Annotated in this window: 38 protein-coding genes, 1 tRNA gene and 1 rRNA gene; 25 read left to right on the forward strand and 15 right to left on the reverse strand. The window is 51.4% G+C overall.

The features are described from left to right. Positions 1-228: 228 nt before the first annotated feature. Positions 229-699, forward strand: a complete 471-nt coding sequence (gene argR, locus FDX19_RS09110; protein WP_003025162.1) for a transcriptional regulator ArgR — start codon at positions 229-231, stop codon at positions 697-699. Between the two features lie 379 nt (positions 700-1,078). Further along, positions 1,079-1,345 (forward strand): peroxide/acid stress response protein YhcN, encoded by a 267-nt coding sequence (gene yhcN / locus FDX19_RS09115; protein WP_137382451.1) that lies wholly within the window; start codon positions 1,079-1,081, stop codon positions 1,343-1,345. 49 nt (positions 1,346-1,394) lie between these two features. Here the strand turns inward: yhcN and FDX19_RS09120 are convergent, their stop codons facing one another. Beyond that, complete coding sequence (locus FDX19_RS09120) at positions 1,395-1,679, reverse strand: hypothetical protein (RefSeq protein ID WP_137382452.1); 285 nt, start codon at positions 1,677-1,679, stop codon at positions 1,395-1,397. Positions 1,680-2,098: 419 nt separating this feature from the next. On the opposite strand from FDX19_RS09120, the gene xapA reads away from it, so the two are divergent. The 3 genes from xapA to FDX19_RS09135 are packed head-to-tail and all read left to right on the forward strand — an operon-like array spanning position 2,099 to position 5,149. Next, the gene (gene xapA, locus FDX19_RS09125) at positions 2,099-2,932 is read left to right on the forward strand and encodes a xanthosine phosphorylase (protein ID WP_137382453.1); all 834 of its coding nucleotides are present in this window, start codon (positions 2,099-2,101) and stop codon (positions 2,930-2,932) included. 50 nt (positions 2,933-2,982) lie between these two features. Then, positions 2,983-4,188 carry an MFS transporter TsgA gene (gene tsgA, locus FDX19_RS09130; RefSeq protein ID WP_137382454.1) on the forward strand — a complete coding sequence of 402 codons (1,206 nt, stop codon included), beginning with the start codon at positions 2,983-2,985 and terminating at the stop codon, positions 4,186-4,188. A 58-nt stretch (positions 4,189-4,246) separates the two neighbouring features. Further along, positions 4,247-5,149 (forward strand): LysR family transcriptional regulator, encoded by a 903-nt coding sequence (locus FDX19_RS09135; RefSeq protein WP_137382455.1) that lies wholly within the window; start codon positions 4,247-4,249, stop codon positions 5,147-5,149. A 40-nt stretch (positions 5,150-5,189) separates the two neighbouring features. Here the strand turns inward: FDX19_RS09135 and aaeB are convergent, their stop codons facing one another. The 3 genes from aaeB to aaeX are packed head-to-tail and all read right to left on the reverse strand — an operon-like array spanning position 5,190 to position 8,309. Next, positions 5,190-7,160 carry a p-hydroxybenzoic acid efflux pump subunit AaeB gene (gene aaeB, locus FDX19_RS09140; protein WP_137382456.1) on the reverse strand — a complete coding sequence of 657 codons (1,971 nt, stop codon included), beginning with the start codon at positions 7,158-7,160 and terminating at the stop codon, positions 5,190-5,192. A gap of 5 nt (positions 7,161-7,165) precedes the next feature. After that, positions 7,166-8,098: a p-hydroxybenzoic acid efflux pump subunit AaeA gene (gene aaeA, locus FDX19_RS09145; RefSeq protein WP_137382457.1), complete on the reverse strand. Its 933-nt coding sequence runs from the start codon at positions 8,096-8,098 to the stop codon at positions 7,166-7,168. 7 nt (positions 8,099-8,105) lie between these two features. After that, positions 8,106-8,309, reverse strand: coding sequence for a p-hydroxybenzoic acid efflux pump operon protein AaeX (gene aaeX, locus FDX19_RS09150; RefSeq protein ID WP_000051841.1), 204 nt, complete (start codon positions 8,307-8,309; stop codon positions 8,106-8,108). A gap of 184 nt (positions 8,310-8,493) precedes the next feature. Between aaeX and aaeR the strand changes: the two genes are divergently transcribed. Then, complete coding sequence (aaeR, locus tag FDX19_RS09155) at positions 8,494-9,423, forward strand: HTH-type transcriptional activator AaeR (protein WP_038634351.1); 930 nt, start codon at positions 8,494-8,496, stop codon at positions 9,421-9,423. Positions 9,424-9,509: 86 nt separating this feature from the next. Here aaeR and tldD read toward each other — a convergent pair whose 3' ends face one another. The 8 genes from tldD to csrD all read right to left on the reverse strand — a co-directional run bounded on the left by tldD (position 9,510) and on the right by csrD (position 21,955). After that, positions 9,510-10,955: a metalloprotease TldD gene (gene tldD / locus FDX19_RS09160; protein WP_137382479.1), complete on the reverse strand. Its 1,446-nt coding sequence runs from the start codon at positions 10,953-10,955 to the stop codon at positions 9,510-9,512. Positions 10,956-11,117: 162 nt separating this feature from the next. Further along, positions 11,118-14,918 (reverse strand): AsmA2 domain-containing protein YhdP, encoded by a 3,801-nt coding sequence (yhdP, locus tag FDX19_RS09165; protein WP_137382458.1) that lies wholly within the window; start codon positions 14,916-14,918, stop codon positions 11,118-11,120. 111 nt (positions 14,919-15,029) lie between these two features. Continuing rightward, positions 15,030-16,499 carry a ribonuclease G gene (rng, locus tag FDX19_RS09170; protein ID WP_003828822.1) on the reverse strand — a complete coding sequence of 490 codons (1,470 nt, stop codon included), beginning with the start codon at positions 16,497-16,499 and terminating at the stop codon, positions 15,030-15,032. Further along, a complete protein-coding gene (locus FDX19_RS09175; RefSeq protein ID WP_137382459.1) occupies positions 16,489-17,082 on the reverse strand; it encodes a nucleoside triphosphate pyrophosphatase in 594 nt (197 codons plus the stop codon). Before FDX19_RS09175 ends, rng begins: the two co-directional genes overlap by 11 nt. Positions 17,083-17,089: 7 nt before the next feature. Then, the gene (gene mreD, locus FDX19_RS09180) at positions 17,090-17,578 is read right to left on the reverse strand and encodes a rod shape-determining protein MreD (protein WP_137382460.1); all 489 of its coding nucleotides are present in this window, start codon (positions 17,576-17,578) and stop codon (positions 17,090-17,092) included. Further along, positions 17,579-18,601, reverse strand: a complete 1,023-nt coding sequence (mreC, locus tag FDX19_RS09185) for a rod shape-determining protein MreC (protein ID WP_040234170.1) — start codon at positions 18,599-18,601, stop codon at positions 17,579-17,581. A 63-nt stretch (positions 18,602-18,664) separates the two neighbouring features. Continuing rightward, complete coding sequence (mreB, locus tag FDX19_RS09190) at positions 18,665-19,708, reverse strand: rod shape-determining protein MreB (RefSeq protein ID WP_000913396.1); 1,044 nt, start codon at positions 19,706-19,708, stop codon at positions 18,665-18,667. Between the two features lie 306 nt (positions 19,709-20,014). Further along, positions 20,015-21,955: an RNase E specificity factor CsrD gene (csrD, locus tag FDX19_RS09195; protein ID WP_137382461.1), complete on the reverse strand. Its 1,941-nt coding sequence runs from the start codon at positions 21,953-21,955 to the stop codon at positions 20,015-20,017. 225 nt (positions 21,956-22,180) lie between these two features. On the opposite strand from csrD, the gene FDX19_RS09200 reads away from it, so the two are divergent. The 12 genes from FDX19_RS09200 (at position 22,181) to FDX19_RS09255 (ending at position 32,716) form a co-directional block, all read left to right on the forward strand. Beyond that, positions 22,181-23,155 carry an MDR family oxidoreductase gene (locus FDX19_RS09200; RefSeq protein ID WP_137382462.1) on the forward strand — a complete coding sequence of 325 codons (975 nt, stop codon included), beginning with the start codon at positions 22,181-22,183 and terminating at the stop codon, positions 23,153-23,155. 120 nt (positions 23,156-23,275) lie between these two features. Then, complete coding sequence (gene msrP / locus FDX19_RS09205; RefSeq protein WP_137382463.1) at positions 23,276-24,280, forward strand: protein-methionine-sulfoxide reductase catalytic subunit MsrP; 1,005 nt, start codon at positions 23,276-23,278, stop codon at positions 24,278-24,280. Continuing rightward, positions 24,281-24,880 carry a protein-methionine-sulfoxide reductase heme-binding subunit MsrQ gene (gene msrQ, locus FDX19_RS09210; RefSeq protein ID WP_137382464.1) on the forward strand — a complete coding sequence of 200 codons (600 nt, stop codon included), beginning with the start codon at positions 24,281-24,283 and terminating at the stop codon, positions 24,878-24,880. It begins immediately after the preceding gene. A 392-nt stretch (positions 24,881-25,272) separates the two neighbouring features. Beyond that, positions 25,273-25,743 (forward strand): acetyl-CoA carboxylase biotin carboxyl carrier protein, encoded by a 471-nt coding sequence (gene accB, locus FDX19_RS09215; RefSeq protein WP_005121378.1) that lies wholly within the window; start codon positions 25,273-25,275, stop codon positions 25,741-25,743. Between the two features lie 10 nt (positions 25,744-25,753). After that, entirely contained in the window at positions 25,754-27,103 is a 1,350-nt protein-coding gene (accC, locus tag FDX19_RS09220; RefSeq protein ID WP_137382465.1) for an acetyl-CoA carboxylase biotin carboxylase subunit, read from the forward strand. Positions 27,104-27,210: 107 nt separating this feature from the next. Further along, complete coding sequence (locus FDX19_RS09225) at positions 27,211-27,453, forward strand: YhdT family protein (RefSeq protein ID WP_016154721.1); 243 nt, start codon at positions 27,211-27,213, stop codon at positions 27,451-27,453. Then, positions 27,443-28,894, forward strand: a complete 1,452-nt coding sequence (gene panF, locus FDX19_RS09230; protein ID WP_137382466.1) for a sodium/pantothenate symporter — start codon at positions 27,443-27,445, stop codon at positions 28,892-28,894. The genes FDX19_RS09225 and panF overlap by 11 nt, the downstream gene beginning before the upstream one ends. 11 nt (positions 28,895-28,905) lie before the next feature. Further along, complete coding sequence (prmA, locus tag FDX19_RS09235) at positions 28,906-29,787, forward strand: 50S ribosomal protein L11 methyltransferase (RefSeq protein ID WP_137382467.1); 882 nt, start codon at positions 28,906-28,908, stop codon at positions 29,785-29,787. A gap of 422 nt (positions 29,788-30,209) precedes the next feature. Beyond that, positions 30,210-31,175, forward strand: a complete 966-nt coding sequence (gene dusB / locus FDX19_RS09240; RefSeq protein WP_003025224.1) for a tRNA dihydrouridine synthase DusB — start codon at positions 30,210-30,212, stop codon at positions 31,173-31,175. A gap of 25 nt (positions 31,176-31,200) precedes the next feature. Next, positions 31,201-31,497 carry a DNA-binding transcriptional regulator Fis gene (fis, locus tag FDX19_RS09245; RefSeq protein ID WP_000462905.1) on the forward strand — a complete coding sequence of 99 codons (297 nt, stop codon included), beginning with the start codon at positions 31,201-31,203 and terminating at the stop codon, positions 31,495-31,497. Positions 31,498-31,584: 87 nt separating this feature from the next. Then, positions 31,585-32,469: an adenine-specific DNA-methyltransferase gene (gene yhdJ / locus FDX19_RS09250; RefSeq protein WP_137382480.1), complete on the forward strand. Its 885-nt coding sequence runs from the start codon at positions 31,585-31,587 to the stop codon at positions 32,467-32,469. 82 nt (positions 32,470-32,551) lie between these two features. Continuing rightward, entirely contained in the window at positions 32,552-32,716 is a 165-nt protein-coding gene (locus FDX19_RS09255) for a DUF2556 family protein (RefSeq protein ID WP_048213464.1), read from the forward strand. A 53-nt stretch (positions 32,717-32,769) separates the two neighbouring features. Here FDX19_RS09255 and envR read toward each other — a convergent pair whose 3' ends face one another. After that, complete coding sequence (gene envR / locus FDX19_RS09260) at positions 32,770-33,426, reverse strand: acrEF/envCD operon transcriptional regulator (RefSeq protein WP_137382468.1); 657 nt, start codon at positions 33,424-33,426, stop codon at positions 32,770-32,772. Between the two features lie 409 nt (positions 33,427-33,835). Here envR and FDX19_RS09265 point away from each other — a divergent pair, with 409 nt between their 5' ends. The 7 genes from FDX19_RS09265 (at position 33,836) to FDX19_RS09295 (ending at position 43,226) form a co-directional block, all read left to right on the forward strand. Next, positions 33,836-34,993 carry an efflux RND transporter periplasmic adaptor subunit gene (locus FDX19_RS09265; RefSeq protein WP_137382469.1) on the forward strand — a complete coding sequence of 386 codons (1,158 nt, stop codon included), beginning with the start codon at positions 33,836-33,838 and terminating at the stop codon, positions 34,991-34,993. A gap of 11 nt (positions 34,994-35,004) precedes the next feature. Further along, positions 35,005-38,118 carry an efflux RND transporter permease subunit gene (locus tag FDX19_RS09270; protein WP_137382470.1) on the forward strand — a complete coding sequence of 1,038 codons (3,114 nt, stop codon included), beginning with the start codon at positions 35,005-35,007 and terminating at the stop codon, positions 38,116-38,118. A gap of 270 nt (positions 38,119-38,388) precedes the next feature. Beyond that, positions 38,389-38,610: a membrane protein gene (locus FDX19_RS09275; RefSeq protein ID WP_048213468.1), complete on the forward strand. Its 222-nt coding sequence runs from the start codon at positions 38,389-38,391 to the stop codon at positions 38,608-38,610. 460 nt (positions 38,611-39,070) lie between these two features. Next, positions 39,071-40,096, forward strand: coding sequence for an amino acid ABC transporter substrate-binding protein (locus tag FDX19_RS09280; protein ID WP_137382471.1), 1,026 nt, complete (start codon positions 39,071-39,073; stop codon positions 40,094-40,096). 69 nt (positions 40,097-40,165) lie between these two features. Then, a complete protein-coding gene (locus FDX19_RS09285) occupies positions 40,166-41,347 on the forward strand; it encodes an amino acid ABC transporter permease (RefSeq protein ID WP_137382472.1) in 1,182 nt (393 codons plus the stop codon). 9 nt (positions 41,348-41,356) lie between these two features. After that, positions 41,357-42,460 carry an amino acid ABC transporter permease gene (locus FDX19_RS09290; RefSeq protein WP_137382481.1) on the forward strand — a complete coding sequence of 368 codons (1,104 nt, stop codon included), beginning with the start codon at positions 41,357-41,359 and terminating at the stop codon, positions 42,458-42,460. Between the two features lie 7 nt (positions 42,461-42,467). After that, positions 42,468-43,226: an amino acid ABC transporter ATP-binding protein gene (locus FDX19_RS09295; protein ID WP_137382473.1), complete on the forward strand. Its 759-nt coding sequence runs from the start codon at positions 42,468-42,470 to the stop codon at positions 43,224-43,226. 138 nt (positions 43,227-43,364) lie between these two features. Here FDX19_RS09295 and rrf read toward each other — a convergent pair. Both rrf and FDX19_RS09305 read right to left on the reverse strand, forming a co-directional pair. Further along, positions 43,365-43,480: ribosomal RNA gene (gene rrf, locus FDX19_RS09300) — 5S ribosomal RNA — on the reverse strand. Positions 43,481-43,519: 39 nt separating this feature from the next. Beyond that, a tRNA-Thr gene (locus tag FDX19_RS09305) sits at positions 43,520-43,595 on the reverse strand. Positions 43,596-43,630 lie beyond the last annotated feature (35 nt).

Below are 43,630 nucleotides of genomic sequence, written 5' to 3' on the forward strand. Positions count from 1 at the left end.
GACAATATACCCTACAGCCCTCTCAAAACAACATCAATTTGATAACATTTAATTTACTTTTAATCTTATTTGCGAGCCGTGACACAGGCATGTTTCTTGATAACGAAATTTGATAAAATCCCGCTCTTTCATAACATTATTTCAGCCTTGAACGAGGCAGACCGTTTGCATAAAAATTCATCTGTATGCACAATAATGTTGTTTCTACCGCCATATTACGGGTGACTTATGCGAAGCTCGGCTAAACAAGAAGAATTAGTTAAGGCGTTTAAAGCGCTACTTAAAGAAGAAAAATTCAGCTCTCAGGGCGAAATCGTCCTCGCGTTGCAGGATCAGGGCTTTGATAATATCAACCAGTCCAAGGTTTCACGCATGCTGACCAAGTTTGGTGCCGTGCGTACCCGCAATGCGAAAATGGAAATGGTGTACTGTCTGCCTGCAGAGCTGGGAGTCCCGACAACATCAAGCCCGTTGAAAAATCTGGTGCTGGATATCGACTACAACGATGCCGTTGTCGTTATTCATACCAGCCCAGGCGCTGCGCAGTTGATTGCCCGCCTGCTGGATTCACTGGGTAAAGCAGAAGGTATTCTCGGTACGATTGCGGGTGACGATACCATCTTCACCACACCGGCCAAAGGTTTTACGGTAAAAGACCTGTACGAAGCCATTCTGGAACTGTTTGAACAAGAACTGTAATTCCCTTCCCCGTCACGCCCTGTGGCGGGGGAAAAAATCTCTCTTTTCTGCTCCCCTCCTCAGCTTTCCACTGCCGAGCATTTCACAAATAGTGCGTTTCACCGCCAAAATACATTCACATAGTGAATGATACTCATCAAAAACGCACAATTTGCAAAATTGTGTATCCACATGAATTTATTGATTTTATTTTAGAGAATAAGCTCTAACCTGTATTTTTAATTCTATATGGTTATAAAAAATACTTTTTTTAACACCTGATTGCCAACGAAACAATTAGCGTGGTATTAATTTATCGCGTGATTAGTGTATACTTGATTTTGTGATGAGGGTCACGAAACGAAGACCCCTAATAAAAGAATTCGACGAGGTAAATATCATGAAAATCAAAACCACTGTTGCAACATTAAGCCTTCTCTCCGTTCTCTCTTTCGGTGCAAGCGCCGCTGTTAATCAGGTGAACTCGCAAGAAGCACAGAATCTGCAATCCATGGGTACTATCTCTGTATCTCAGATCGGTAGCTCGCCAATGGATATGCGTCAGGCAATCGCCGATAAAGCAGAAAAAGCGGGCGCCAGCAGCTATCGTGTCACTGAACTCCGTGAAGGTGCTCACTGGCATGCAACCGCAGAATTGTACAAATAAACCCTCGTCGTCTAGTCCGACGACTTGCCCCCGTCTGCCGGGGGCTTTTTTATGCCTGTTTTGAGTGGCGAACGTTAAAGCGTAACTGTCCTTCGAGCTCTTCTTCTGCTTCATCGAACAGTAAAATCAGCGCGCCATATCGCCTGCGTAACTTATCCGGTAAATGGACAAATTCGATTTCCAGAGGTAACGGCAAGATTTCCCCAACCACAACCTCCCACAAAGAATCTAAATCAATCACCTTTTCCCGGGCCAGACCGAATGTACGCGCAAACTCACGGTAGAAATCACTCTGATTTTCAATCTCGTCAAAATCAAACGTATAGATATTCATCTATAGCCACCACCCCGACGCCAGTTACTCTACAGACCACCGATATGCAGGGTCTTCCTCAACCTGTTTCCCCTGTATCCCGCCGGCAAAATTTTATGTTCCTGCGGTCCAGGCATCGTTTATCACCCCAGCTAAATGCTCGTCTTAAGTATAGCCCTGCCTCGGTATGCGTAATGTGTCAGGAATGAACTGTTCATCATTTAGACAAAGAGAGATTCATCACATTTTTATGCAAGATTATGACTACGTTTCAGAAACAGTATGAAACACGTTGACCATAACGTTCTGAAAAATAATAGATCCGATATTTATCTGATCTTTTCAATATGAAAACCATATCAATAACCGCATTTATCATATTGGATTTGTAATTGAAGCCTCCACAAAATGCCTGCAACTGAATAGTCTCTGGAGTCGATATGTCCATGTCTGTTGTCAACGATACCCCGTATGAAGCGGCTGAAATTCTGCGTGCAGCAAAACCCAATTTTCATCCACGTATCGCTCTGATACTTGGGTCAGGTCTGGGGGCACTTGCCGATCGCATGGAAAATAAAACCACGCTTTCATATCAACAATTACCCGGGTTCCCGGTCAGCACCGTAATCGGCCATGCCGGGGAAGTGGTGATGGGGACGCTTTATGGTATCGACCTCATCTGCATGAAGGGACGTGGGCATTTTTATGAAGGGCTGGGAATGGGCATCATGACCCATGCCGTGCGTACCTTTAAACTGTTGGGCTGCGAATTTTTATTCTGTACCAACGCCGCGGGTTCGCTGAACGTAGATATTCCGGCAGGGAGTCTGGTCGCCCTCAACGATCACATCAACACCATGCCATCTACCCCCCTTGTCGGGCCGAACGATGAACGCTTTGGTCCTCGCTTCTTTAGCCTCGCTAACGCATACGATCGCGAACTACGCCAGCAGCTTCACGGTGCCGCAGAGCAGTTGGGTATCACGCTTCATGAAGGGGTTTTTGTCTCTTATCCTGGCCCTAATTTTGAGACGGCTGCGGAGATTCGCATGATGCAGCGTATGGGCGGCGATGTCGTAGGTATGTCGGTGGTACCGGAAGTGATAGCCGCACGCCACTGTGGCCTGAAAGTACTAGCCGTTTCAGCCATCACGAATATGGCTGAAGGCCTCAGTGATGTCGAGCTTTCCCATGAACAAACGCTGAAATGCGCTGCCATGGTGACCGAAGATTTTATTCGTTTGATCAGCCAGTTCCTCAAACAGTATGCTTGATCGTGGTTCCGTAGACGGACAGGTCGCTCTGCTCCGTCTGGAGAAAAGTTATGCCAGACAATCAGTTTTCTCGCGCAAATCTCAATGCCGTTTCGTACCTGAGCTATTACTTCGTTGGCGCACTGGTGTCGACGCTGGGGATTGTGCTCGGGCCACTTTGTGCCGCTTTTCATAAAGACCCCAGCTTTATCGGGCAGGTCTTTACCCTGATGAACATCGGCATGTTTGTGCCTATTATGCTTGGCGGCATTCTGATGAAAAAATGGGGGCTGAAAAAACCATTAGTTATTGCTGCAACGCTCACCGTGATTATCAGCGCCGTACTTTTTATCCAACCAACCTTAACGCTGTTTAGCGTTGCAGTGGCCGGAATTGGTGCCTGCGGTGGCGTGTTTATGACCATCGGCAGTTATCTGGTGGTTCGTATTAATCCCGATGAAAAGAGCCGCTCTTCCAGCCTGATTTTTACCGATTTCTTTTTCAGCTTTGCCGGAGCAACCCTGTCTTTACTGTTAGCCTGGATGTTTAAACTGGGTGCCAGTTGGATTGCGATGTATGGGATTATGGGCGGTCTGGGCGCACTGATGTTAGCACTTACCCTGCGTTGTCGCTTCCCATCGACAGAGGCTGCGCAGCCGCAGCAACACGAGAAAACGGAAGAGTCAGAACCCTGGGGGATCTCCGTCTATTTAATCTGTTTTACTCTCTTTGCTTTCCTGCTGGCTGAACCCATTTTTACCATGTGGACACCGGGCTACCTGCAATCGCGTTTTACACTTCAGGCGCAGGATGCCGCGCTGTTCACTACGGTGTATTGGGTGACGAAAGCCATTGGCCTGTTCCTGAATCAGTTCACCGTGAAATGGATGAAACTGCGCACTTTCCTGCTGATCTGCGCCAGCATTGGTCTGGTCTCCATTGCGCTGATTGCCAACAGCAACAGTACCACGCTGATTCTGGTAGCGTGCGGCGTGTTTGGTTTCTTTAACTCCGGTTTATTCTCCGGTCTGATGAGCTATGGTTCACTGCAGGTGAGTCGCAGTTCACCAACCTTGATCTCCGCCTTGTTGACGTGCGGCACTGTGGGCACACTACTGTTTGCCAGCGTATCCTCCATGGTAAACAGCCACTTTGGTCTGCAGGGGGCGGTGAATACGTCTACTGTCGCCTATTGTGTGTTACTGCTGATGCTGGTTGCCGCTGTCGCCTGCAGCCAGGCCGAGCGTCTCGCCCGCTCGGCATCCACTGCGGTTTGACAAGCTTTGGGGAGGACGGCATGATGCCGTTTCTCTCCCTCTTTTACGCGTAGCCAGCATGATTGATCTCCAGGCTAATAGCCGAATTCGTCTTCGAACATTGCGTTATTTTCAGGTTCTCGCTGACGAGCTGCACTTTGGCCGGGCCGCGGCCCGGTTAAAAATCTCTCAACCACCGTTGAGTATGCAGATTAAAGAACTGGAAGAGATCCTTGAAACGACGCTATTTGAACGTACCAGCCGTAAAGTGGTTCTCACGCGAGCCGGGCAGGTATTGAAAACGGAAGTCGATCGTATCCTGAGTACCACCGATCAATCCCTCAATTATGTGCGACAGATTGGCCGTAGCGAACATCAACATTTCAACATTGGGATAGTCGGTAGCGCACTGTGGGGGACGCTGCTTACGCGTCTAAAGGACTTTAAGAAGCAACAGCCGTACGTAAACTGGAGCTTGCAGGAGCTTTCCCAACATCAGCAAATTGAAGCCTTGCATGCCCGGACAATTGATATTGCGATTAGCCGGAACGTACTGCCCCAATCCGAGACGAATACCCGTAGCCAGTTGATTTCCCGCGAAGCGGTTGCTCTCGCCGTACCTGAACACGATCCTCTCTGCCAACACCAAAGCGTCTCACTGGCGATGCTCGCTGAACGCCCCATCATTTCGCTTTCATTTAATCAAAGCACTTTCGCCCGTCAGGTACATGACCGCTGTGTTGAGGTAGGATTTTATCCTCTGATTACCCATCAGGTTAACGAACCGCAAACCGCGCTGGCGCTGGTTAGTGCAGGAATAGGTCTCTCTTTGCTGCCAGAAACCTGTGGATTGATCCACTGGCCAGGCGTTCGTTTCTTACCGTTGAATGACCCTATCCCAGCCGATCTTTATGCCTACTGGTACGACGAACCGCTTTCCACATTAATGAACGCGTTTATCATGACATTACAGGGGCGGTAAAACTGAAACCGGAAGAGATATCCTCTTCCGGTTAGATGATTTATGAATTGCTGGTCAGCGCATGCTGGTATTTGTGCAACATTCCCGTGAGTCGTTTCACTGGTTCCGTTACCTGAGGCGGGGCTTCCCAGAGCGTTAATTTTTCCTGGTAGATATCAAGCTCCTCCAGCAACTGACTAAAGTAGCGTCGGCGCTTGTCGTCATTTCCTGCTGAAATTACGTGATCGGCAGTTCGACGAAGCTGGCGATGGAATGCGGATAAATCCTCGTTCACCGGTACCGGCGCATCGCGCAGGCGCTGGTGCGCGATGATCATCGTCAGCGCCAGGCGAAACTTCGCCAGATCGCCGGGGAATTTGTTCATCAGTAAAAACAGCTGCTGATACAGCGCCGGAAGGTGGTTTTCTTTACGGCGCACAACATTGGTGGTCATTGCAGAGACCGCTGCCGACACAAACTGGTTAAGCAACACACGACCTGTTCTGTCACGCGAGTTATCCCGCACCAGCAGAATCACGATAAACGCCAATACACAGCCGACAATCTGCCCCAGTGCACTGTCGAGGAACTGACTAAAGTGGAACGTCATCGGGTTATCAAGCACGATGATGTTAATAGTGCTCGCCAGCGCCCCCATTGAGCCCAGACGCCGCTTCTGCACCTCGATCCCCAGAAAGAATCCCAGCACTGCCAGACTCAGACACAGCAACAACATGCTTTGCTGGGTATTGGGGATAATCACCAGAAAATAGAGCGCCCCCAACGGTAATGCTGCCAGCGTGCCATAGATAAAGTCGATGGCCACCATGCGGGGGTTAGGCAAACGCATAGCCAGCGAGGTGACGACCGCTATCATGACCATCGCACCGCTACCTGATGTCCAGCCGGTCCACAACCAGAATAAAGTTCCCAGCACACAGGACAGCGTAGTACGCCAGAAGTTGACCATCGCATGGTGACGTTCAGCGGATTCCACCTTCACCACCGGCTCGCCCTGCAGGATCTCTTCTTCTATTGCACTGATTTTGGTATTGCTGACCACGCCGCGTTTCAGCAGCAGGTAGCGCGTCGCCGCGCCGGCCCAGCTATAGATCGTCACTGGCGTATCACGCTCACCGGTCCAGACAATCACACGGCGCATCCGCTTCAGTTGTTTATGGACATCCTGCACCGTTTCGACCGGCGTATCAAACAACTCGCGGAAGGTATCGGTAATCAGTTCTGGTCGCGTATTCTGGATAAGATAGGTTTCACAGGACTGAGTAATCAGCGTCAGTGACAGCGTGTTCAACGCTTTGAGTCTACGATTGGCGCGTACCCAGCGTGAGGATTCCATGTTCAGGTTGCTGCGCATACCTTCCAGCGCTGCCGTACGACGAACTAAAGCGCCCCAGGCCTTGTCCACCTCTTCGCTATCACCATGCTTTATACACAATTGCATAAGCTGATATTGCGCTACCAGAAGACTGTCTAACTCGACATCTATCTCCTGTTTCACTGAGCGGGGCGAAAAGAGCAGATCGGCGATGATAGCGCAGACAATCCCCATCACAATCTCGCTGCAGCGTTCGAGCGCAAATTGTGGCGTCAGCAGAGGCTCCGCCTGAATGGTAATGACGATAATCAGCGCCGTGTAACCCGAAAGCCCCCAGGCATAGGAGTTTTCGATCTTTACCAGTGAAGAGATCCAGGTACAAAAACCGGCCCAGATACAGCACACCAGGATCATCAATAGCGGCGCACGGATCATACTGATAATAATGATCAGCGCGGCAATACAACCAATAAATGTCCCAACAATACGCAGCATACCGCGGTAGCGGATAGCGCCTGAATAAGGTTCTCCACCGGCGGCAAAGGCTGGGCCTGCCGCCACAATCGCAGCGGTCAGGACTGCCCAACGAGGGGTCTCAAGCTGGAAATGAAAGCCAACAAATAACGCCAGTACAATGGCGCATGCCAGCTTTACCGCAAAGCGGATATGCTGATTGGCAATGGAGAAAATACCCATCACAATTAACCAAACTCGCGCAGACGGTGCGCCATTTTACGGAAGAACGACTCCTGGCTGGCATCGCGATCCTGCTTACCGGTAATCACGACGGTAGCCGTAGTACCGGCCGGCCACATCATTCCCTGTTGATCGTCAAGACGAATACGCACCGGCACGCGCTGCGCCAGACGAACCCATTCAAGATTGGAATCGATGGTTGCCATACCTTTCGCATCCCGCGTGCTGCTGGCATTTGTCACGCCTGCCGCCACGCTATCAACGGTGCCTTTCAACACATTATTACTGCCAAGCGGGGTAATCTCAGCGCGATACCCAGGACGTACACCTTCCAGTTTGGTCTCTTCCATATAAGCCAGTACATAGAATGAGTGCTGTTTTACCAGTGCTACCGCTGTCGATCCACGGGTAATAAATTCGCCGCTATAGACGTTCAGATTAGTCACCCAGCCATCTGCCGGCGCGCGAATCACGGTACGTTCGAGATCTAATGTTGCCAGATCGCGGGTCGCCTGAGCTTTCGCCAACTGGTGTAATACGGTTTGCAGTACGTTGTTTGATTGGTCAATCTCTTCACGAGACATAGCCTGCACGCCCAGTCGGTTACGACGACCGGCTTCCTGGCGTTTTTCCTGTGCCAGCACCTGATAATAAGCGACGTCCGCTTCAGCCTGTTCGAGGGCTTTTTTATAGCGTGGCTGATCGATAGTGAACAGGACCTGATCCTTTTTCACCAGTTGGTTATCATGGACGTTAACATTGGTGATCAGACCCGCGACATCCGGTGCAATGGCGACGACATCAGCGCTAAAACGTGCATCACGCGTCCACGGTGACTCGGTGTAATAGACCCATGCGCGGAAAATAGCGATAAAGGCCAGCATGACCAGTACGAGAGTTATAGCCGTACGGGAGAGTTTTTTTGTTAGTGTTTTCACTTCAACCTCAAACGAACAGGCGCGATATTAAATAGAACAGACAGCAATACAGCGCGGTGTTAAACAGAGCCGGATGCCAGACAAAATCATAGATGCCGGTCGGAACTAACACCCGGCGCACCAGCCAGAAAATCGCCAGTGACAAAAGCAATTCGAAAAAAATCGGTGGGAAGGACAGACCAAACACCACGATAACGGGAAACAGACTCATGTTGACCTTGGTAGCTTAAGAGAGTGCAGGCGATCGATTATTTAGCGTATGTCACCGCAGAGAAGGGCAAGGATGAGCCAGGCGAGAGCGACATAGCTGTTATTTGAATAATAATATATTAGCGTAACTGTTATGCTGTTATCTATATTATGTGATCTAAATCACTTTTAAGCCAGAGTGAACAATGGAACGATTAAAACGAATGTCGGTGTTCGCCAAAGTTGTCGAACTGGGCTCTTTCACCGCCGCCGCAAGACAGTTGCAAATGAGCGTTTCATCGATAAGCCAGACGGTATCCAAACTGGAAGATGAGTTGCAGGTTAAGCTGCTAAACCGCAGCACGCGCAGCATTGGGCTTACCGAGGCGGGTAAAATTTATTATCAGGGTTGCCGTCGCATGCTGCACGAAGCGCAGGATGTTCACGAGCAACTGTATGCGTTTAACAACACGCCTATCGGCACGCTGCGCATTGGTTGTTCTTCAACCATGGCACAAAATGTCCTCGCCGGATTGACCGCAAAAATGCTCAAAGAGTATCCTGGGCTGACGGTAAATCTGGTGACGGGAATACCGGCACCCGATCTGATTGCCGACGGTCTGGACGTGGTTATTCGCGTGGGCGCCCTGCAGGACTCCAGCCTTTTTTCGCGTCGTCTGGGGGCTATGCCGATGGTGGTTTGCGCGGCAAAAAGTTATCTCGCCCAGTTTGGTGTCCCGGAGAAACCCGCCGATCTCAGCAATCATTCGTGGTTGGAATACAGCGTTCGCCCGGATAATGAGTTCGAATTAATTGCCCCGGAGGGGATTTCTACCCGTCTGATCCCAGAGGGACGCTTTGTGACCAACGATCCGATGACGCTGGTGCGCTGGCTGGCAGCAGGCGCGGGCATTGCCTATGTACCGCTGATGTGGGTGATCAACGAGATCAACCGCGGCGAAGTGGAGATCCTGCTCCCCCGCTACCAGTCAGATCCACGTCCGGTGTATGCGTTGTATACTGAAAAGGATAAGCTGCCGCTCAAAGTGCAGGTGGTGATTAACTATCTGACCGATTATTTTGTCGATGTGGCACAACTGTTTCAGGGAATGTACGGCCGGGGAAAAGAGAAGTAAAAAGAGTGCAGGCCGGATAAGGCGTTGACGCCACATCCGGCAAGATGCCCGATAGCACGGGTGCTTATCGGGCTTACATCATGATGTTACGCGGTGCCACCTACGGTCAGGTTATCCACCTTCAGCGTCGGCTGGCCCACGCCAACCGGCAGACTCTGTCCTTCTTTACCGCAAACACCCACTCCGTTATCCAGTTTCAGGTCGTTGCCCACCATCGAAATCTGCTGCATCGCTTCAATACCGGAGCCAATCAGCGTCGCGCCTTTCACCGGTTTGGTCACTTTACCGTTTTCAATCAGATACGCTTCGGAGGTAGAGAACACGAATTTTCCGGAAGTGATATCCACCTGGCCGCCGCCAAAGTTAGGCGCATAAATACCGTATTCGACAGACTCGATGATTTCCTGCGGCGTGGATTTCCCCGGCAGCATGTAGGTGTTGGTCATACGCGGCATCGGCAGGTGCGCGTAAGATTCACGGCGACCGTTCCCCGTTGGCACCACACCCATCAGGCGCGCATTCAGTTTGTCCTGCATGTAGCCTTTCAGAATACCGTTTTCGATCAGCACGTTGTACTGACCCGGCGTTCCTTCGTCATCAATGGCGACCGAACCACGACGATCCACCATCGTGCCATCATCAACGACGGTGCACAGTTCTGACGCCACCAGCTCACCCATGTGACCGCTGAATACCGAGGTGCCACGGCGGTTAAAGTCACCTTCCAGACCATGACCGACCGCTTCATGCAGCAGAACGCCAGGCCAGCCTGCGCCGAGTACCACCGGCAGCGTTCCCGCTGGCGCTGCTACCGCCGAGAGATTGACCAGCGCCATACGTACGGCTTCTTTCGCCCACGCGTCGGCACGAACGTCACCATCGAGATCGCCAAGGAAGTAGTCATAACCGAAGCGACCACCGCCACCGCTGGCACCACGCTCGCGTTTGCCGTCTTCTTCTACCTGCACGCTGACGGACAGTCGTACCAGGGGACGAACATCTGCCGCCAGTGTTCCATCTGTCGCCGCAACCAGAATCAATTCATACACACCGGTCAGGCTCGCCGTCACTTCCTGCACACGCTTGTCGGCGGCACGCGCAACGCGGTCAACACGACGCAGAATATCCAGTTTCTCTTCCCGGCTCATGCTCTGTAATGGATCAACCGAGGTGTAGAGTGCCTGATGCTCTACCGCACCCAGCGTTTTTACTTTGCCATCACCGCTATCACGCACGATAGTACGCGCGGCATGAGCGCTTTGCTCCAGCGCCAGCAGGCTTATCTGGTCTGCGTAGGCAAACCCGGTTTTTTCGCCGCTGATGGCACGCACGCCAACGCCCTGATCAATATTGTAAGAACCATCTTTAATGATGCGGTCTTCTAAAACCCAGGATTCGTGGTAGCTCGACTGAAAATACAGATCGCCGTAATCAAGACGGCGTTCGGCCAGTTGGCCCAGGATGGCGAACAGATCCTGATGTTTCAGGCCATTCGCCGCTAGCAATTGTTCACTTACCAGGTTCAGACTCATCGTTTTGCTACTCATTAGTTACTGTTGTAGGCCTGATAAGACGCGCCAGCGTCGCCATCAGGCGCTTCAATGCCCGGATGGCGGCGTAAACGCCTTATCCGGCCTACGGACTGCGGTAGAAGTTCTCTGTTGAGATTGGGGCAATTACTCGCCCCCGTCAAATCATTGCTGGCTTTCTTTGCGCGGCTGGCGCAGAACTTCGTTAATCTGTGGCTTATCGACCGGACCGGTGATGCGATAGCGCAGAATTGAAACTTTGCTCCACAGCGGCCCCAGAACTTTACTGGCGGCAAATACCGCCGCGCCGACAATCGGGTTGACGGCAAACGCCGCGGCCACCCCGACGGTGGCAGAAATTTCTGGTGCGACGACGGCTTCCATATCCAGTTCGCGACGCACCAGATTCACCGAACCTTTCATGGCGATATCCGCTTCCAGGCCATCCACCAGCGTATCATCAGTGTGCATCACACCATCTTTGATCCACGCCGTACTGCGGATAGAGTCAAAGTAAAAACCTTCACTGAACGTATCGCTAAAATCAAAACGCAGTTTACGCAATAGCGCATCAAAGCTCAGCAGACGTAACAGTTGTCCCGCATGTCCGGTGCTAAGTTCAGTCAATTCACCTTTGCCTAAACGGGTGCGCAAAATGCCATTCAGTGAAGCTTCATCCGGGTCCCAGGGCGGATTACGCCAGTGCAGATCGTACTCGACGTTAAAGGAAGAGTTACGAATCGGGGTAGATACGCCAAAGAAACCCGCGGCTGCATCAATCTTGTTGCCATTCAGCTTTCCTTTCAGTGACGTACGCTCCTTGCCCGGCACATTGACCCATTCGCCATCGGCGGTCAGTCGGGCAAACCCGGTATCCAGTAGACCGTTGCTCAACGTTAATGTGTCACCTTTTATCGCGACATCGGCATCAATGCGCCCATATTTTTGCCCCCACATCCAGCACTCTTCGCAGCGTATCTGCGCATCCGGCCAGCCACGGAAGCTGACGTTATTGATGGCAGAAAACGGCGAGGCCGGCGTTGTATTGGGCGATGACGTTGCCGCACTCGGGTTGTAATACAGGTATTTGATATTGGCAAGCCACGGAGCATTATTGCGCATAGCCAATGTGGCGTTAATCTCACGGCCCTGCGCCCGTACGCTGGTACCATTAAGTCCAGGTTCAGACACAATGCTCAGGTTATTCCACTGCTGGCCGCCCAATGATAAAGAAGGCGTGCGCACCGCAATACGCTGCGGGAAGTTCGCATTACTTCCGACGTTATTCGCCGCGCCTTTCTGGAACAATGCCAGCCATTGCGCACCGTCCATGGGCGGAAGATTAAGTTCGATGCCCTGCTGGTCAGGAAGCGCTGGCACTGTACGGCTTTCCGAAGTCCAGATAGCGCGATCAAGCGTCAGTTTCTGATTCAGCAACCAGCGGCTGTTAAAGTGGTTCTTGCTTCCGGCGTTACCGGTCAGATCGAAGCTGCGCAGGTTACCCTCTGCCTTCACATTAACTGGCAGAGACTCTCCGGCTACTTTGTTTAATGGAGCAGGTAAGTGACTGCTTACATTCTTCAGGTCGCCTTTTAGCTCAATGTCGTAGGTCGGTCCGGCATGATATGGCAGGTCAATGCCAACCTTACCGTTCCACGCCATACTGCCGCTTAGGGCATCATTCACCTGTACGGGGAGTATCCCCATGCGAGTTGGCTGCCAGTCGCCGTTCAGATTCACAGCAACCTGGTAAGCTTTTGTACCCTCGGTAGTGGAAAAGTCGACATTCAGAGGCTGATTAAACCAGTTCGCCGTCATCGGCTCACTCTTGAGATCGCCGTTGATAAAGCTAAATTTACCGTTCAAATTCTTCAGCGTGCTGTCGAGCGGCTTGATAAACAGACTGTTATTTCGCAGATTCACATCGCCTTTGGCCGTAACCAGCGAACCATCTAACGGGATATCAAGATGTAAGCGAGCACTCACATCGCCGTCAATTTGCAGCTGTTCCAGCGTGGCACCCAGCGACTCTTTCAGCGGTGTTTCGTCGAAATAAGGCCCAACCGCTTTGCCCGGTCCGTTGATGTCGGCATCAATCAGCAGTTTTTCTTTTGCGTAGTCAGGGATATTTGCCGTCAGGTTAGTGGCTTTTACCCCCCCCAGATTGACGCTATCCGTCTTCATCCACAGGCCATCGTTAATGAAGTTCAGTTCAATATTGAGGTCAGTCAGCGCGGGCCAGTCCGGCTGGAAGGCAAATTTTGCATTACGCAGCGGCACCAGCACCTGGAACTGACCTTCGTTATGCAAATACGGGAACAGATGTGGGTTACCCCCATAAACCAGCGTGGCGTTATCCGCCTCACCGCCCTGAATTGCCCCACTGAGGTAATCAACCAGCTCTTTTCCCATCAGGTTTTCCGGGAAATAGCGCCAGGCCTGGGAGCCATCGTGAGTGCTAATCCCCGCCAGAATCCCCAGCCACGGCTCATCATCTGCTGGTTGCAGATAACGAAAACCGCCACGCGCATGTACCGCTTTCGCTTTAACGTCAATATTGCGTCCGTCTAGCTGAAAGCCATTTTCATTCTTCAGCCAACTGAGCGTGGCCACGCCATCTTCTATCTCCAGCGGGGCACGAAAGACGGTTTCATACGGCATTTTTGCCTGCTTCATGGAGGCCGTTAATGCGCCATTTTCCACGCTGCCAGACAATGTACCGGAGAAATGTTCTGCTCCCGGCAGCAGCTTCCACTGTTTCCAGGCCAGATCGGTCCACGAGGACTGGAAACGGGTTTTTTCGGTCGCCTGTAACGGGATATCCAACGCCAGCACATTGATCTTGCCGCTCGGTTGCGTGGCCCGCCAGATATCTCCCAATGCCGGAGATAACTTAGCGGCCATCGGGCGTAGCCCCTCTAACCCGGCTAACTCCAGGTTACTGGCGCGAATACGTAATTCGTCGCTGCGCTTGTTATTAGCGCCCCCCACTTCCTGCTCAGGGAACCAGGCCAGCGTCAATGCCCCGCTCGGCCAGGGTTTGTCATCCATCGTGATGCGCGTATCCGGGATAGCGAACAACCAACCGGAGTGCTCACGGCTGATATGCGCAGTCAGGTTATCGACGGACAACGTGTGGATGTTGTTCTCCCCCTTCCAGCTTGCGCCGCCCTTTTTCAACCAGACATCGCCGCCAGAGACTTCGCCTTTGTTGAGCGTCATCCAGCCTTCCAGGCTAAAGCGCGCGGTTTGCAGCGCAACATTGTCCTGCATCCATTTCCCCAACCACGGCTTAACGTCGATGTCGTCAGCCTGCAGCCAGACTCGACCATTATTCAGCAGTCCGTCATCATCACGCAGATCCATACGCACCTGCATAACACCGTGCTGGCCGGTCAGGCTGGAGAGACTGACCTGGCCTTCAGCACGATGCCGGTTTTTACCGTTCAACCAGGTTAACTGAGGGATCGCCAGTTCTGCACGCTGGCCTGACAGGGTCAAAAAACTGACCTGGCTGTCGCGAAGATCAAAATGATCAAACTGGCGCAGGAATAGATCGCTGACATGGCTGGTTTCAATTCCGTCGCCGCTATCGCCGCGTTGGATCGGTGTATTGGTGCGCAACTGCAGTTGCCAGAAGGTGAGATCGCGAAACTGCCAGCGCATGTGCAGCAAGCTTTGCCAGACATCCAGCGCCAGCGTGACGCGCTTTACCGAGAATTCGCCACCGTCTTTCAGCTGGGCATGGATATCACGCGCTTCAAGCGTAGGGCCAAAATTTTGCCAGTTAGCAGAAAGCTGGCTGGCGGAAACAGGCATACCGGTGGCAGATTCAATCTTACCCAGAATGGTCGGACGCCAGCTATCGAGATGTGGTAGAGCAAGGCGCAGCCCACTGACCAGCAGCGCTGCGATGACAACGAATGCGGCTCCAGTGAGCAGTAAAATCCCCGGCAATCGCCTCACGCGCCTCTCCTTGTCTGCCAAAAAATGTGACTCACACCCCTCGAGTGAATATTGCCGGATGGCGGCGCTTGTGCCTTATCCGGCCTACATGCGCGGGTGCCACTACACGATTTACATCATTACCACGTCAAACTGCTCCTGGTTATAGAGCGGTTCGACTTGTACTTTGACCTGTTTGCCGACAAAGATTTCCACTTCCGCCAGCGCATGCGACTCTTCCCCTTTCAGGGTTTCAGCCACTGCCGGAGATGCGTACACCAGGAAACGATCGGAGTCGTAAGCATGGTGCACGCGGACGATTTCACGCATGATTTCATAGCAGACGGTTTCGACCGTTTTCACCGTGCCACGTCCGTGGCAGGTTGGGCACTCGTTACACAGCACATGCTCCACGCTTTCACGCGTGCGCTTACGCGTCATCTCCACCAGGCCCAGCTGTGAAAAACCGTTAATGCTGGTTTTTACGCGATCCTTACTCAGCGCCTGTTCCAGAGAGTGCAGCACCCGGCGGCGGTGATCTTCATTATTCATGTCGATAAAATCGATAATGATTATGCCGCCCAGATTACGCAGACGCAGCTGACGTGCGATGGCCTGCGTTGCTTCAATATTAGTATTAAAGATAGTGTCATCGAGATTACGATGCCCGACAAATGCACCCGTGTTGATATCTACGGTGGTCATGGCTTCAGTTTGATCGATAATCAAATAACCACCGGATTTCAGCTCAACCTTGCGCTCCAGCGCACGTTGGATTTCATTCTCAACGTCGAAGAGATCGAAAATCGGTTGGCGTCCACTATAGTGTTCCAGCTTGCTGGTCATCTCCGGGATATATTCCGCAGTAAATTCCAACAATGCTTCATAAGTCAGACGGGAATCGACGCGAATTCGGTCTAACTGAGCATCGGCAAAATCACGCAGAACGCGCTGTGCCAGCGCCAATTCACCATACATCTGGTAGCGCGTTTGTGGGCGCTTCTTACGCTCCATGACCTTCGTCCAGACGCGCTTAAGGTAAGCGGCATCAGAGGCAAGGTCTTCTTCACATACGCCTTCAGCCGCCGTGCGAATGATGAATCCGCCCTGCTCGTCGCAGTAATCCGCCACCACCTTTTTCAGGCGTTCGCGTTCGGTTTCGCTCTCGATTCGCTGAGAAACCCCCACGTGCGAGGCGCCAGGCATAAAGACAAGATAACGAGAAGGAAGCGTGATATCCGTCGTCAGGCGTGCGCCCTTCGTGCCCAGAGGATCTTTCACCACCTGTACCATCAGGTCTTGCCCCTGACGCACCAGTTCGGAGATATCGCGCACAGTGAACTGTTTTTGTTCTTCACCCGCTACGCATTCGGTATGCGGCATGATGTCTGATGCGTGAAGAAATGCGGCTTTATCCAGCCCAATATCTACAAAAGCCGCCTGCATACCCGGAAGTACACGACTTACACGACCTTTGTAGATATTGCCTACGATTCCGCGTCGCGCCTCACGTTCAATATGAATTTCCTGCAGAATACCGCCATCAATGTACGCCACCCGCGTTTCCGATGGCGTTACGTTTACCAACAATTCAGCCGTCATGTTTATCCCTTTTCTCACGCAGTGCGTTAAAATTGCTCAGCAACTCATACGTTTCTACCAGCGGTAAGCCGACTACGGCGTGATAGCTGCCATTGATCTTCCTGACAAAACAGCCACCCAACCCTTGAATACCGTATGCACCTGCTTTATCCATAGGCTCACCGCTGGCAACATAGCCGGCGATGTCCTCATCTGTTAGTGCTCTGAATGTCACTTCCGTCACCACCAGACAGTCCAGGCTGTGCTGGCGATCGGCTAATGCGACAGCCGTCATGACCTGATGCGTTTTGCCTGACAGTTTGTGCAACATCGCGGCTGCATGGTCGGCATCATGTGGTTTTTCCAGCACTTCGCCATTAAGGATAACAATGGTATCCGCCCCCAGCACAGGTAAATCGCGCTCAGCCAGTGCTACGCCCGCTTGCGCTTTTTCACGCGCCAGACGAACAACATACTGCTGGGCGCTTTCCTGCGGGTGCCGCTGTTCCTCAATTCCAGGAACCAGTCGTTCAAATGTTACGCCAAGCTGGGCCAACAGTTCCTGACGACGTGGGGAACCTGAAGCAAGATACAGAGTATTCATATCAACCTTATTGCACCGCAAACTGCTGGCGGACTTTACGCATCAGTAAGAATAGCCATGGCCAAAGTACACCGTTTACTACACTACTCCAGAACACTTCAGGTCTGAAAGAGACGTTGATCACTAAAAACTCGGCCCAGAAAACAATAATATCCACGACCAGTGATAACAACATGACCACCAGCGCCTGCTGCCAGAGCGCGAGGTTACGGAAGAGCTGGAATTTCAGTGCGACCAGATAAGCAATGATACTCATCGACAATGCCCGCACACCAAGCGTAGAACCACTAATGAGATCCAGTATGGCACCCACGACAAATCCTGTGCCCACATTTACGCGATGCGGCAGCGCCAGGATCCAGTACAGCAGAATGAGCAGCACCCAGTTTGGCCGGAAAACGAGGATCTCGTCCGGCCAGGGCATGACTTGCAGCAGAAATGCAATAAGGAACGAGAGCCAAATGACCCAACGTCCCTGGTGACGAATGCTTGCCACTTACTGCCCTCCCGGCTTACGCGGAGCAGGTTGTGACGGCGTGGTTGTTGCAGGAACCGGCGTGACACCTGTCGCCGGAGCAGGAACTGGCGCAGGCGGCCCCATGGCATCCGGTGCCGGCAGGACTTGCGGCATCATTTGCATCAGACGTTCATTAGCTACACGGTGCACTTCTTCCGGCGTCATCGGGTTAGCGCCATTGCGATCGGCTCCCCACAGCAGCAGCAGATAACGTAAACGCTGTAAACCCGCAGTCGGACGCGCCTGAATCACGGTGTATGCACGCTGGGTATCCAGCTTCACAGAGGAAACGACACCGACTGGATAGCCTTCAGGGAAACGCCCACCCAGCCCGGAAGTTACCAGCACATCGCCAACGCGAATGTCAGTATTAGCCGGCAGGTGTTCGAGCTGAAGATCGTCCGTGCAGCCGTTACCGGCAGCGATCACGCGAATATCGTTACGCAATACCTGGATTGGCAGTGCATGCGTCGCGTCACAAATCAGCAGTACGCGGCTGGTCAGTTTTGCCACTGCAACGACCTGGCCCACTACGCCTTTATCGCTGATGACCGGCTGACCTTCGTAGACGCCGTTAACGCTCCCTTTGTCGATCACAACCTGATCGCTGTAAGGATCGTTAACCGTTGAGATGACCTGCGTCACCATTTTTTGTTCGTCCTGGCGCAGCGGCGATCCCAGCAGCTCACGCAAACGCGCGTTCTCCTGTTTATATTGCCCCAGCATCAGCAGTTCACTGTTTTTCAGCAGCAGTTCCTGACGCAATGCCCGGTTTTCAAGTTCGAGTTGGTCACGAGAAGCCAGCGTTTGCGACACGCCGTCGAGTAATTCACGGGGACCATTAGAGATAAAGTAGAAAGGACTGACGGCGGTATCCATGTACGTTCGGATTTGACTAAACGTACCCAGGCGGCTGTCGGCAATAATAACGCCGAGCGCCACCAGCACCGCCAGAATAAGGCGAATCTGTAGCGACGGGCCACGGCTAAAAATTGGCTTCATAGTCTATGCGTATTCTCGCATCAGAGCGGAAGAGCAACCTATGGCTACCCTTCCTGCATCCGATTACTCTTCGCTGAACAAGTCGCCGCCGTGCATATCGATCATTTCCAGTGCTTTACCGCCACCGCGAGCCACACAGGTCAGCGGATCTTCGGCAACAACAACTGGAATACCGGTCTCTTCCATTAACAGACGGTCAAGGTTACGCAGCAGCGCACCGCCGCCAGTCAGGACCATACCGCGTTCTGAGATGTCAGACGCCAGTTCTGGCGGACACTGTTCCAGTGCAACCATCACCGCGCTTACGATACCGGTCAGGGGTTCCTGCAGCGCTTCCAGGATCTCGTTAGAGTTCAGGGTAAAGCCACGTGGAACACCTTCTGCCAGGTTACGACCGCGAACTTCGATCTCGCGTACTTCGTCACCAGGATAAGCAGAGCCGATTTCGTGCTTAATACGTTCAGCGGTAGCTTCACCGATCAGAGAGCCGTAGTTACGGCGAACATAATTAATGATGGCTTCGTCGAAGCGGTCACCACCAATACGTACAGAGGAGGAGTAAACTACGCCGTTCAGAGAGATAACGGCGACTTCAGTGGTACCACCACCGATATCGACAACCATTGAGCCGGTTGCTTCAGAAACTGGCAGGCCCGCACCGATCGCTGCCGCCATCGGCTCTTCGATCAGGAACACTTCACGTGCACCTGCACCCTGAGCGGATTCACGGATGGCACGGCGTTCAACCTGAGTTGCTCCAACCGGTACACACACCAGTACACGCGGGCTTGGGCGCATAAAGCTGTTGCTGTGCACTTGTTTGATAAAGTGCTGGAGCATTTTTTCAGTCACGAAGAAGTCAGCGATAACGCCGTCTTTCATTGGGCGAATTGCAGCGATATTGCCCGGCGTACGACCCAGCATCTGCTTCGCATCATGACCTACTGCAGCCACGCTTTTCGGCGAACCGGCACGATCCTGACGAATGGCCACAACGGAAGGCTCATTCAATACGATGCCTTGTCCTTTTACATAAATAAGGGTATTCGCGGTACCCAGGTCAATGGACAGGTCATTGGAAAACATGCCACGAAATTTTTTCAACATACTAAGGGATAATCCTGAAAGCTGGGGCGGAAAACAAAATCCGCTTACTTTACCAACCACACGCAGCAGCGACAAGGCGCAAAAATCATCTGCTACGGTGAAAATTAGTGCAGTTCGTTTCCTTTGTTACAAAACCGGCCTGAGTCCATCAGGGCTGAAAAACTCAGCAGCAGTCCTCGCTTTTGTTTGCAACCTGTCAAAGGTCATTCACCTGCATGTTTGCTGTTACAACCTGGCGAGCAGACAAGCACACCCCCAGAAGGCACAGCGCGCGTTATTCTACGTGAAAACAAATTAAACGGCAGGTTAAACCGAGTATCTTTGCGAATATTTTTTCACGTTTGTGTCAAGTGGCTGTGATGCGGCAAAAAAATCACCCTGCCCACCCGCGACTCCACGTTCTGTCAGGGTATGCCACTCGCTGCGCGAACGAACGCCCGTGGCATAAACCTGTGTTGGCATTCCGGTACACGTCTCTACCAGGCTCTGAACCAGCAACTGATTTTCCGTTCGCTTATCAATGTTTCTCACCAGACTGGGATGAAGCTTCAACAATTCGACATTCAGCTCTTTGATCCAGCTGGTACTCACCAACGTTAAACCGGCCTGCGTAACGGCGATACGTACGCCAAGCGCATCCATCAATCGGATAACCGGTTGTAACCGGCTGATGTGTTGACAAACATCTGCCTCAGCAAGTTCAATAATTATGCGTTTACGTAGCGATTTTTCGCACTGCATCAGCGTATCTCGCAGCCAACGCTGAAAACGTGGGCGAATGAGCGATTCAACCGTCGTCTGCATCGCCAGATTTTCCTGCGGCCAGTAACCCAACAGCAGGATGAGACGGCTTAACTGCAGACGGTCATACTCTTCCGCCAGACCAAACTGCAGCACCATCGGCATATATTCCGCCGAGATGACCTCTTCATTGCCATCGAAAATACGGCACATAAGCTCGCGATGGTGCACCCGCCCTTCACGCGTTACGGCAGGTTTTTGATAAATTCGCGGTCCGCCCCGACTGAGCATCTGCTCAATCAGCGTTCGCCAGCGCACATTGCCCCGACCTTTTTCCGGCAGAGAGTCGTCATACACCGACCAGCTGTTTCCGCCCTGCAATACTGAATTCCGGGTGGCCGCTTCGGCGTGATCCATAACTTGTTCAGTCGATTGACCGCTGCGACAGACACAAATGCCGATATGAACCATATCGGCACGATCGATCATTTTATTAGCCGGAAGCGCATCTACCGCTTTTAATAATTGCCCGGCTATGCTTTCCGCCTCTTTCAATGTGCGGTGTGGCAGTAGGATAGCAAAATCGCTACGGTGGTAGCGCGCCAGCAACGCGCCCGGATAGCGGGTCATAAAAGTCGACAACAAATTGATCAGCGTTGAGATTTGTTCTTCCGCCTGGGTAATGCCCCAGCTCTCGCGTAGCAGCGTAAAGTCCGGCAGACGAACCATCATCACCACACCATGCGAGCCGACTTTTTCCTGATCTTCCAGCAGCGTCGCCAGTTGGTTATCAAAGAACAAGCGGTTGCTCAGCCCCGTTTTTGTATCCTGCGCGACATAGGAGCGAATTAGCGTATCCAGCCTGCTGCGTTGCTCACGAGCATTTTGAATTTCGGTCAGTAGCATGTCGAGCGCACTACTGGTACGCGCTGGCCACTCATAGACCGTTCCCCGCACGTTCGGTCCACGTTCGCCATTCAGAATGCGCGTTGAACGAATCTCCAGCAGTTCCTGTCCGGAAAGTTGACGCTGAAGCCAGCGCACCGACAAAAACAGCATCAGGATGATAAAGCCTATCGATAGCGTGAGCGGTGCCGTGGTCATCAACGAATGGAAATAGTTGCCCATCGGATCCTGGTAAACCATGCGCAGCGACATCCCCGGATGTTTGACCAGCGGGACGGTGATGTCACGATACAGATTGTTCGTCCCCGCCGGGCGGTAGCTACTGGTGCGGGAGTGGTCATACACCACGTTTTCGCCCTGTAGCAGCTCGATACGCACGATATCAACCGAAATCATCAATTCATCAATTTGCGGCGTTAAGGACACAACATCCCGGGTGACCAGATGGGTATCGATCGCCGTCGCCACCGCCTGAACTCGGGTGGTGAACTTATATTGAATAGCGTTATAGAAACTCAGCGAGCAACCTATCAGCGTCACGAAAATCGTTAACCCGGTAAGCAGCGTGACAAAGGCTGAAAATTTCGTCGTTAATCGCATCCTTGTGTTAACTCCGACAGTAATGAATCCGGTGTGAAAGTGAAAAAGCGACACGAAAATGCAAAACTGAACGCGAAATCCGTCAATTTACACAAACAATGTGGGCATACTACCAAATCAGGTATATCTGGCAATTTATTGCGCAGAATCGGCATCATGTTTTAATTAGCGAGTATAGTCTTCACAGATAATTTTCCAATCCACTATATGAATTGAGGACAGGTTATGCAGGCTTTGATCTTAGAACAGCAGGACGGAAAAACCCTCGCATCCGTTCAACCCCTCGACGAAAATCAGCTACCTGAAGGCGATGTGACGGTGGATGTTCACTGGTCGAGCCTGAACTATAAAGATGCCCTCGCCATCACCGGAAAGGGTAAAATTATCCGCAATTTTCCGATGATTCCTGGCATCGATTTCGCCGGTACCGTACGCACAAGTGAAGATCCTCGTTTTCATGCAGGTCAGGAAGTCTTACTGACCGGATGGGGCGTGGGTGAGAATCATTGGGGTGGGCTGGCCGAACGCGCTCGTGTGAAAGGCGATTGGCTGGTTGCGCTGCCAAAAGGACTGGACGGTCGCAAAGCCATGGTCATTGGCACCGCCGGTTTTACCGCGATGCTGTGCGTCATGGCGCTTGAAGATGCCGGTGTCCGCCCGGAAGACGGCGAAATCGTCGTCACCGGTGCCAGCGGTGGCGTAGGCAGTACTGCCGTTGCGCTGCTGCACAAACTGGGTTACCAGGTTGCGGCTGTATCGGGCCGCGAAAGCACCCACGATTACCTGAAAAGCCTGGGTGCCAACCGCATTCTGGGTCGTGATGAGTTTGCTGAATCTCGTCCGCTGGAAAAGCAACTGTGGGCAGGCGCCATTGATACCGTTGGCGACAAAGTGCTGGCAAAAGTACTGGCGCAGATGAACTATGGCGGTTGTGTTGCCGCCTGTGGACTGGCTGGCGGTTTTGCGCTACCCACCACGGTAATGCCGTTTATTCTGCGCAACGTGCGCTTACAGGGCGTCGATTCCGTGATGACGCCTCCGGCTCGTCGTGCACAGGCCTGGCAACGTCTGGTTAACGACCTGCCAGAGTCGTTCTATACCCAGGCAGCGACAGAAATCACGCTTGCCGATGCACCGAAGTTCGCCGATGCCATCATCAATAACCAGGTGCAGGGCCGCACGCTGGTGAAGGTGAAATAAAACAATTCGCAGATACAAATTTACATTTAATTAACGAAATTTCGCGGCATATCTCCAGACTCCCTGCCATATTAACTACGCGTCCCCTGTCAGTTATGACGCGTAAGCCGGGAGTCTGTTATGAAGAAATTTCGTCCATTTACAGAAGCCGACGTCACTGACGAGTCGGCTTTTTTTATGCAGCGCCGCCAGGTGTTGAAAGCGCTGGGTATCAGCGCCGCCGCGTTGTCTTTGCCCTTTTCTGCCGAGGCCGATCTTCTGAGCTGGTTTAAAGGCAATGACCGTCCACCCGCGCCTGCCGGTAAACCCCTTGATTTCACCAAGCCGGCAGCCTGGCAAAATACGCTTCCTTTAACACCAGAAGATAAAGTTTCTGGCTATAACAACTTCTACGAGTTCGGCCTCGACAAAGCCGATCCTGCAGCCAATGCCGGCAGTCTGAAAACCGATCCCTGGACGCTGAAAATCAGCGGTGAAGTCACTAAACCGTTGACGCTCGATCATGATGACTTAACCACCCGCTTCCCACTGGAAGAACGTATATATCGAATGCGCTGTGTTGAAGCCTGGTCGATGGTCGTACCGTGGATTGGTTTTCCTTTACATAAGCTGTTAGCGCTGGTTGAACCCACCAGCAATGCAAAATATGTCGCGTTCGAAACACGCTACGCCCCCGAAGAGATGCCGGGACAGAAAGATCGCTTTATTGGCGGCGGGTTAAAATATCCTTATGTTGAAGGGCTGCGTCTGGATGAGGCCATGCATCCGCTCACGCTGCTTACCGTGGGCGTGTATGGCAAGGCACTTCCGCCACAAAATGGTGCCCCTATCCGCTTAACGGTGCCATGGAAATACGGGTTTAAAGGCATTAAGTCGATCGTCAGTATTAAACTGACGCGTGAACGCCCGCCAACCACCTGGAATATGGCAGCGTCCGATGAATACGGTTTTTATGCCAATGTGAATCCTCATGTCGATCATCCCCGCTGGTCACAAGCGACTGAACGCTTCATCGGCGCAGGCGGCATACTGGATGTACAGCGCCAGCCCACGTTGCTGTTTAACGGTTATGCAAAGGAAGTTGCTTCCCTGTACCGGGGTCTCGATCTGCGGGAGAATTTTTAAGTGCGCCTGACGGCAAAACAGATTACCTGGCTGAAAGTTTGCCTGCACCTTGCCGGACTTTTACCGTTTCTCTGGCTATTTTGGGCGGTAAATCATGGGGGACTGAGCGCCGATCCGGTCAAAGACATTCAGCACTTTACCGGTCGGACAGCTCTGAAATTCTTACTGGCTACCTTGCTGGTCGCGCCGTTGGCGCGCTACGCTAAACAGCCATTATTGATACGCACTCGCCGCCTGTTAGGGCTATGGTGTTTCGCCTGGGCGACGTTACATTTAACCAGCTATGCACTCCTCGAGTTGGGTATTAATAATCTGGCGCTGTTAGGACGGGAATTAATCACGCGACCTTATTTGATGCTGGGCATTGTCAGCTGGGTCATATTATTCGCCCTCACATTAACATCCACGCAGTCGGCGCAGCGAAAGCTGGGTAAAAACTGGCAGTATCTGCACAACTTCGTCTATCTTGTGGCGATCCTGGCACCCATACATTATCTGTGGTCGGTAAAAATTATCTCCCCGCAACCGATTATTTATGCCGCACTTGCAGCGCTACTGTTAGCCTGCCGCTATAAGAAGTTTCGCCAGTGGTGGCGGTAGTTTCACGATATGTGCAGTACGTTGCAAAACACGGACGAACCCATGTTCTTTACATGCCAGCGGTTGATTATCTTCCCTGATAAGACCAGTATTTAGCTGCCAATTGCTACGAAATCGTTATAATGTGCGACCTTGCTATCCCCGGTAGCGTTTTTACAGCGCAGAAAGGGTGACAATCGCATATTGAAGGTATATTTTGTCTTTTACCCGAAAATGGCAGAAGATAGCCGCACAATGACTAACAAGTCTGGCAATCTCACTTAAAGGCAACCGCACCCAGTGCAATGCCTGAGATGCGTGGCATCTTGTCACTCACTGTTATAAAAATGCTATACAGACGGCGGTAAAACGCTTGTCACAATCTCACTAAACAAAGAGTACGGAACCCACTCATGGATATTCGTAAGATTAAAAAACTGATCGAGCTGGTTGAAGAATCAGGCATCTCCGAACTGGAAATTTCTGAAGGCGAAGAGTCTGTACGCATCAGCCGTGCGGCGCCAGCTGCAAGTTTTCCAATGATGCAACAGGCTTATGCTGCACCAGTGATGCAGCAGCCAGCTCTGTCTAACGCTGTTGCACAGACTGCTACTCCAAGTATGGAAGCGCCGGCAGCAGCGGAAATCAGTGGTCACATCGTACGCTCCCCAATGGTTGGTACGTTCTACCGCACCCCGAGCCCGGATGCGAAAGCATTCATCGAAATCGGCCAGAAAGTGAATGCGGGCGATACCCTGTGCATCGTTGAAGCCATGAAAATGATGAACCAGATCGAAGCCGACAAATCCGGCGTAGTGAAAGCGATTCTGGTAGAAAGCGGTCAACCGGTAGAATTTGACGAGCCGCTGGTCGTCATCGAATAACGAGGCGAACATGTTGGATAAAATTGTCATCGCTAACCGTGGTGAGATTGCCCTGCGTATTCTTCGTGCCTGTAAAGAACTGGGCATCAAGACTGTCGCGGTGCACTCAAGCGCGGATCGCGATTTAAAACACGTATTGCTGGCGGATGAGACGGTCTGTATTGGCCCGGCTCCGTCCGTAAAAAGCTATCTGAACATCCCGGCTATCATTAGCGCCGCTGAAATCACCGGCGCAGTGGCAATCCACCCGGGTTATGGCTTCCTCTCTGAGAACGCCAACTTCGCTGAACAGGTAGAACGCTCTGGTTTTATCTTCATCGGCCCGAAAGCCGACACTATCCGTCTGATGGGTGACAAAGTGTCCGCGATTACTGCGATGAAGAAAGCTGGCGTACCGACCGTTCCAGGCTCTGACGGCCCGCTGGGCGACGACATGGACGCTAACCGCGCGCATGCCAAACGCATCGGCTATCCGGTAATCATCAAAGCCTCCGGCGGCGGCGGCGGTCGCGGTATGCGCGTCGTGCGCAGCGATGCTGAACTGGCGCAATCCATCTCCATGACCAAAGCGGAAGCGAAAGCCGCTTTCAGCAACGACATGGTCTACATGGAGAAATACCTGGAAAACCCACGCCACATCGAAATTCAGGTGCTGGCAGACGGTCAGGGTAACGCGATTTATCTGGCTGAACGTGACTGCTCCATGCAGCGTCGTCACCAGAAAGTCGTCGAAGAAGCACCTGCGCCGGGTATCACCCCGGAACTGCGTCGCTATATCGGCGAGCGTTGCGCCAAAGCGTGTGTTGATATCGGCTATCGCGGGGCGGGTACTTTCGAGTTCCTGTTCGAAAACGGCGAGTTCTACTTCATTGAGATGAATACCCGTATTCAGGTTGAACACCCGGTCACTGAGATGATCACTGGCGTTGACCTGATCAAAGAACAGCTGCGTATCGCTGCTGGACAGCCGCTGTCCATCAAGCAGGACGAAGTTGTGGTTAAAGGCCATGCGGTAGAATGCCGTATCAACGCCGAAGACCCGAACACCTTCCTGCCAAGCCCGGGCAAAATCACGCGTTTCCACGCGCCGGGCGGCTTTGGTGTGCGTTGGGAGTCTCATATTTACGCAGGCTACACTGTACCTCCGTACTATGACTCAATGATCGGTAAGCTGATTTGCTACGGTGAAAACCGTGATGTAGCAATCGCCCGTATGAAAAACGCGTTGCAGGAACTGATCATCGACGGCATCAAAACCAACGTTGATCTGCAGATCCGCATCATGAATGACGAGCACTTCCAGCACGGTGGAACCAACATCCACTATCTGGAGAAAAAGCTCGGACTTCAGGAAAAGTAAGCACGCGTTAACCGAAAAGGCCGGAAATTCCGGCCTTTTGTTTTTCTCCCCTCCCATACGTGCCATAGGGTACAATCCCCGCTTTCTTTATCCACAAGGGACAAAAAATGGACGCTCGTTTTGTTCAGGCCCATAAAGAGGCGCGCTGGGCGCTGTGGCTGACCCTTTTATATCTTGCCACATGGTTGGTGGCCGCTTACTTACCAGATTCAACGCTGGGTTTTACCGGCTTACCGCACTGGTTCGAAATGGCCTGCCTGCTTACGCCGCTGGTTTTCATAGTACTGTGCTGGGCGATGGTGAAGTTTATCTATCGCGACATTCCGCTGGAGGATGACGATGCAGCTTGAAGTGATTTTGCCGCTGGTTGCCTATCTTCTGGTGGTGTTCGGTCTCTCGGTTTACGCCATGAGAAAGCGCACGACCGGCACTTTCCTGAATGAATATTTCCTCGGCAGCCGCTCGATGGGCGGGGTCGTATTGGCCATGACGCTAACCGCAACCTACATTAGCGCAAGCTCCTTTATTGGTGGTCCCGGTGCGGCATACAAATACGGGCTGGGCTGGGTGCTGCTGGCGATGATCCAGCTACCCGCCGTCTGGCTTTCGCTGGGTATTCTCGGTAAGAAATTCGCTATTCTGGCGCGACGCTATAATGCCGTAACCCTCAACGATATGCTGTTTGCCCGCTATCAAAGCCGGTTACTGGTCTGGCTGGCGAGCCTTAGCCTGCTGGTCGCCTTCGTTGGGGCGATGACGGTACAGTTCATCGGCGGCGCACGTTTGCTGGAAACGGCTGCGGGTATTCCTTACGAAACTGGCCTGCTGATCTTTGGCGTCAGTATTGCGCTCTACACGGCGTTTGGCGGATTCCGCGCCAGCGTACTGAACGACACGATGCAGGGCATGGTGATGCTGATTGGCACGATAGTCCTGCTGGTAGGCGTCGTTCACGCTGCCGGTGGCCTTAGCCATGCGGTTGAAACCCTGCAAACCATCGATCCTAAACTGGTATCACCACAAGGCGCAGATGACATTTTGTCACCCACATTTATGACATCGTTCTGGGTGCTGGTGTGCTTTGGCGTGATTGGACTGCCGCATACGGCGGTACGCTGCATCTCCTATAAAGACAGTAAAGCGGTACACCGTGGGATTATCATCGGCACTATCGTGGTGGCAATCCTGATGTTTGGCATGCATCTGGCGGGCGCGTTGGGACGTGCGGTGATCCCTGACCTGACGGTACCGGATCTGGTGATCCCGACGCTGATGGTAAAAGTGTTACCGCCGTTTGCCGCCGGGATCTTCCTGGCCGCGCCGATGGCCGCGATCATGTCAACGATCAATGCCCAATTGCTGCAAAGTTCCGCTACGATCATTAAAGATCTTTATCTGAACATGCGCCCGGAACAACTGAAAAATGAAACACGTCTGAAGCGTATGTCCGCTGTGATCACCTTGCTGCTGGGCGCGTTACTGCTGCTGGCCGCCTGGAAACCGCCAGAGATGATTATCTGGCTCAACCTGCTGGCGTTTGGCGGGCTGGAAGCGGTCTTCCTTTGGCCACTGGTGCTGGGCCTGTACTGGGAGCGGGCGAACGCCGCAGGCGCATTGAGCGCCATGATTGTCGGCGGCGTGTTGTATGCCGTACTTGCTACCTTTAACGTTCAGTACCTGGGCTTCCATCCAATCGTGCCCTCGTTGCTGATAAGTTTGCTGGCTTTCCTGGTCGGAAACCGTTTCGGTTCTACCGTCCCGCAAGCTGCCATATTGACTACTGATAAATAAAGAGTTTTGCCATGCCATGGATCCAACTGAAACTGAACACAACGGGTGCGAACGCAGAAGAGTTAAGTGATGCACTGATGGAAGCAGGCGCTGTTTCCATCACTTTCCAGGACACGCATGATACGCCGGTGTTCGAGCCTCTGCCGGGCGAAACCCGCCTGTGGGGCGATACCGATGTCATTGGTCTGTTCGATGCCGAAACCGACATGAAAGGAGTGGTTGCGATTCTGGAACAGCATCCGCTGCTGGGCGAAGGCTTCGTGCATAAAATCGAACAGCTTGAAGATAAAGACTGGGAACGCGAATGGATGGACAACTTCCACCCGATGCGCTTTGGTGAACGTCTGTGGATTTGCCCAAGCTGGCGTGATGTCCCGGATGAGAACGCCGTCAACGTGATGCTGGACCCGGGTCTGGCGTTTGGCACAGGCACTCATCCTACGACCTCTCTGTGCCTGCAATGGCTCGATGGTCTCGACCTTAACGGTAAAACGGTTATCGACTTTGGCTGCGGCTCCGGCATCCTGGCAATTGCAGCGCTGAAACTCGGCGCTGCAAAAGCAATTGGTGTCGATATCGATCCGCAGGCCATTCAGGCAAGCCGCGATAACGCCCAGCGTAATGGCGTATCTGACCGCCTGGAACTGTACCTGCCGAAAGACCAGCCAGAAGCGATGAAGGCCGATGTGGTGGTCGCCAACATCCTGGCTGGCCCATTACGTGAACTGGCGCCGTTAATCAGCGTCCTGCCTGTTGAAGGCGGTTTGCTGGGGCTTTCGGGGATTCTGGCCAGCCAGGCGGAAAGCGTTTGCGAAGCCTATGCCGATCTCTTTACGCTCGATCCGGTTATCGAGAAAGAAGAGTGGTGCCGTATTACCGGCAAGAAAAAATAGTCCTTTCTCGTGGCCTCTCTGTAGGCCACGTTTTCCTTTTTTTGTACCTCCCCCGCAAAAGCTGAGCAGAATATCAACGTAACATTGTTGAGCGATCCTCAGAAAACGCTACGATCATGTTCTGAAATGCGAGCATAGTCACACTATGTCACAATAATCTGCTGATTAATTCAGCAGATTATCTTGTCAGATCGCCTGAGCTCGAAGAAAAAATGAGAAGTTACGCAAAATTATATGCGTATATAAAATCGACACATTTTTATAATGCAATGATTTATATGATTAATTATTTTCACCCGCTCAGATTTACGGCAATTCATTGATCCACCTCAGTGGATTGGTCAAAGTTTGGCCTTTCATCTCATGCAAAAAATGCGTAATATACGCCGCCTTGCAGTCACAGTATGGTCATTTCTTAACTCATGCGCATCGGACAATACCAGCTCAGAAATCGCCTGATCGCAGCACCTATGGCTGGCATCACTGACAGACCATTCAGGACGCTGTGCTATGAGATGGGAGCAGGATTGACGGTATCCGAGATGATGTCTTCTAACCCGCAGGTTTGGGAAAGCGACAAATCTCGTTTACGTATGGTGCACGTTGATGAGCCAGGAATTCGCACGGTGCAAATTGCCGGTAGCGACCCTGTTGAAATGGCTGATGCCGCACGTATTAACGTGGAAAGCGGCGCCCAGATTATTGATATCAATATGGGGTGTCCGGCTAAAAAAGTGAATCGCAAGCTCGCAGGTTCAGCCCTCTTGCAGTACCCGGATTTAGTGAAATCGATACTAACCGAGGTCGTCAATGCAGTGGACGTTCCTGTCACACTCAAGATTCGCACCGGCTGGGCTCCGGAACACCGTAACTGCGTAGAGATTGCCCAACTGGCTGAAGACTGTGGCATTCAGGCTCTGACCATTCATGGACGCACCCGCGCCTGTTTGTTCAATGGAGATGCTGAGTACGACAGTATTCGGGCAGTTAAGCAGAAAGTTTCCATTCCGATTATCGCGAATGGCGACATTACTGACCCGCATAAAGCCAGAGCTGTACTCGACTATACGGGGGCGGATGCCCTGATGATAGGACGTGCAGCTCAGGGAAGACCCTGGATCTTTCGGGAAATCCAGCATTATCTGGACACTGGGGAGCTGCTGCCCCCGCTGCCTCTGGCAGAGGTGAAGCGCTTGCTTTGTGCGCATGTTCGGGAATTGCACGACTTTTATGGTCAGGCAAAAGGGTACCGAATTGCGCGTAAACACGTATCCTGGTATCTCCAGGAACACGCTCCGGATGACCAGTTTCGGCGCACATTCAACGCCATTGAAGATTCCAGCGAACAGCTGGCGGCGTTGGAGGCATACTTCGAAAATTTTGCGTAAACAGAAATAAAGAGCTGACAGAACTATGTTCGAACAACGCGTAAATTCTGACGTACTGACCGTTTCTACCGTTAACTCTCAGGATCAGGTAACTCAAAAACCCCTGCGTGACTCGGTTAAACAGGCACTGAAGAACTATTTTGCTCAATTGAATGGTCAGGATGTTAACGATCTCTATGAGCTGGTACTGGCTGAAGTAGAACAGCCCCTGTTGGACATGGTGATGCAATACACCCGCGGTAACCAGACCCGTGCTGCCCTGATGATGGGCATCAACCGTGGTACGCTGCGTAAAAAACTGAAAAAATACGGCATGAACTGATACTAATCAGCGAAATGTTTGTTTTAAAAGGCGCTACTCGGCATGGGGAAGCGCCTTTTTTATTCGCGTCACACGGAGGCTTTGGTGATGAAAGCAAGATGTGAACCTGTCTACTTTGGTGATGAATCCAAAAAGATAATCCAGGGTGATGCGCTGACTGAACTGAAAAAGCTGCCGTCTGAAAGCATCGATCTGATCTTTGCCGACCCACCGTATAACATCGGGAAAGACTTTGACGGGCTGGTAGAATCCTGGGACGAAGAGAGCTTTCTGGCCTCGCTGTTCGAGTGCATTGATGAATGCCATCGAATATTAAAACCACAAGGCACCATGTACATCATGAACAGTACGGAGAACATGCCGTACATCGATCTCAAATGCCGACAGCTTTTTACCATCAAAAGCCGTATTGTGTGGGCCTATGATAGCTCAGGGGTACAGGCCAAAAAGCACTTTGGCTCCATGTATGAACCGATCCTGATGATGGTCAAAGACCCCAAAAGCTATACATTTAACCGTGATGATATTTTGGTTGAAGCGAAAACCGGGGCGAAACGCGCGCTGATCGATTACAGAAAAAACCCGCCCCAACCTTACAACCAGAAAAAAGTACCGGGCAACGTCTGGGAGTTTCCCCGCGTTCGCTACCTGATGGATGAATACGAAAACCACCCGACCCAAAAGCCTAAAGCCCTGCTGGAACGCATCATTTTGGCCTCCTCGAACCCAAACGACCGGGTGTTAGATCCGTTCGCGGGTAGCTTCACTACCGGGGCAACGGCGGTGGATTTAGGGCGCCAGTTTATCGGTATTGAAATCAATGATGAATACGTAAAAATGGGACTACGGCGACTGCGTATTAGCTCCCATTTTTCAGAGAATGAGCTTGCAAAGGTGAAAAAGCGCAAGACGAAAAACCTGTCTAAAAAGAGTCGATTACCGGAAAAGAGCGGTGGAATTTCAGCAAAGTAAAAGCATTGTAAGTCTGCTTTTCAGCCTTTAGATTTCGTGTATATTCCCTGCACGCTTGGGCATGAATACACAGGATTTGGTAATGATTCGCAAGTATTGGTGGCTGGTTGTTTTTGCGGTCTTCGTTTTTCTTTTTGATGCGCTACTCATTCAATGGATAGAGTTGATGACAACAGAGCACGACAAGTGTCGGAATATGAACTCAGTGAATCCCCTCAAGCTGGTCAACTGTATCGACCTCGAATAGTACGTCCGGTGACTTACCGTTCTGCAACTGCCGTCAGTCCATGGCGGCAGAAACTAGCCGGCCTGATCCTCACCCTGAACCAATTGCAGCATACAGCCATCAGGGCTTAACATTTTTAACACATTATCGACTAATGCAGGTGCTTGTTGGTAGAGGTCATAACTCGCTGGATTCATTAACCAGTTTTTTATTATTCCGCTAAAACTACCATGCAAAATAATAATGATAACGTCTAAATCAAGGCTGGTCGCGATCAGATTGTTAACCGCACACTGCTGCAAAGACTCACGAATATTTTGGTGGCTAAGTCCTATTTTATCGCGAATCGCCTGCTCTGATATCATATCGTTATGAAATTCACATTTATGATATAAAATTTGCATTAATGCCTGCTGACGGGGATTCTCAGCAATATATTGTAAACCGACAACTAATTTCTCACGCAACCGCTGTAACGGATTATCCCCCCAACGACCAATGAGTTTTTCCTGAATAAGGTTGCGGAGAGGAGGTTGTTGTAACCATAGCTCATTAAACAGCTGGATCTTATTTTCAAAATGCCAGTAAAGTGCCCCCCGCGTCACGTTGGCGGCGTCCGCAATGTCGTTTAGCGTCGTATTGCCTACGCCGCGCGCGGCAAACTGCGCTATCGCTGTTTCAATCAGGAGCTGACGCGTTTTGAGGGCATCAGCTTTCGTTTTTCTGGCCATAGTTCCGAATGCCTGAGACAGAGTAGAGAATGATTAACTTTCTTATTTAATATTTACTATACGGAATAAATGTATCACCTGGCGATTGTTTAAACGAGTTCTAAACTATTTCATTTTGCTGATTACACACAAATAATCAAAACGAATAAACAACACAAATACATTCACCAATCGAATAATCATTTCAATATGTTTTTATGCACATCATAGTATTACGATTAACGACATAATAAGTCGGTAGCCGATTACTCTTTTTTGTTTTTACGTGCCGTGCACCGCCCCCATAAATAAGTATTGCTTACATCGCAAGCTAATAATTTGTAGGATAGCCAACTATTATTTTTTGTGCACGTTATCTCCCTTGCCTCACCCGGTAAATAACGAGCTTTCGGTTTTTTAAGGAATAGTAATGACGAAAAATGCCAGGTTTTCACTCCTGCCCTCATTCATCATCATCTCCGCTGCATTACTCGCCGGTTGTAACGATCAGGGGGATACACAAGCTCATCCTGCCGAGCCACAGGTTACTGTCCATGTTGTTGAGTCGGCCCCTTTAGCCGTGACAACGGAACTGCCGGGACGAACGACCTCATTCCGTATTGCTGAAGTCCGCCCTCAGGTCAGTGGGATTGTACTTAAACGGAATTTCACCGAAGGGAGTGATGTTGAAGCAGGTCAATCGCTCTATCAGATCGATCCCGCAACCTACCAGGCAGACTATGACAGCGCCAAAGGTGAGCTGGCGAAGAGCGAAGCGGCTGCTGCAATTGCGCATTTAACCGTGAAACGCTACATCCCGCTGGTCGGCACAAAGTACATCAGCCAACAAGAGTACGATCAGGCCATTGCTGATGCGCGTCAGGCAGATGCTTCGGTTACTGCGGCAAAAGCAGCCGTTGAAAGTGCCCGCATTAATCTTGCCTACACCAAAGTCACATCGCCAATTAGCGGGCGTATCGGTAAATCCAACGTCACTGAAGGGGCGCTGGTCACCAATGGTCAGGCAACAGAGTTAGCCACCGTTCAGCAACTTGATCCTATTTATGTCGATGTCACGCAGTCCAGCAACGACTTTATGCGCCTCAAGCAATCCATTGAACAAGGCAGCCTGCATAAAGACAGCACCAGCAGCGCTGTTGAACTGGTGATGGAAAATGGCCAGTCCTACCCGCTGAAAGGCTCTTTGCAATTTTCTGACGTTACGGTTGATGAAAGCACCGGATCCATCACCCTCAGAGCCGTGTTCCCTAACCCGCAGCACACCCTGTTACCAGGCATGTTTGTTCGGGCACGTATCGATGAAGGTGTACAGCCCAATGCCATTCTCGTTCCACAACAAGGTGTAACGCGTACTCCACGTGGTGATGCCACAGTGATGGTCGTTAACGACAAGAGCCAGGTTGAGTCTCGTGCCGTTGTCGCCGCGCAAGCCATTGGCGACAAATGGCTGATTAGCGACGGTTTAAAACCCGGCGATAAAGTCATCGTGAGCGGCTTACAGAAAGCACGTCCTGGCGTGCAGGTTAAAGCCACTACCGATGCCCCGGCAGCAACTGCGGCGCAATAAGGTAAGCGGACATGGCAAACTTTTTTATTAGGCGACCTATCTTTGCCTGGGTGCTGGCCATCATTCTGATGATGGCAGGTGCGTTGGCGATCATGCAACTGCCCGTGGCGCAGTACCCAACCATCGCGCCCCCTGCCGTCGCGATTTCAGCAACCTACCCGGGTGCGGATGCGCAGACGGTACAGGACACAGTAACGCAGGTTATCGAACAGAACATGAACGGTATCGATAACCTGATGTATATGTCCTCCACCAGCGATTCAGCCGGGAGCGTGACCATCACACTGACGTTCCAGTCTGGGACCGACCCCGATATCGCGCAGGTCCAGGTGCAAAATAAATTGCAGCTCGCCACACCGCTTCTACCGCAGGAGGTCCAGCAGCAGGGTATCAGTGTTGAGAAATCGAGTAGCAGCTTTTTGATGGTCGCGGGTTTTGTTTCTGACAATCCACAAACTACGCAGGACGACATCTCCGATTATGTTGCCTCTAACGTTAAAGACACCATCAGTCGTCTGAACGGCGTTGGCGACGTGCAGCTGTTTGGTGCTCAGTACGCCATGCGCATCTGGCTGGATGCAAACTTGCTGAATAAGTACAAGCTCACACCAGTCGATGTCATTAATCAGTTAAAAGTACAGAACGATCAGATAGCCGCAGGTCAGTTAGGTGGTACGCCGGCATTACCTAATCAGCAGCTTAATGCCTCGATCATTGCGCAAACACGCCTGAAAGATCCAGAAGAGTTCGGCAAAGTCACCTTACGGGTGAACAGTGATGGCTCTGTTGTTCATCTGAAAGATGTCGCACGTATTGAGCTGGGCGGTGAAAACTATAATGTTGTTGCTCGCATTAACGGTAAGCCAGCATCCGGTCTCGGTATTAAACTGGCAACCGGGGCAAACGCGCTGGATACCGCTAACGCCATCAAAGCCAAGCTGGTTGAGCTGCAACCCTTCTTCCCGCAGGGAATGAAGGTCGTCTATCCGTACGACACGACGCCGTTTGTTACAATCTCTATTCACGAAGTGGTAAAAACGCTGTTTGAGGCGATCGTACTGGTCTTCCTGGTCATGTATTTGTTCCTGCAAAACATCCGGGCGACGCTCATTCCAACCATCGCTGTCCCCGTCGTATTGTTGGGCACATTCGCCGTCCTTGCCGCGTTTGGCTACTCGATAAATACCCTAACGATGTTCGGGATGGTGCTCGCCATCGGCTTGTTGGTTGATGACGCGATAGTCGTGGTGGAAAACGTTGAACGTGTGATGATGGAAGATAATCTACCGCCGAAAGAGGCGACAGAGAAATCCATGTCACAAATTCAGGGTGCTCTGGTCGGTATCGCCATGGTGCTGTCTGCGGTATTTATCCCAATGGCCTTCTTTGGCGGTTCCACTGGGGCAATTTACCGACAGTTCTCAATCACGATTGTTTCTGCAATGGCGCTTTCCGTGCTGGTCGCCTTGATTCTGACGCCGGCACTGTGCGCAACATTACTGAAGCCCGTTTCTGCCGATCATCACGAGAAAAAAAGCGGTTTCTTTGGTTGGTTTAACGCCAAATTTGACCACAGCGTCAACCATTACACCAATAGCGTCAGTGGGATCATTCGCAAAACGGGGCGTTACCTGGTGGTGTATCTGGTCATTGTGATTGGGATGGCTGTACTCTTCATGCGCCTTCCAACCTCTTTCTTACCAGAGGAAGATCAGGGCGTATTCCTGACAATGATTCAGCTCCCGGCAGGGGCAACTCAAGAGCGTACTCAGAAAGTGCTGGATCAGGTCACTCACTACTATCTGAACAATGAAAAAGCGAATGTCGAGAGCGTCTTTACGGTTAACGGCTTTAGCTTCAGCGGTCAGGGACAAAACTCAGGGATGGCGTTCGTCAGCCTCAAACCCTGGGAAGAACGTAGCGGTAGCGAAAATAACGTTGAATCCGTTATTGCCCGCGCAACCCGGGCATTTAGTCAGATTCGCGATGGTTTAGTGTTCCCGTTCAACATGCCAGCCATTGTTGAGCTGGGTACGGCAACCGGTTTTGACTTTGAACTGATTGACCAGGGCGGGCTGGGACATGCCGCACTAACCCAAGCACGTAACCAGCTGCTGGGCATGGTGGCAAAACACCCTGACCTGCTGGTGCGCGTACGCCCTAACGGTCTTGAGGATACCGCGCAATTCAAGCTGGATGTCGATCAGGAAAAAGCACAAGCACTGGGTGTTTCATTATCTGATATCAACGAAACCATCTCTGCCGCCTTGGGGGGCTATTACGTCAATGACTTCATTGACCGTGGCCGCGTGAAAAAAGTGTACGTCCAGGCAGATGCTAAATTCCGTATGTTGCCAGAGGACATCAATAATCTGTATGTCCGCAGCGCCAATGGCGAAATGGTGCCATTTTCTACATTCAGTTCAGCACATTGGATTTACGGCTCGCCACGATTGGAACGTTACAATGGTATGCCATCAATGGAATTGCTGGGAGAAGCTGCGCCAGGCAGGAGTACCGGTGAGGCAATGGCCTTGATGGAAAGCCTTGCGGAAAAACTACCAAATGGTATCGGTCATGACTGGACGGGAATGTCCTATCAGGAACGACTGTCAGGTAACCAGGCTCCGGCGCTGTATGCCATCTCGCTGATCGTCGTCTTCCTTTGCCTTGCGGCATTGTATGAGAGCTGGTCGATTCCATTCTCTGTCATGCTTGTTGTACCGCTCGGTGTTGTTGGAGCATTGCTGGCAGCGTCACTTCGCGGGATGAATAACGACGTGTACTTCCAGGTGGGCCTGCTAACGACCATCGGACTCTCTGCCAAAAACGCCATCCTGATCGTCGAATTTGCCAAAGACCTGATGGACAAAGAAGGCAAAGGGTTGATCGAAGCCACTCTCGAGGCTTCCCGCATGCGTCTTCGCCCGATCCTGATGACATCCCTGGCGTTTATTCTCGGGGTTATGCCCCTGGTTATCAGCCACGGTGCAGGTAGCGGTGCGCAGAATGCTGTTGGTACTGGTGTTATGGGAGGGATGCTCACTGCAACATTGTTAGCGATCTTCTTCGTTCCCGTCTTCTTCGTTGTCGTTAAACGGCGTTTTAGCCGGCACCACGATTAATTTGTAAAATAAAGGCGTCCATGGACGCCTTTTTACATGATGATGAGTTCTTTATTTATTAATAAGATAGACATTTAATTCTGCTAAAACATTGCAGAAAAAACTTTCAGGCGCGCCCATTTTATCCATTATTTTTACAATCCACATGAATTGAGATTATTCCTCATGTCAGTCTTTTTTTAAGCAGTGGTAAAATAGCGGTCGAGTTCGCAGATGGCTGAGCGTTTGTCTTTGCTCAATTAGCGAAACGCTTATTTTTGAGGTAACACCATGAAAAGATTAATACCCGTTGCACTGCTTACCGCATTACTGGCTGGCTGTGCACACGATTCCCCTTGCGTGCCTGTCTATGACGATCAAGGGCGTCTGGTTCATACCAACACCTGTATGAAAGGTACCACACAGGATAACTGGGAAACTGCAGGCGCGATAGCCGGTGGTGCAGCCGCAGTTGCCGGCTTGACGCTTGGGATAGTTGCCTTGACGAAATAAATAATCATAAAAGCGCGGCCGTTGCCGCGCTTTTAGCCATAATGATTAAATCTTTATATAAGACAAAACGTTGGTTCATAGCATCGCTCATAAAATAAAATTATTATAGATTCGCTTCACATATCCATGATCTCAAATTAGCATTTTCTCTATTCTTCGTTATAACGCTCATCCCTTTCATTATTCTCACGCTACGGATATTCACGCCCGAAATTGTTATCTTGCGTCCTGTCTGAAATTTAAATATTTTGCGCTGAAATGTGGCTTACGTTTCAATTTTGCACCACTTCAGGGCGCTGCATTTATTTTTTCCTGTCTACACTCTGCATATTGCGTCGAATAATCGTGCGCAAAAACCTGGCACTACCTTTGCTTAAAAGAGTATGGCCATAGCCACAGACAGGTAAAAGACGTTTTCAGAACGTTTCCATAACAATAATTCCTCCACACAGGATGCTCTATGAAAAAGATGATAATAGCCAGCCTGGCTGCGGCCGGCGTGCTGCTTGCGGTTGCAAATCAGGCACATGCCGGCGCAACTCTCGATGCCGTAAAGAAAAAAGGTTTTGTGCAATGTGGTATCAGTGATGGCCTGCCTGGTTTTTCTTACGCTGATGCAAGCGGTAAATTCTCTGGTATTGATGTCGATGTATGTCGTGGCGTTGCCGCTGCCGTATTTGGTGATGACAGCAAAGTAAAATATACCCCACTCACCGCCAAAGAGCGCTTCACCGCGTTACAGTCTGGTGAGGTCGATTTGCTTTCCCGTAATACCACATGGACTTCCTCTCGTGATGCGGGGATGGGCATGTCTTTCACCGGCGTAACCTATTACGACGGCATTGGTTTTCTCACCCATAATAAAGCGGGTCTGAAGAGCGCTAAAGAACTGGATGGCGCGACGGTTTGTATTCAGGCAGGAACAGATACTGAACTGAATGTGGCCGACTACTTTAAAGCCAATAACATGAAGTATACCCCTGTCACCTTTGACCGTTCTGATGAGTCCGCTAAAGCGCTGGAATCAGGGCGCTGCGATACGCTTGCTTCCGACCAGTCTCAGTTATACGCCCTGCGGATCAAACTGAGCAACCCCGCAGAATGGATTGTACTGCCAGAAGTTATTTCTAAAGAACCACTGGGGCCAGTCGTGCGTCGTGGTGACGACGAGTGGTTCTCGATTGTTCGCTGGACGTTGTTCGCTATGCTGAACGCCGAAGAGATGGGTGTTAACTCGAAAAATGTTGACGAAAAAGCGGCAAATCCTGCAACACCGGATATGGCACACCTGTTAGGTAAAGAGGGGGACTATGGCAAGGATCTGAAACTTGATAACAAATGGGCTTACAACATTATCAAGCAGGTAGGTAACTACTCGGAGATCTTTGAACGTAACGTTGGATCGGAAAGCCCGCTGAAGATCAAGCGTGGACAGAACAACCTCTGGAATAACGGTGGCATTCAGTATGCACCACCCGTGCGCTAATGCGCAGTGATGCAACGAGCGCCGCAACTGCGGCGCTCAGCCCAGAGTCATAGTTACCGAGGTTTTCTTATGTCCCATCGCCGCTCAAACGTAAAAGGATCGTTATCCTTTTCTAACCCTGCGGTCCGCGCCTGGTTATTTCAAATACTCGCTGTGATTGCAGTCGTTAGCATTGCGGTCTATCTCATTCATAACACCATTAATAACCTGAGCAGTCGCGGTATTACCTCGGGCTTTTCTTTTCTCGAACGCAGTGCCGGATTTGGTATCGTCCAGCATCTGATTGATTACGAGCAAGGCGATACCTATGGCCGCGTCTTTATCGTCGGTCTGCTTAACACACTGCTAGTCTCCGCATTGTGCATTGTTTTCGCATCATTTCTTGGCTTTTTTCTCGGACTGGCAAGGCTGTCGGATAACTGGTTACTGCGAAAGCTCTCTACGATTTATATCGAAACGTTCCGCAATATCCCGCCATTGCTGCAGATCTTCTTTTGGTATTTTGCCGTATTACGGAATTTGCCCGGACCGCGGCAGGCTGTTAGTACCCTGGATCTGGTCTTTCTGAGCAATCGTGGGCTCTACATTCCGGCACCACAGATGGGAGAAGGTCTGATTACCTTCTGTGCCGCAATCGTGATTGCCGTCATCATCACCATTGGGTTATTTCGCTTCAACAAAATGCACCAGACCAAAACAGGCCAGTTACGCCGAACATGGCCAACAGCCCTGGTGCTAATCGTGTTCCTACCGATGATTTCACATTGGATTTTCGGTGCGGCGCTGCACTGGGATATCCCTGAACTGCGCGGGTTTAACTTCCGTGGCGGTATGGTGCTTATTCCAGAATTGGCCGCCCTGACACTGGCGCTTTCTGTATACACCTCTGCATTTATTGCTGAAATTATCCGGGCGGGGATTCAGGCAGTTCCTTATGGGCAGCATGAAGCGGCACGTTCTCTCGGCCTACCAAACCGGGTAACCCTGCGGCAGGTCATCATCCCACAGGCGCTGCGTGTCATTATTCCCCCACTGACGAGTCAGTATCTGAATATCGTTAAGAACTCCTCTCTCGCAGCCGCCATTGGCTACCCGGATATGGTGTCATTGTTTGCCGGAACCGTGCTCAATCAAACAGGACAGGCCATCGAAACTATCGCCATCACCATGTCGGTTTACTTGATCATCAGCCTGAGTATTTCTCTGTTGATGAATATTTATAACCGCCGCATCGCACTGATTGAGCGCTAAGGAGCCATGATGACAAAAGCACTGCTGTCTCACCCCGCGCGCCCGAGCAGTAACCCGGCTAGTCGCATTCTATTTTGGGTACGTAAAAACCTGTTCTCTGGTTGGTCAAACAGCCTGCTCACATTGCTCTGCGTATGGCTTATTTGGTCGTTCCTTCCCCCGCTGTTGAACTGGGCATTCCTGCAGGCCAACTGGGTCGGTTCTACCCGGGCCGACTGTACCAAAGCAGGGGCTTGTTGGGTGTTCATCCATGAACGCTTTGGGCAATTCATGTATGGGCTGTATCCACACGATCAACGCTGGCGCGTCAATCTGGCCCTGATTATTGGTCTGCTTTCCATCATCCCGATGTTCTTGAAAACCATCCCCCATCGTGGCCGCTATATCGCCATCTGGGCGGTGGTGTATCCCCTTACCGTCTGGTGGCTGATGTACGGTGGTTTTCTCGGGATTGAACGCGTAGAAACCCGGCAGTGGGGGGGATTAACACTGACTCTGATTATCGCCTCCGTGGGTATCGCGGGCGCGCTTCCATGGGGAATTTTACTGGCGTTAGGCCGCCGTTCTCATATGCCGATCGTACGTGTTTTATCGGTCATTTTCATTGAGTTCTGGCGTGGTGTACCGCTTATAACCGTCCTGTTTATGTCCTCAGTCATGCTCCCGCTATTTATGTCGGAAGGTACAACTATCGACAAACTTATTCGGGCACTGGTTGGCGTCATTCTTTTCCAGTCAGCCTATGTTGCGGAAGTGGTACGCGGGGGATTACAGGCCTTACCAAAGGGGCAGTATGAAGCGGCTGAATCACTGGCGCTCGGGTACTGGAAAACGCAGGGGCTGGTTATTCTTCCCCAGGCACTGAAACTGGTCATTCCCGGTTTGGTCAATACCATCATCGCGCTATTCAAGGATACCAGCCTGGTCATCATCATCGGTCTGTTCGATCTCTTTAGCAGCGTCCAGCAAGCAACTGTCGACCCGGCCTGGCTGGGGATGTCGACTGAAGGATATGTTTTCGCTGCACTGATTTACTGGGTTTTCTGTTTCAGCATGTCGCGCTATAGCCAGCATCTGGAAAAACGTTTTAACACCGGGCGTACACCGCACTGAGGAATTTATGAGCCAAATAGTAATACCGTCCACTGACGCGATGATTACGCTGGAAAACGTCAACAAATGGTATGGGCAGTTTCATGTCCTGAAGAATATCAACCTGCAGGTAAAACAGGGAGAGCGTATCGTATTGTGCGGACCTTCTGGTTCCGGAAAATCGACGACTATCCGCTGTATTAACCATCTGGAAGAACATCAGCAAGGGCGTATTGTCGTGGATGGAATCGAACTCAACGAAGATATCCGCAATATCGAACGTGTCAGACAGGAAGTTGGCATGGTCTTCCAGCACTTTAATCTCTTCCCTCATTTAACGGTTCTGCAAAACTGCACACTGGCCCCTATTTGGGTGCAAAAGATGCCGAAGAAAGAAGCCGAAGTGCTGGCAATGCACTACCTTGAGCGGGTCCGCATTGCTGAACATGCACATAAGTATCCCGGGCAAATTTCCGGTGGTCAGCAACAGCGTGTCGCTATTGCGCGCTCGCTGTGCATGAAACCCAAAATCATGCTGTTTGACGAGCCCACGTCAGCGTTAGATCCCGAAATGGTAAAGGAAGTACTGGATACGATGATTGGCCTGGCGCAATCGGGAATGACAATGCTGTGTGTAACACATGAAATGGGGTTCGCCCGCACGGTAGCGGATCGGGTGATCTTTATGGATCTTGGTGAGATTGTCGAACAGGCGCCTCCAGATGAATTTTTTGCCCACCCTAAATCCGAACGAACTCGTGCCTTTTTGTCGCAGGTTATACATTAATGCCCCAATTGCCTGCACGTATCAGGCCGACCTCGTGGGCCGGGTAAAGCGTTTGCGCGTATCCGGCCTATTTTCCCTGATACGTTAAAAACGCAAAAAGGCCCAGTCTTTCGACTGGGCCTTTCGCTTTTATTTGATGTCTGGCAGTTCCCTACTCTCGCATGGGGAGACCCCACACTACCATCGGCGCTACGGCGTTTCACTTCTGAGTTCGGCATGGGGTCAGGTGGGACCACCGCGCTACAGCCGCCAGACAAATTCTTTACTAAGTGCCAAACTTTAACCCGAAAAACTGGTGCTGATACCCAGAGTCGAACTGGGGACCTCACCCTTACCAAGGGTGCGCTCTACCAACTGAGCCATATCAGCACACTAAATTTGATGCCTGGCAGTTCCCTACTCTC

Origin of the sequence: Citrobacter sp. wls619, assembly GCF_005281345.1 — a bacterium.
GTDB lineage: Bacteria > Pseudomonadota > Gammaproteobacteria > Enterobacterales > Enterobacteriaceae > Citrobacter.

Coding starts and splice junctions, on each gene's coding strand:
- argR (WP_003025162.1), top strand. CDS start 229: ATGCGAAGCTCGGCTAAACAAGAAGAATTAGTTAAGGCGTTTAAAGCG.
- yhcN (WP_137382451.1), top strand. CDS start 1,079: ATGAAAATCAAAACCACTGTTGCAACATTAAGCCTTCTCTCCGTTCTC.
- FDX19_RS09120 (WP_137382452.1), bottom strand. CDS start 1,679: ATGAATATCTATACGTTTGATTTTGACGAGATTGAAAATCAGAGTGAT.
- xapA (WP_137382453.1), top strand. CDS start 2,099: ATGTCCATGTCTGTTGTCAACGATACCCCGTATGAAGCGGCTGAAATT.
- tsgA (WP_137382454.1), top strand. CDS start 2,983: ATGCCAGACAATCAGTTTTCTCGCGCAAATCTCAATGCCGTTTCGTAC.
- FDX19_RS09135 (WP_137382455.1), top strand. CDS start 4,247: ATGATTGATCTCCAGGCTAATAGCCGAATTCGTCTTCGAACATTGCGT.
- aaeB (WP_137382456.1), bottom strand. CDS start 7,160: ATGGGTATTTTCTCCATTGCCAATCAGCATATCCGCTTTGCGGTAAAG.
- aaeX (WP_000051841.1), bottom strand. CDS start 8,309: ATGAGTCTGTTTCCCGTTATCGTGGTGTTTGGTCTGTCCTTCCCACCG.
- aaeR (WP_038634351.1), top strand. CDS start 8,494: ATGGAACGATTAAAACGAATGTCGGTGTTCGCCAAAGTTGTCGAACTG.
- tldD (WP_137382479.1), bottom strand. CDS start 10,955: ATGAGTCTGAACCTGGTAAGTGAACAATTGCTAGCGGCGAATGGCCTG.
- rng (WP_003828822.1), bottom strand. CDS start 16,499: ATGACGGCTGAATTGTTGGTAAACGTAACGCCATCGGAAACGCGGGTG.
- FDX19_RS09175 (WP_137382459.1), bottom strand. CDS start 17,082: ATGAATACTCTGTATCTTGCTTCAGGTTCCCCACGTCGTCAGGAACTG.
- mreC (WP_040234170.1), bottom strand. CDS start 18,601: ATGAAGCCAATTTTTAGCCGTGGCCCGTCGCTACAGATTCGCCTTATT.
- mreB (WP_000913396.1), bottom strand. CDS start 19,708: ATGTTGAAAAAATTTCGTGGCATGTTTTCCAATGACCTGTCCATTGAC.
- csrD (WP_137382461.1), bottom strand. CDS start 21,955: ATGCGATTAACGACGAAATTTTCAGCCTTTGTCACGCTGCTTACCGGG.
- FDX19_RS09200 (WP_137382462.1), top strand. CDS start 22,181: ATGCAGGCTTTGATCTTAGAACAGCAGGACGGAAAAACCCTCGCATCC.
- msrP (WP_137382463.1), top strand. CDS start 23,276: ATGAAGAAATTTCGTCCATTTACAGAAGCCGACGTCACTGACGAGTCG.
- accB (WP_005121378.1), top strand. CDS start 25,273: ATGGATATTCGTAAGATTAAAAAACTGATCGAGCTGGTTGAAGAATCA.
- accC (WP_137382465.1), top strand. CDS start 25,754: ATGTTGGATAAAATTGTCATCGCTAACCGTGGTGAGATTGCCCTGCGT.
- FDX19_RS09225 (WP_016154721.1), top strand. CDS start 27,211: ATGGACGCTCGTTTTGTTCAGGCCCATAAAGAGGCGCGCTGGGCGCTG.
- panF (WP_137382466.1), top strand. CDS start 27,443: ATGCAGCTTGAAGTGATTTTGCCGCTGGTTGCCTATCTTCTGGTGGTG.
- prmA (WP_137382467.1), top strand. CDS start 28,906: ATGCCATGGATCCAACTGAAACTGAACACAACGGGTGCGAACGCAGAA.
- dusB (WP_003025224.1), top strand. CDS start 30,210: ATGCGCATCGGACAATACCAGCTCAGAAATCGCCTGATCGCAGCACCT.
- fis (WP_000462905.1), top strand. CDS start 31,201: ATGTTCGAACAACGCGTAAATTCTGACGTACTGACCGTTTCTACCGTT.
- yhdJ (WP_137382480.1), top strand. CDS start 31,585: ATGAAAGCAAGATGTGAACCTGTCTACTTTGGTGATGAATCCAAAAAG.
- FDX19_RS09255 (WP_048213464.1), top strand. CDS start 32,552: ATGATTCGCAAGTATTGGTGGCTGGTTGTTTTTGCGGTCTTCGTTTTT.
- envR (WP_137382468.1), bottom strand. CDS start 33,426: ATGGCCAGAAAAACGAAAGCTGATGCCCTCAAAACGCGTCAGCTCCTG.
- FDX19_RS09265 (WP_137382469.1), top strand. CDS start 33,836: ATGACGAAAAATGCCAGGTTTTCACTCCTGCCCTCATTCATCATCATC.
- FDX19_RS09270 (WP_137382470.1), top strand. CDS start 35,005: ATGGCAAACTTTTTTATTAGGCGACCTATCTTTGCCTGGGTGCTGGCC.
- FDX19_RS09275 (WP_048213468.1), top strand. CDS start 38,389: ATGAAAAGATTAATACCCGTTGCACTGCTTACCGCATTACTGGCTGGC.
- FDX19_RS09280 (WP_137382471.1), top strand. CDS start 39,071: ATGAAAAAGATGATAATAGCCAGCCTGGCTGCGGCCGGCGTGCTGCTT.
- FDX19_RS09285 (WP_137382472.1), top strand. CDS start 40,166: ATGTCCCATCGCCGCTCAAACGTAAAAGGATCGTTATCCTTTTCTAAC.
- FDX19_RS09290 (WP_137382481.1), top strand. CDS start 41,357: ATGACAAAAGCACTGCTGTCTCACCCCGCGCGCCCGAGCAGTAACCCG.
- FDX19_RS09295 (WP_137382473.1), top strand. CDS start 42,468: ATGAGCCAAATAGTAATACCGTCCACTGACGCGATGATTACGCTGGAA.